The 56,447-nt window shown below is 64.0% G+C and carries 54 protein-coding genes and 4 tRNA genes (2 of these 58 running past the window's edge); 28 read left to right on the forward strand and 30 right to left on the reverse strand.

The window, feature by feature from the left end:
- Positions 1–49, forward strand: partial view of an exodeoxyribonuclease III gene (locus QMA10_RS05220; protein WP_290166727.1) — the 3' portion only. Its footprint begins 755 nt before the window's first position; 49 of the gene's 804 nt are visible here — the last part of the coding sequence; the start codon falls outside the window, past its left edge; the stop codon is at positions 47–49.
- Between the two features lie 2 nt (positions 50–51).
- Entirely contained in the window at positions 52–906 is an 855-nt protein-coding gene (locus tag QMA10_RS05225; protein ID WP_290166728.1) for a hypothetical protein, read from the forward strand.
- Between the two features lie 147 nt (positions 907–1,053).
- Here QMA10_RS05225 and QMA10_RS05230 read toward each other — a convergent pair whose 3' ends face one another.
- Together QMA10_RS05230 and QMA10_RS05235 are read right to left on the reverse strand one after the other, a co-directional pair.
- Positions 1,054–1,794: a sugar phosphate isomerase/epimerase gene (locus QMA10_RS05230; protein WP_290166729.1), complete on the reverse strand. Its 741-nt coding sequence runs from the start codon at positions 1,792–1,794 to the stop codon at positions 1,054–1,056.
- A gap of 596 nt (positions 1,795–2,390) precedes the next feature.
- A complete protein-coding gene (locus tag QMA10_RS05235; protein WP_290166731.1) occupies positions 2,391–3,593 on the reverse strand; it encodes an ROK family transcriptional regulator in 1,203 nt (400 codons plus the stop codon).
- Positions 3,594–3,934: 341 nt separating this feature from the next.
- Here QMA10_RS05235 and QMA10_RS05240 point away from each other — a divergent pair, with 341 nt between their 5' ends.
- From QMA10_RS05240 to QMA10_RS05270, 7 genes are all read left to right on the forward strand, one after another.
- Positions 3,935–5,176 (forward strand): inositol-3-phosphate synthase, encoded by a 1,242-nt coding sequence (locus QMA10_RS05240; protein WP_290166732.1) that lies wholly within the window; start codon positions 3,935–3,937, stop codon positions 5,174–5,176.
- Complete coding sequence (locus tag QMA10_RS05245; protein WP_290166734.1) at positions 5,173–6,054, forward strand: SCO3242 family prenyltransferase; 882 nt, start codon at positions 5,173–5,175, stop codon at positions 6,052–6,054. Before QMA10_RS05240 ends, QMA10_RS05245 begins: the two co-directional genes overlap by 4 nt.
- A complete protein-coding gene (locus tag QMA10_RS05250) occupies positions 6,051–7,556 on the forward strand; it encodes an EboA domain-containing protein (RefSeq protein WP_290166736.1) in 1,506 nt (501 codons plus the stop codon). The genes QMA10_RS05245 and QMA10_RS05250 overlap by 4 nt, the downstream gene beginning before the upstream one ends.
- 2 nt (positions 7,557–7,558) lie before the next feature.
- The gene (locus QMA10_RS05255) at positions 7,559–8,437 is read left to right on the forward strand and encodes a TatD family hydrolase (protein WP_290166738.1); all 879 of its coding nucleotides are present in this window, start codon (positions 7,559–7,561) and stop codon (positions 8,435–8,437) included.
- Entirely contained in the window at positions 8,437–9,561 is a 1,125-nt protein-coding gene (gene eboE, locus QMA10_RS05260; protein WP_290166740.1) for a metabolite traffic protein EboE, read from the forward strand. Before QMA10_RS05255 ends, eboE begins: the two co-directional genes overlap by 1 nt.
- A gap of 40 nt (positions 9,562–9,601) precedes the next feature.
- Positions 9,602–11,002: a nucleotide pyrophosphatase/phosphodiesterase family protein gene (locus QMA10_RS05265; protein WP_290166742.1), complete on the forward strand. Its 1,401-nt coding sequence runs from the start codon at positions 9,602–9,604 to the stop codon at positions 11,000–11,002.
- 337 nt (positions 11,003–11,339) lie between these two features.
- Positions 11,340–13,430 (forward strand): PQQ-dependent sugar dehydrogenase, encoded by a 2,091-nt coding sequence (locus QMA10_RS05270; RefSeq protein ID WP_290166743.1) that lies wholly within the window; start codon positions 11,340–11,342, stop codon positions 13,428–13,430.
- 100 nt (positions 13,431–13,530) lie between these two features.
- Here the strand turns inward: QMA10_RS05270 and QMA10_RS05275 are convergent, their stop codons facing one another.
- The 4 genes from QMA10_RS05275 to QMA10_RS05290 form a co-directional block, all read right to left on the reverse strand.
- Complete coding sequence (locus QMA10_RS05275; protein WP_290166745.1) at positions 13,531–14,748, reverse strand: ROK family protein; 1,218 nt, start codon at positions 14,746–14,748, stop codon at positions 13,531–13,533.
- A 99-nt stretch (positions 14,749–14,847) separates the two neighbouring features.
- Positions 14,848–15,900: a polyprenyl synthetase family protein gene (locus QMA10_RS05280; protein ID WP_290166747.1), complete on the reverse strand. Its 1,053-nt coding sequence runs from the start codon at positions 15,898–15,900 to the stop codon at positions 14,848–14,850.
- An 86-nt stretch (positions 15,901–15,986) separates the two neighbouring features.
- A complete protein-coding gene (locus QMA10_RS05285; protein ID WP_290166822.1) occupies positions 15,987–16,961 on the reverse strand; it encodes an ABC transporter permease in 975 nt (324 codons plus the stop codon).
- 71 nt (positions 16,962–17,032) lie between these two features.
- Positions 17,033–18,550 carry a sugar ABC transporter ATP-binding protein gene (locus QMA10_RS05290; RefSeq protein WP_290166749.1) on the reverse strand — a complete coding sequence of 506 codons (1,518 nt, stop codon included), beginning with the start codon at positions 18,548–18,550 and terminating at the stop codon, positions 17,033–17,035.
- A 153-nt stretch (positions 18,551–18,703) separates the two neighbouring features.
- On the opposite strand from QMA10_RS05290, the gene QMA10_RS05295 reads away from it, so the two are divergent.
- Both QMA10_RS05295 and QMA10_RS05300 read left to right on the forward strand, forming a co-directional pair.
- Positions 18,704–19,747: a substrate-binding domain-containing protein gene (locus QMA10_RS05295; RefSeq protein ID WP_290166750.1), complete on the forward strand. Its 1,044-nt coding sequence runs from the start codon at positions 18,704–18,706 to the stop codon at positions 19,745–19,747.
- A gap of 104 nt (positions 19,748–19,851) precedes the next feature.
- A complete protein-coding gene (locus tag QMA10_RS05300) occupies positions 19,852–20,988 on the forward strand; it encodes a Gfo/Idh/MocA family oxidoreductase (protein ID WP_290166824.1) in 1,137 nt (378 codons plus the stop codon).
- A gap of 73 nt (positions 20,989–21,061) precedes the next feature.
- Here the strand turns inward: QMA10_RS05300 and QMA10_RS05305 are convergent, their stop codons facing one another.
- From QMA10_RS05305 to QMA10_RS05345, 9 genes are all read right to left on the reverse strand, one after another.
- Positions 21,062–21,673, reverse strand: coding sequence for a hypothetical protein (locus QMA10_RS05305; RefSeq protein ID WP_290166752.1), 612 nt, complete (start codon positions 21,671–21,673; stop codon positions 21,062–21,064).
- Positions 21,670–22,251, reverse strand: coding sequence for a DUF6286 domain-containing protein (locus QMA10_RS05310; RefSeq protein ID WP_290166753.1), 582 nt, complete (start codon positions 22,249–22,251; stop codon positions 21,670–21,672). Before QMA10_RS05310 ends, QMA10_RS05305 begins: the two co-directional genes overlap by 4 nt.
- Positions 22,248–22,643, reverse strand: a complete 396-nt coding sequence (locus QMA10_RS05315) for a hypothetical protein (RefSeq protein WP_290166755.1) — start codon at positions 22,641–22,643, stop codon at positions 22,248–22,250. The genes QMA10_RS05310 and QMA10_RS05315 overlap by 4 nt, the downstream gene beginning before the upstream one ends.
- Complete coding sequence (locus QMA10_RS05320) at positions 22,640–22,831, reverse strand: DUF2273 domain-containing protein (RefSeq protein WP_290166757.1); 192 nt, start codon at positions 22,829–22,831, stop codon at positions 22,640–22,642. Before QMA10_RS05320 ends, QMA10_RS05315 begins: the two co-directional genes overlap by 4 nt.
- A 59-nt stretch (positions 22,832–22,890) precedes the next feature.
- The gene (locus tag QMA10_RS05325) at positions 22,891–23,355 is read right to left on the reverse strand and encodes an Asp23/Gls24 family envelope stress response protein (RefSeq protein ID WP_290166758.1); all 465 of its coding nucleotides are present in this window, start codon (positions 23,353–23,355) and stop codon (positions 22,891–22,893) included.
- Between the two features lie 57 nt (positions 23,356–23,412).
- Positions 23,413–23,859: a pyridoxamine 5'-phosphate oxidase family protein gene (locus QMA10_RS05330; protein WP_290166759.1), complete on the reverse strand. Its 447-nt coding sequence runs from the start codon at positions 23,857–23,859 to the stop codon at positions 23,413–23,415.
- A gap of 203 nt (positions 23,860–24,062) precedes the next feature.
- A tRNA-Phe gene (locus tag QMA10_RS05335) sits at positions 24,063–24,138 on the reverse strand.
- Between the two features lie 58 nt (positions 24,139–24,196).
- Positions 24,197–24,270 (reverse strand) — tRNA-Asp (locus tag QMA10_RS05340).
- Positions 24,271–24,329: 59 nt separating this feature from the next.
- Positions 24,330–24,402: transfer RNA gene (locus QMA10_RS05345), tRNA-Glu, on the reverse strand.
- Positions 24,403–24,558: 156 nt separating this feature from the next.
- Between QMA10_RS05345 and QMA10_RS05350 the strand changes: the two genes are divergently transcribed.
- Together QMA10_RS05350 and QMA10_RS05355 are read left to right on the forward strand one after the other, a co-directional pair.
- The gene (locus QMA10_RS05350; protein WP_290166825.1) at positions 24,559–24,918 is read left to right on the forward strand and encodes a metallopeptidase family protein; all 360 of its coding nucleotides are present in this window, start codon (positions 24,559–24,561) and stop codon (positions 24,916–24,918) included.
- Positions 24,919–24,931: 13 nt separating this feature from the next.
- Positions 24,932–25,861, forward strand: a complete 930-nt coding sequence (locus tag QMA10_RS05355; protein WP_290166761.1) for a cation diffusion facilitator family transporter — start codon at positions 24,932–24,934, stop codon at positions 25,859–25,861.
- Positions 25,862–25,894: 33 nt separating this feature from the next.
- Here QMA10_RS05355 and QMA10_RS05360 read toward each other — a convergent pair whose 3' ends face one another.
- Positions 25,895–26,887, reverse strand: coding sequence for a universal stress protein (locus QMA10_RS05360; protein WP_290166826.1), 993 nt, complete (start codon positions 26,885–26,887; stop codon positions 25,895–25,897).
- A gap of 283 nt (positions 26,888–27,170) precedes the next feature.
- Here QMA10_RS05360 and QMA10_RS05365 point away from each other — a divergent pair, with 283 nt between their 5' ends.
- The gene (locus QMA10_RS05365) at positions 27,171–27,824 is read left to right on the forward strand and encodes an FAD-dependent monooxygenase (protein ID WP_290166763.1); all 654 of its coding nucleotides are present in this window, start codon (positions 27,171–27,173) and stop codon (positions 27,822–27,824) included.
- 143 nt (positions 27,825–27,967) lie between these two features.
- Positions 27,968–29,398, forward strand: a complete 1,431-nt coding sequence (locus tag QMA10_RS05370; protein WP_290166765.1) for an NCS2 family permease — start codon at positions 27,968–27,970, stop codon at positions 29,396–29,398.
- An 83-nt stretch (positions 29,399–29,481) separates the two neighbouring features.
- Here the strand turns inward: QMA10_RS05370 and QMA10_RS05375 are convergent, their stop codons facing one another.
- The 3 genes from QMA10_RS05375 to QMA10_RS05385 form a co-directional block, all read right to left on the reverse strand.
- A complete protein-coding gene (locus QMA10_RS05375; protein WP_290166766.1) occupies positions 29,482–30,351 on the reverse strand; it encodes a fused MFS/spermidine synthase in 870 nt (289 codons plus the stop codon).
- A gap of 120 nt (positions 30,352–30,471) precedes the next feature.
- On the reverse strand, positions 30,472–30,801 hold the full coding sequence (locus tag QMA10_RS05380) for a thiamine-binding protein (RefSeq protein WP_290166768.1): 330 nt from the start codon (positions 30,799–30,801) through the stop codon (positions 30,472–30,474).
- Positions 30,802–30,935: 134 nt separating this feature from the next.
- Positions 30,936–32,486: an amino acid permease gene (locus tag QMA10_RS05385; RefSeq protein WP_290166770.1), complete on the reverse strand. Its 1,551-nt coding sequence runs from the start codon at positions 32,484–32,486 to the stop codon at positions 30,936–30,938.
- 264 nt (positions 32,487–32,750) lie between these two features.
- Here QMA10_RS05385 and pta point away from each other — a divergent pair, with 264 nt between their 5' ends.
- The 4 genes from pta to QMA10_RS05405 all read left to right on the forward strand — a co-directional run bounded on the left by pta (position 32,751) and on the right by QMA10_RS05405 (position 37,930).
- The gene (pta, locus tag QMA10_RS05390; RefSeq protein ID WP_290166772.1) at positions 32,751–34,823 is read left to right on the forward strand and encodes a phosphate acetyltransferase; all 2,073 of its coding nucleotides are present in this window, start codon (positions 32,751–32,753) and stop codon (positions 34,821–34,823) included.
- Entirely contained in the window at positions 34,823–35,980 is a 1,158-nt protein-coding gene (locus QMA10_RS05395) for an acetate kinase (RefSeq protein WP_290166774.1), read from the forward strand. The genes pta and QMA10_RS05395 overlap by 1 nt, the downstream gene beginning before the upstream one ends.
- 110 nt (positions 35,981–36,090) lie before the next feature.
- Entirely contained in the window at positions 36,091–36,600 is a 510-nt protein-coding gene (locus tag QMA10_RS05400) for a hypothetical protein (protein WP_290166776.1), read from the forward strand.
- Between the two features lie 145 nt (positions 36,601–36,745).
- On the forward strand, positions 36,746–37,930 hold the full coding sequence (locus QMA10_RS05405; protein WP_290166778.1) for a zinc-dependent alcohol dehydrogenase: 1,185 nt from the start codon (positions 36,746–36,748) through the stop codon (positions 37,928–37,930).
- 55 nt (positions 37,931–37,985) lie between these two features.
- Here the strand turns inward: QMA10_RS05405 and QMA10_RS05410 are convergent, their stop codons facing one another.
- From QMA10_RS05410 to QMA10_RS05420, 3 genes are read right to left on the reverse strand one after another with little or no spacing between them, the layout of a single operon-like run.
- Positions 37,986–38,501 (reverse strand): metallophosphoesterase, encoded by a 516-nt coding sequence (locus QMA10_RS05410; protein ID WP_290166780.1) that lies wholly within the window; start codon positions 38,499–38,501, stop codon positions 37,986–37,988.
- A gap of 10 nt (positions 38,502–38,511) precedes the next feature.
- On the reverse strand, positions 38,512–38,907 hold the full coding sequence (locus QMA10_RS05415) for a DoxX family protein (protein ID WP_290166782.1): 396 nt from the start codon (positions 38,905–38,907) through the stop codon (positions 38,512–38,514).
- A complete protein-coding gene (locus QMA10_RS05420; RefSeq protein ID WP_290166783.1) occupies positions 38,904–40,742 on the reverse strand; it encodes a glycoside hydrolase family 15 protein in 1,839 nt (612 codons plus the stop codon). Before QMA10_RS05420 ends, QMA10_RS05415 begins: the two co-directional genes overlap by 4 nt.
- Positions 40,743–40,985: 243 nt before the next feature.
- Here QMA10_RS05420 and QMA10_RS05425 point away from each other — a divergent pair, with 243 nt between their 5' ends.
- A complete protein-coding gene (locus QMA10_RS05425) occupies positions 40,986–42,242 on the forward strand; it encodes a DUF445 domain-containing protein (protein WP_290166785.1) in 1,257 nt (418 codons plus the stop codon).
- Between the two features lie 548 nt (positions 42,243–42,790).
- Here the strand turns inward: QMA10_RS05425 and QMA10_RS05430 are convergent.
- The 3 genes from QMA10_RS05430 to QMA10_RS05440 all read right to left on the reverse strand — a co-directional run bounded on the left by QMA10_RS05430 (position 42,791) and on the right by QMA10_RS05440 (position 44,762).
- Positions 42,791–43,513, reverse strand: a complete 723-nt coding sequence (locus QMA10_RS05430) for a hypothetical protein (RefSeq protein ID WP_290166827.1) — start codon at positions 43,511–43,513, stop codon at positions 42,791–42,793.
- Between the two features lie 186 nt (positions 43,514–43,699).
- Positions 43,700–43,966: a GlsB/YeaQ/YmgE family stress response membrane protein gene (locus QMA10_RS05435; protein ID WP_290166787.1), complete on the reverse strand. Its 267-nt coding sequence runs from the start codon at positions 43,964–43,966 to the stop codon at positions 43,700–43,702.
- 139 nt (positions 43,967–44,105) lie between these two features.
- Positions 44,106–44,762: a phospholipase gene (locus QMA10_RS05440; protein ID WP_290166789.1), complete on the reverse strand. Its 657-nt coding sequence runs from the start codon at positions 44,760–44,762 to the stop codon at positions 44,106–44,108.
- Positions 44,763–44,930: 168 nt separating this feature from the next.
- Here QMA10_RS05440 and QMA10_RS05445 point away from each other — a divergent pair, with 168 nt between their 5' ends.
- From QMA10_RS05445 to QMA10_RS05460, 4 genes are read left to right on the forward strand one after another with little or no spacing between them, the layout of a single operon-like run.
- Positions 44,931–45,962: a 1-phosphofructokinase family hexose kinase gene (locus QMA10_RS05445; protein WP_290166828.1), complete on the forward strand. Its 1,032-nt coding sequence runs from the start codon at positions 44,931–44,933 to the stop codon at positions 45,960–45,962.
- A complete protein-coding gene (locus tag QMA10_RS05450) occupies positions 45,962–48,142 on the forward strand; it encodes a fructose-specific PTS transporter subunit EIIC (RefSeq protein WP_290166791.1) in 2,181 nt (726 codons plus the stop codon). The genes QMA10_RS05445 and QMA10_RS05450 overlap by 1 nt, the downstream gene beginning before the upstream one ends.
- A gap of 33 nt (positions 48,143–48,175) precedes the next feature.
- The gene (ptsP, locus tag QMA10_RS05455; protein ID WP_290166793.1) at positions 48,176–49,888 is read left to right on the forward strand and encodes a phosphoenolpyruvate--protein phosphotransferase; all 1,713 of its coding nucleotides are present in this window, start codon (positions 48,176–48,178) and stop codon (positions 49,886–49,888) included.
- 56 nt (positions 49,889–49,944) lie between these two features.
- A complete protein-coding gene (locus QMA10_RS05460) occupies positions 49,945–50,220 on the forward strand; it encodes an HPr family phosphocarrier protein (protein ID WP_290166795.1) in 276 nt (91 codons plus the stop codon).
- 146 nt (positions 50,221–50,366) lie between these two features.
- Here QMA10_RS05460 and QMA10_RS05465 read toward each other — a convergent pair whose 3' ends face one another.
- The 4 genes from QMA10_RS05465 to QMA10_RS05480 all read right to left on the reverse strand — a co-directional run bounded on the left by QMA10_RS05465 (position 50,367) and on the right by QMA10_RS05480 (position 52,952).
- A complete protein-coding gene (locus QMA10_RS05465) occupies positions 50,367–51,101 on the reverse strand; it encodes a hypothetical protein (RefSeq protein ID WP_290166797.1) in 735 nt (244 codons plus the stop codon).
- Positions 51,098–51,751 (reverse strand): hypothetical protein, encoded by a 654-nt coding sequence (locus QMA10_RS05470; protein ID WP_356833845.1) that lies wholly within the window; start codon positions 51,749–51,751, stop codon positions 51,098–51,100. Before QMA10_RS05470 ends, QMA10_RS05465 begins: the two co-directional genes overlap by 4 nt.
- A gap of 215 nt (positions 51,752–51,966) precedes the next feature.
- Positions 51,967–52,281 (reverse strand): GNAT family N-acetyltransferase, encoded by a 315-nt coding sequence (locus QMA10_RS05475; protein WP_290166801.1) that lies wholly within the window; start codon positions 52,279–52,281, stop codon positions 51,967–51,969.
- A 50-nt stretch (positions 52,282–52,331) separates the two neighbouring features.
- On the reverse strand, positions 52,332–52,952 hold the full coding sequence (locus QMA10_RS05480; protein ID WP_290166803.1) for a hypothetical protein: 621 nt from the start codon (positions 52,950–52,952) through the stop codon (positions 52,332–52,334).
- A 219-nt stretch (positions 52,953–53,171) separates the two neighbouring features.
- Between QMA10_RS05480 and QMA10_RS05485 the strand changes: the two genes are divergently transcribed.
- Together QMA10_RS05485 and QMA10_RS17655 are read left to right on the forward strand one after the other, a co-directional pair.
- Positions 53,172–54,269 carry an iron-containing redox enzyme family protein gene (locus tag QMA10_RS05485; RefSeq protein ID WP_290166805.1) on the forward strand — a complete coding sequence of 366 codons (1,098 nt, stop codon included), beginning with the start codon at positions 53,172–53,174 and terminating at the stop codon, positions 54,267–54,269.
- Positions 54,266–54,661, forward strand: coding sequence for a CDGSH iron-sulfur domain-containing protein (locus tag QMA10_RS17655; RefSeq protein WP_356833850.1), 396 nt, complete (start codon positions 54,266–54,268; stop codon positions 54,659–54,661). The genes QMA10_RS05485 and QMA10_RS17655 overlap by 4 nt, the downstream gene beginning before the upstream one ends.
- Positions 54,662–54,782: 121 nt before the next feature.
- Here the strand turns inward: QMA10_RS17655 and QMA10_RS05495 are convergent.
- A tRNA-Lys gene (locus tag QMA10_RS05495) sits at positions 54,783–54,858 on the reverse strand.
- Positions 54,859–55,076: 218 nt separating this feature from the next.
- Between QMA10_RS05495 and QMA10_RS05500 the strand changes: the two genes are divergently transcribed.
- Positions 55,077–55,721 carry a hypothetical protein gene (locus QMA10_RS05500; RefSeq protein ID WP_290166807.1) on the forward strand — a complete coding sequence of 215 codons (645 nt, stop codon included), beginning with the start codon at positions 55,077–55,079 and terminating at the stop codon, positions 55,719–55,721.
- Between the two features lie 230 nt (positions 55,722–55,951).
- Positions 55,952–56,447, forward strand: partial view of a nuclease PIN gene (locus tag QMA10_RS05505; RefSeq protein WP_290166809.1) — the 5' portion only. The gene runs 122 nt beyond the window's last position; 496 of the gene's 618 nt are visible here — the first part of the coding sequence; the start codon lies at positions 55,952–55,954; the stop codon falls past the right edge of the window.

The following is a 56,447-nucleotide window of genomic DNA, read 5'->3' on the forward strand; positions in this document are numbered from 1 at the left end:
AGGCAAGGGCGCATCGGACCACGCCCCCGTCATCGTGGAGCTGGACTGACCATGGCACGGCGGCCCGGAGGTCCCCTGCACCACACGTTTCCCTACGTGTCGCATCTGCGTGTCTACGAGCCGTTGGACGCGTTTGAGGATGACCAGCAGCTGGCCATCCTAGAGCAGCGGGCACGCGGACGCCAGGAGACCGAGGTCCTGGAACGCAGCGACGCCGTGCGGCGTTTGGTCCGTGCCGTGTCGGATCCGTTCCCGCACACTTCAACTGATCTGGTGCGGGTGCTGCACTACCCGGGCCATCAGGGCTCAACGCGCCGGCTGTACTGCCCCAACCAGCTAGCCGTCCGGGCTTCCCTGGCCGCGGAGTCGCTGGGCGAGAGCATCCGCGGACCCCTGGTCGATGTCCTGGTGCCCGAAGTAGCCCGCGAAGCGCACGCCGCCCGGATTGACCCGGACTCCTTTGCGGACTCGCTGGCCCGCCTGCACACCCGCTCCGCCACCTGGGGCGTACCGTTCGGCTGGTTTGTGCTGCTCCACGAAGATGACCACAGCGAGGTGGTGGAAGATGACGGCAAGGTGCAGACCGTCCGGCTGGCGGCACCCGTGAGCCAGTGCCTGGAGCGGGCACGCGCCGCCGCTGCGTCCCTGGCGCTCGCCGCGCCCGAACTGGACCTGCTGGATGAACTGGAAGAGCTGACTAACTGGCTGGAAATCTTCTCCGAGGACGCGGTGCTGGAACTGGATTACGGCTCGGTGGCGGATCTCGTGTTCCCTGACGATTCACCCTCGGATGTCCGGCTCGGCATTGAATCCCTCGCAGACGGCGACATGACCGGTGCTGCCGCCTCCTACCGGAGGCTGGCCAACCGCTGGATTCCCATCCGCCAGCTGGCCCGGGCCAGCTAAAGCCACCGGCCGCCCCGGCTGCAACTCTTAGGGACGTTGTGAACCGCGCGGCAGATGTCAGTCAGGCGGGGCTCTGCGGAATAAACACGGGCAGCGGGGCCAGCCCTTGTTGGGGCCGGCCCCGCCCTCACCGGATTGCGTGCGGTCCTAGAAGCGCACGTTGCGCAGATACCGGTAGCCCACCTTTGCTGTCTGCAGGGGCGTGACATCCGGCTGATCATTCTCGACGATGTACTCCTTCGGCTGGTGTGCCTTGAAGATGCGGGAGAAATCGATGGTTCCGGTGCCCAGGTCAGCGAAATCTCCAGCGCCGTCCCGGTCCTTCACGTGGTACTGCAGGACCTTCTGTGGAGCCTGTTTGATCGTGTCGATGGCGAACTGGACCGGGTCGGCGGCACCAACCCCGACGCCGCCTGTAACCACCCAATAAAGGTCAACTTCCAGGTGGACAAGCTTTGGGTCAAGACGGCTGGTGAAGATGTCCCACGGCGTAAGCCCCCCGCCGAGGTCCGTGGTGAACTCGTGAGCATGGTTGTGGTAGCCGTATTTAATGCCGGCCCTGCGCACGACGGCCGCTTCTGCATTCATCTGGTCCGCCCACCTGTACCAGTCGTCTGCGTTATCCGAGGCGAGATACGGAACGTTCATGTAGGTCTGGCAGAGCGTCAGTGCGTTGGAGATCTTAATATCCAGGTCCGCCGGAGTGGCGCTGATCCCCTCATGGCTGGAAGAGGCTCGGATCCCCAAACGGTTCAGTGTCTTCCGGATGTCTTTAGCAGTGCGTCCGTACAGCCCCGCCAGTTCGACCCGGTCGTATCCGTACCTGGCAAGCTTCGCAAAATTCGCGTCGATGTTTTCGCCGGCCATAATGGACCGCAGGGTGTACATCTGAATGCTGATCTGTCCGGGAGGAACCGGCCGGTTGCCCTTGTGGCCAGGTTTTCCGTGATGTCCGGGCTTGCCCTTATGATCAGGGTGGGCCACCGCAGGAGCCGCACCGATGCTGGCGAGGCCGACACCCGCGCCCGCAGCCAATGCCCCGCGGATAAAATTGCGCCGGTCTACCCCCTTCTTTTCCAGAGATCGATTCAGCGAACCTTTTGCGTCAAATCCGAAGCACATGCTGTTGCCTTCCTGACAGTTGGACGCCTTCCGCCGCCTTCATTGGCACTGGCGGAAATGCGCGCGGGGTCACTGGGGAATTCACTGGACTGATATCGATGGCTCATCGTCGCCGATGAGCAATCTGAACTGATTCAGCACCAGTACCAGGTAGATATGTCCGTTTTGTTTTCTGAAACCACTGCCAGGCGCTTGGGCGCACCTTAGGGCGAGATCGAAAAAGCATGCCTGCTATCCGTCGAGCCCTGTGCAAGGTGACGAGTGTGGAACAAGAGCGGTGACTGGAAATGAGTCCGTCGCATGAGGCTATGGCGGGGTTTTGGTGTCTGTCAAGCAAAAGTCGCCGATAAAGTGCCGTTAGCTCAGTCGGCGTTGCTTAATCCGGAGACCATGGCGTCGATGCGCTGGGGAGACATAGCGTGGTGAATTGCCAGCATGCTGGCACCCAGTACACCGGCGTCGAGGCCGGAGCCGGAATGGACAATCTGCAGATGCTGGGTTGCAAGCGGGATGGTGCGCGAGTACACCGTCTCCCGAATGCCGGCAATGAAGTGTTCGCCAGTCAGGGCCATGGATCCCCCAATAACTATTACCGAAGGATTGATGAGACTAATACATGCTGAAAGGATATCCCCAACGTCTCGTCCGGCCTGCCTGACTGCGTGGATGGCTTCCGTGTTTCCGGCGCCCACCAGTGCCACGATGTCTTCACTACCGCTGGCCTCAATGCCCAGCTGGCGCAGCTTTGAGGCAATGGCCGGCCCGGATGCTATGGCTTCCAGACAGTCAGTGTTGCCGCAGTGACAGGGGACTCCGGTCCCGCCGTGCACGCGAATATGCCCGATGTCGCCGGCCACTCCGTCCGCCCCCCGCTGAAGCATCCCGCTTGAGACAATGCCTGAACCGATCCCGGTGGCAACTTTAACGAACAATAGATTGTCCACCTGCGGCCAGGACATATTGCGTTCGCCCAGGGCCATAATGTTGACGTCATTGTCGACCAGGACAGGAACATGGAATCGTGCCTGAAGGTATCCAGGCACGTCGTAGCCGTTCCATCCGGGCATGATGGGCGGATTGATGGGCCGTCCGGTGCGGTGCTCCACAGGACCCGGCAGCCCGATCCCAACGGCCAGGAGATCATCTAATGACCGTCCGGTCCCGCTGAGCAATTCCGTGCCGAGTTCAACAACCGCTTCGAGGACAGCATCTGGACCCCGAGTGATTTCCAGTGCTCGGGCAGATTGGGAAAGCAGGTGCCCGGTGAGGTCCGTAACCGCCACTTGGAGGTGGGATGCACCGATGTCCACTCCGAGCACAACCCGGCTGCCTGCTTTAAGCGCGATGCGGGAGGACGGGCGGCCCCCGGTGGAGACGGCATCCTGAACGAACCCTACGAGGCCCAGATCCATAAGTGCTTCGATCCGGAGGGTGACTGTTGAGCGGGCCAGTCCTAATTGTGCAGCCAGCTCGGACCGGGTCCGAGGTTTCCCGTCGCGAAGGATTTGGAAGAGCTCGCTCGCTCCGGACGTTGCAAGGCCGCCAACACTACTTATGTCACTCACCGACTCATTACAGCATACAGCCGACGGAACTATTGACTTGGTATCTTCGCATGACATAGGTCTGCCAGTTTTATTTGAGCCGTCCAAAGCGGCCGGAGACCAGTTTGCTTATCACGAAACCCGTTACCGCCCGCCGCCATTCGACTTAATAGTGGCAATGCCAAGCGTAGATATATCGGAATAGCTCATAAGTGCGTTGTGGCCTGACATTACCTGTGCTAGGTTCCCTGTGATCAGCGTCTCATTCATGGATTCAGATTCTAATTCTGAATGAGGCGCGGGCACGCCGGTGATACATGAAGCTTCGAGGAGGAAGTTTGATCAGGGACACCCACGAGGGGATGCCAGTCAAGGCGGAGCCAGAATCGGCACTCGGTGCCGGGCCGGAGGACTGGGACTACGGCCGGACAGGAATCTGGCTCATCGGCGCACGGGGCTCGGTGGCAACAACAGCAGCAATCGGACTGGCGGCCATCGCCGCCAGACTGGTGAAACCCGTGGGATGCGTGACGGAACAGGACACCTTCCACGGCGTATGCCTCCCGGACTACGCAGACTTTGTGGTGGGTGGTCATGACATCAGCGGCGTTTCCATGATCAAGCGGGCGGAGAAACTTGTTGATGCAGGCATGCTCCCTGGCCATCTCCTTGAATCAGTCAGAGCCCAACTCCTTGAAGCGGACGGCCGGGTGCGTTCTGGATATGATCCCGCTGGTTCTGCAGAGTCGCAGGCCGATGCCGCAAGCCGCCTGTCCAGCGACATCGTTGCGTTTAAGGAAGCAAATGGGCTGCAGCGGGTCATTGTCTTGGACGTAGCCTCCACAGAGGCACCGCTGGACCAGCTCGCCGAGTACCACGACATTGAGCTCCTGAAGTCGGCGCTCGTGGATCCGGCACGGCCTGTGTTGCCCGCCAGCTCAGTAGCGGCCTACGCAGCCGTTATGGCGGGCTCTCCATACATATGTTTCACGCCGTCAACTGCCCTGAACGTTCCTGCTCTGTATGAGCTTGCTGGCGCCTCGCGGGTTCCCACGGCAGGCCAGGACGGCAAAACGGGCCAGACCTGGCTGCGCTCGGTGCTGGCTCCGGCGCTTTCCGCACGCGGACTGAAGGTCCTGTCCTGGGCCGGGACCAATTTGCTGGGTGGCGGGGACGGAGCCACGCTTGCCGACAGCCGCGCTGTCTCCGCAAAGCTGCTGTCAAAGAACCGCGGATTGCACGACCTCACAGGAGGTGCCGTTACCCCGCTGCATATTGACAACGTGCCGGACTTGGGCGAGACCAAAGTTGCGTGGGATCACATCCATGTAGAGGGATTCCTAGGTTCCCGCCTGACAATCCAAACAACGTGGAGCGCCTACGATTCCATGCTGGCAGCTCCGATGATCCTCGACCTCGCCCGCCTCATGACCCTTGCAGACGCGGCAGGAGAAACTGGGCATCTTGGGGCCCTTGGCTTCTTCTTCAAGGATCCCTGGGGCAGTGTCGAGCATTCCTTCGCACAGCAGACACACGACCTTGCGGAATGGGCGCTCGCCGCCAGTGGGCGCCTCCTCTCGGACACGGGAGGTGAACAGCTGTGACCAAGGCCGGTGATTACCTGGAATTGGTTAGGGCTCCCGCTGTCCTCACCGTCTTGGGGGACTCCGTGGCGGGCGGGGCTGCTGCCGGCCGGCCACTCGCCGGACGTCGCTTGTGGATGCCGCTGGCGAGCGCGTTCCTCTATGCCGGCGGAATGGCCCTCAACGATTACGCAGACCGGGACATCGATGCGCGCGAACGACCACAGCGGCCCATTCCTTCCGGAAGGGTGAGCCCCCGGAATGCCCTGGCCGCAGCATCTGCCCTCACAGCCGCCGGACTGGGGCTGTGCGCTGCGGCCGGCGGCCGGAACTCCTTGGCTGTGGGGATTCCGCTTGCGGTGTCGATTTGGACTTATGACCTGGTGACTAAGGAACATGCCATGGCTGGATCCGTCTCGATGGGCGCATGCCGGGCACTTGACGTCCTGATGGGTGCGGGAGCAGGCCATGTCAGGCCGGCACTGGGAGCTGCAGGCATCATGGGTGGCCATACCGTCGCCGTGACTTTCCTTTCTCGAGGTGAAGTCGATGGAACAGATGCCGCCACAGCCTCCGGCGTTGCAGCAGCGACCGGGCTGCTGGCCGCATCACTCGTGGCAGGATCCGCTGGACCGCCGACCAGAACGCTCGCCGCTATCGCAGCCGCGGCTGCTTATGCCCTGAGATGCGGACCTGCCCAAATCAGGGCGGCGCGGGACCCTGCGGCCGTTAACGCCCTGAACGCGACCAAGGCGGGCATCCGGGCGATGGTTCCGCTTCAGGCAGCACTCGCAGTACGGCACGGAGACCCGGTGGGTGCGGGTGCGCTGCTTGGGGTGGACATCTTAGGCAGGATCATCCGTTCCCGTCCCGGGGGCAGGAAGGTGAGCGAGTCATGACCACCACGCCCTCTTTCCCGGCCTTCAGCATCGGGTATGGCACCAACGGCTTCACGGATCATCCGCTTCCGGACGTACTGGAGCTGCTGCACGAACTGGGTTACGGAGCTGTCGCTCTGACTCTCGGCCACCCTCATCTGGACCCTTTCGACCCAGACTTGGAAGCCCGGCTTAAGTGTCTGCGCAGCCGCCTCCAGGACCTGGACCTTCGGATTGTCATAGAGACCGGTACCCGTTTCCTGCTCAACCGGCGGGAGAAACATCGGCCGACCCTTGTGGACGAAGACGCCGCAACCCGGGTCGATTTTCTTCGCCGGGCAATAGACATCGCCGCGGTACTGAACGCCGAATGCGTTTCTTTCTTCTCAGGGATCCTGCCTCCCGAAGCCAGCCCCGAGTCCGGTTGGAAGCGGCTGGAAACCCGGGTTGCTGACGTACTTGGGCATGCTGCCGGGAAAGGGGTACTGCTCGCGGTTGAACCGGAGCCCGGAATGCTGGTGGAGACCGTTGCTGATGCCCTTGAGCTTCGGAACCGCCTTGGCAATCCGGAAGGACTCGGGGTGACGGTGGACATCGGACACTGCGTGGTGGTTGAGCCCGGCGGGGTGCGCGGTGCGCTGATGGAAGCCGGAGCACTTTTGGCGAACGTCCAGCTCGACGACATGCGGTCCGTTGCCCATGAGCACCTTCCCTTCGGTGAAGGGGAGGTCGATGTTGCGCTTGCCCTGAAAACGCTCGCAGAACTGGATTACCGTGGGGTGGCCGCCGTCGAGCTCCCTCGGCACTCCTATGATGCACCAGGCTTAGCCACCCGAAGCATGGCCGCCCTGCAGGCTGCCTGGCGGGAAGCCCAGGCAGGCAAAGCGGCGGAAGAATGGCTACAGGAAAGCGTGGCACGGATCGCGGCAGATCCCGGTGCGTTGCCAGCAGTTTTCGCCACAGCCAGCCGTACTGTTGGCCGCGGTCCTCTCCAGCCGGCCACGGATCCCACCGCGGTCCTCCATGGCAGCAACAGCGACTACGCCCGCGGCGAGCTCATTCGGCGACTGCGGGAGTTCCGCCCTCCCGAAGACCTGGCTGAATCTCTCCTTTCGCTGTACAGCAGGGGAGACTCCTCGGAACGGCGGGGGGTGTTGAGGGGCCTGGGCTCGATGGCCGTTGATGAGCCGGATCTCCCGGTTCCGGTCATCACAGCGGGCCTGCGGCTGACCGCCGAGGCACTTCGGACGAATGAGACCGGACTGGTCGCGGCCGCCGTCGGCCCCTTCGCTGCCGCCTTCCTCGATCAGCACAACTGGCGCCACGCAGTCCTGAAGCTTATCTTCATGGGCGTCAGCATTGCCGCCGTCACCGACCTCGACGAGCGGGCGGATGACGAACTGGCGCGCATGGCCGCCGATTTCGCAGCTGAACGGCAAGCAGCGGGACGCCCGGTACCGGACGACGTCGGTCTCCTGCTGGGCCGTGCCGCCAGCCCCTCCATCTCTCGTAAGGAGTCCTAACCATGCGCATCTTTGACCCGCATATTCACATGACAAGCCGTACGACCGACGATTACGCCGCTATGTATGACAGCGGGGTGCGGGCACTGGTTGAGCCCGCCTTCTGGTTGGGACAGCCAAGAACCAGCATTGGATCCTTCATTGACTACTTTGATTCCCTGCTGGGCTGGGAACGGTTCCGGGCCGCCCAGTACGGCATCCGGCACCACGCCACGATCGCCCTGAATCCCAAGGAGGCCAACGATCCCAGATGCGTGCCGGTCTTGGATGAGATTCCCCGATACCTGACCAAAGAGGGGGTCGTTGCAGTCGGAGAGATCGGTTTTGATTCCATGACTCCAGCCGAAGACGAGGCTTTCAGCCGCCAGCTGGAGCTGGCCGGCGAATTCTCCCTGCCCGCACTGGTGCACACCCCGCATCGGGAGAAGCTCCGGGGCACCCAGCGGACACTCGACCTTGTCCGCGAGTCGAAGGTTGATCCCTCGATGGTTGTTGTTGACCACCTTAATGAAACCAACGTGCACATGGTGAAGGACTTCGGAGCTTGGATGGGTTTCTCCATCTATCCGGACACCAAGATGGATGAGGAACGCCTGGTCGCAATCCTCCATGAGTACGGAACCGAGAAGGTGCTGGTTAACTCTGCCGCGGATTGGGGGAAATCCGATCCGCTCAAGACAGCGAGCACAGCGAAAGCTATGCTCGCCGGCGGGTTCTCGGAAGACGACGTCGACCGCGTCCTTTGGCAGAACCCGATCGCATTCTATGGCCAGAGCGGTGCGCTGATCCTCGATCCGATCCCCGGTTTTGACGGAGCGGAACTCGGCGGAGCCGGGGAGACGTTCGAGGGCAACTCACTTCTGCGGGGAGTCCGCGCCTGATGCAGCTTTCCTACTGCACCAACGTGCATCCGGCCGAGGACCTTGACGGGGTAATCCGTCAGCTCCGCGAATACGCCGGTCCCATCCGCCGCAGGGCGGGACTGGACGTTCTCGGCGTCGGGCTCTGGCTGCCGGCAGGGCTGGCCAGCCGTCTGTCGGGAAGCGCCGCGGACGTGGCTTTGCTTGGTGAGGTACTCTCCGAGCTGGGACTACAAATCCATACCCTGAATGCTTTTCCCTACGGCGGCTTCCACAACGAGGTAGTCAAGAAAGACGTCTATCAGCCTACCTGGGCACAGCGGGAGCGCCTGCAGTACACCCTGGAATGTGCAAACGTCCTAGCGGCCCTGCTTCCCGAAGGGATGCCGGGATCCATCTCCACGCTGCCCCTGGCCTGGCGTGATCCCTGGACCGGAGACGACGACGAGTCCGCCATCACCGCGTTCGTGGAATTGTCTGAAGGCCTGAGAGCACTGAAGGAGCGCACCGGAAAGACAGTTCGGATAGCGGTGGAACCGGAACCGGGATGCGTACTCGACACCGTCTCGGATGTGACAGCATGGCTGGCAGCGGGGCTCCCCAGAGGCATCGACTCCGATTACATCGGCCTGTGCATAGACACCTGCCATCTGGCGGTGTCTTTTGCCGACCCGGCAGCTGCAGTTCGCAGCGTCGCTGCAGCCGGCCTGCGCATCGTAAAAGTTCAGGCTTCCACCGCGCTGCATGTGGCTGCACCCTCAGAAGCAGCGGCCCGCAGCGCGCTTGAAGCGTTCGCGGAACCGCGGTACCTACACCAGGTCCGGGAGCTGGGACGTGATGGAAATGTCCTGATGGCTGATGACCTGCCGCAGGCACTGGCTGAACTTCCCGGGCGGGGCCCTTGGAGGGTCCATTTCCACATGCCCCTCCACGTGGTGCCGGTGCTTCCGCTGGAGACCACCGCCAAGGTGCTGGAAACGACTGTGGATGAAGTGAACAGCCTGCCGTACAGGCAGGAAGTGCATCTGGATATAGAAACCTACACGTGGAGTGTTCTGCCCGGGAAACAAGCTGATCTTGTCGAAGGCATAGCAGGGGAAATCGCGTGGGCGGAGAACCATCTGCTGGCTCCGGCGCCGTCCTAATGCCGGCGCACGGCACGCACCTAAACACTAAGGAGAACCCTTGAAACCGGTACTGCTGCTCGACATCGTGGGACTCACTGAGCAGTCGCTGCGGGATATGCCCCGTTTATCCAAACTCGCGGCTGCGGGTTGGTCCTCCGAACTGGCGACAGTCCTTCCTGCGGTCACCTGCACAGTTCAATCCACTATGCTCACCGGCCTGCCGCCGTCCGAGCACGGGATTGTTGGCAACGGCTGGTATTTCCGTGAACTTGGCGAGGTATTCCTGTGGCGCCAGCACAACAAACTGGTCACCGGAGAAAAGATCTGGGAAAGCGCCCGCAGCAAGGAACCTGGTTACCGCGCGGCAAACATCTGCTGGTGGTACGCCATGGGCATGTCAACGGATATGACCGTTACTCCGCGCCCGATATATCACGCAGACGGGCGGAAATCGCCTGACGCATACATCCGTCCCCCTGCGCTTCACGACGAATTGGTGTCCCGGTACGGCGAATTCCCTTTGTTCCAGTATTGGGGACCGACGGCAGGCATCGCGTCGACACAATGGATTGCAGAATCGACCAGACATGTCATGCGAACCCAGGCGCCGGAGCTTCTCATGGCCTATCTGCCGCACCTCGACTACGACCTTCAGCGTTTTGGGCCCAACCATCCGCAGGCAGTTAAAGCTGCCGCCGAACTCGATTCCGCCCTGGCTCCGCTGCTGGACGAAGCCGAATCACGAGGGTACGCGGTCATCGCTGTCTCGGAGTACGGAATAGAAGAGGCGCATCTGCCCGTAGACATCAACCGGGTCCTGCGCAGGGAAGGCCTGCTGGAGGTTTATGTGCAGGACGGGAAAGAGCAGCTGGATACGTGGGCGTCCCGTGCCTTTGCCGTTGCAGACCACCAAGTGGCACACGTTTACATTCCGGACCCCGGCGACGTCGCACGGACAGCGGACATTCTGAGGGGAACCAGAGGGATCGACGAAGTCATGGACCGGAACGCACAGGCGAGGTGTGGTTTGGACCATCAGCGCTCCGGTGAACTCGTCGTCATTGCGGAGCCGGGCGCCTGGTTCACGTACTATTTCTGGCTGGATGATGCCCATGCACCCGAGTATGCCCGCGGCGTTGATATCCATAGGAAGCCGGGGTATGACCCGAGCGAACTCTTCTTCAACCCGGCAGACAAACTGGCCAAGACCAAGGCGGGCCTGAACCTTATCAAGAAAAAGGCGGGGCTGCGCTATGCCATGAGCACCGTGCCGCTGGACCCCCGCCACGTACGCGGAACCCATGGACGGCTTCCCGCATCTCGGCAAAGCACACCACTGGTGATTTCCTCTGAAGATCAGCTGCCGCCTTTTGTCGAAGAACTGATGCGTTCGGGCAAACCTATCCCTGCGGCAGCTGTGAAATCCCTCGTCCTCCAAACCCAGGGGCTACCCGAGTGACCGACCACTAATTTATGTTCTTCGCACAACAAACTGCACGTGTGACCGAGGGCCACATCGCAGCCGGCAGTGTTGTGCCTGTATTTCCGCAGATATAGGAAACCTTGAAGAAGCAGACAGATTGTTTTTTCAAACCACTAGCGCTTGAAGATGGCCTCCATTAGCGTTCTACCCACCTGACTCCGGCTGGTCCGGGTCCTCAATGGCGAGAAGAGAGATGGCGATGACAGTCACAAGACGCGGGTTGACGCAATCCCCCGGGCATCAGGCGGATGCCAGAAGAACCTCGGCAAAACGTATACGGCGGGCCAGCACAGCTCTGGCCCTGGCGGCGCTGATGGGTGTATCCCTTGCGGCAGTTCCAGCGCAGGCGAGACCGAAACCCGGTATCCCTGCAACCCCTCCGCCGGACTCGGCTTTCCAAAAGGTAACTCTGAACGACAACCCGGGCGAACCGGTTGACCTTGCTGTCCTGCCCAATGGCGACGTGCTGCACACGACCCGCCAGGGCGAGGTATGGCTAAATGATGCGGAAACCGGGCTGAACACCCTGGCCGCAACCGTAGACGTCTACGAGCACGACGAAGAAGGCCTTCAAAGCATCGCGATTGATCCGAACTTCGGCAAAAGGGGCAGTAACTGGGTCTACATGTATTATTCCCCTCCCCTGAACACGCCCGTTGATGACCCGGCTACGCCCGACGTCAACGAGGGCGATGCTCCGACCACTGGAACAGCCGCAGACTTCGAGCCTTTCAAGGGTTACCTGCAGCTCTCACGGTTCAAATTCAATGGCAGCGCTGTCGATATGAACAGTGAACAACGGATGCTGCAGGTGCCCGTGGACCGCGGAAGCTGCTGCCATGTCGGAGGAGACATCGTCTTCGACGCGCAGGGAAACCTTTACCTGTCCACGGGTGACGACACCAACCCCTTCTCCTCCGGTGGCTACAGCCCTCTCGACGAACGCCCCGAAAGCAATCCGGTATTCGATGCACAACGCTCGTCTGCCAACACAAACGACCTTCGCGGAAAGGTGCTTCGAATAACCCCCACCAGAAACGGTGGTTACACCATCCCCCGGGGTAACCTCTTCAGGCCGGGGACACCCCTCACCCGCCCTGAGATCTACGTGATGGGGCTTCGCAACCCGTTCCGCATTGAGTTGAACCGGAAGACCGGCGAGCTCCTCATCGCGGACTACTCTCCCGACGCGGGCACCGCAGATCCTCTCAGGGGCCCGGCCGGGACAGGCAAGTGGGCGGTCATTACCGAGCCTTCAAACTACGGATGGCCTTACTGTGCCACAGCCGAACTGCCGTACGTAGACTATGACTTCGCCACCGGGACCTCGGGCGAGACCTTCAACTGTGCGGCGCCCGTCAATGAGTCACCCAACAACACGGGCAAGCGCAAGCTCCCCCCGGTGGCTCAGCCTGAAGTTTGGTACTCCTACGACCTATCGGATGAATTCCCGGAGCTCGAGACCGGGGGAATCGCCCCGATGGCCGGTCCGGTCTACAACTTCGACAGGAAGGCAGCCAGGGGACATGCGCCCGTAGCCTGGCCGAAGTACTATGACGGCAAATCCTTCCTTTACGAATGGACCCGTGACTACATCAAAGCCATGACCATGAGTTATGGAGGAGAGCTCGTCTCCATTGAAAATGTTGTTGATTCGATCATCGTGGACAACCCGATGGACATGGAGTTCGGTCCCAACGGTGCGCTCTACGTACTCGAGTACGGCGATGGGTACTTTGGCGAGAATCCGGATGCCCAGCTCTCCCGCATCGATTACATCGGACAGGGCGGGAACCATACGCCGGTAGCGATGGCCTCCGGAACTCCCACTGTGGGCATGGCACCCCTCACCGTGCAGTTCTCCAGTGCAGGTACAACCGACGCCGACGGCGACAGGCTGCGCTACGCCTGGGACTTTAACTCCGACGGAGTGGTGGACTCACGGCAGCCCAATCCCACGCACACCTATCAGGAAATCGGAACCTACACGGCTAACCTCCAGGTGACCGACCGAGGCGGAAAGCATAGGGGCAAATACTCCTCCGCGGAGGTCTTTATCGAAGTAGGCAACCAGGCCCCGGTAGTGGAGTTCGTGACTCCCGTTGCCGGCCAGAGTTTCCAGTTCGGGGACACGGTGAGCTACGAAGTCCGCGTGACGGATGACCAGCCTGTTGACTGCTCACGCGTCCAGGTCACCTACATCCTGGGCCACGACAGCCACGGACACCCGCAGACAAGCACCACGGGCTGCACCGGATCCATCACCACCACGGTGCCTGAGGGACATGATCCCGCAGTCGACAACCTGTCGGGCGTATTCAGTGCTTCCTACACCGATGCAGGCGATGGAGGCACGGGTCCGCTGACCGGAACTGCCGAAGTTGCACTGGTCCCGGCCCCCTAACGCTGAGCGGGGCAGACGGACGACATTCCATAGATAAGGAGCGAAACAGGGAAGGGACCCTGTGCCGGGCCGGCACAGGGTTCCTTTGCGTGATTTCCCTTTACTCTCCTTCCAGCCCTTGCAGGTAGCCTGCCGGGTCGGCCAGCAGCGGTTCGAAAACCAGCTCCGCTGCCCCTATCAGGATCTGGTCTTCCCCGAGCGGGGCGAGTTCAATTTTCACGTTTTCCCAGGGCCTGTGGGGTCCGCAGCCGGCGAGGGCTTCCTCCAAAACGCCGGGCGCCGCACGCACCAGGATGCGAAGGAACCCCCCCAGGACAATAACTGAGGGGTTCAGGAGGCTCATCACCGTTTTCAATCCCACGGCCAGCAACCCGATCTGGTGAGCAATGACGGCGCTGAGCTTATCGTTGGCGCACCCGTCCTGAAGCTTCTCGAGAAGGACTTCCTCAAGGTTTTCGATTTCCCCGGCGGGCAGGCCAACCGCCTCGATCAGGGCAGCCCTGGTAACCTCGGCTTCCAGGCAGCCGGAGGAACCGCAGGTACAGGCGGTGCCGCCGGTACGTACGTGCGTGTGTCCCAGCTGCCCGGCAAACCCTGCCGCCCCCTGGATCAGGCGTCCGCCGCTGATGATGCCCCCGCCGATTCCACTGGCACCGCCGTAGAGATAAACCAAGTCGGCCACGCCCCGTCCGGCACCAAACGCGGCCTGGGCGCGGGCCCCTACGACGGCATCGTTCGCTGTGAACACCGGCAGTCCCAGCGCTTCACCAAGACGGGAGCTCAGCGGCTCGTCCTGCCAGCCCAGATGGGGAGCTTCGATGACCGTTCCGTCGTCGGTCCGCACGAGCCCGGGGATTGCCAGCCCCACGCCCGTGACCCGGTGGCCTGCGGGCATGGAAGTACGCATTCCCGAGTAGACGGCGGTCACGATGTTGACCACCTCAACGCCGGACGGTGCCCGGACCGTATGGAACCGGACAGCGTTGACTATGTGGCCGCCCAGCGAGACCAGGGCCACGCTTACGACGTCAACATCAGGGTTAACAACCAGCGCCAGAGCGGCGGGGCTGGGATCGATCTTGATGCTCGGACGGCCGTGCAGCTGTGCCGTATCCAAGTCGCTCTCCACTGCCAGTCCCAGCTGGGAGAGTTCGGCAACAAGTGCTGCGATCGTGGAACGGTTGAGCCCGGTTGTCCGGGTGAGCTGGGCACGGGATATGCCAGCAGTGGAGTGCACTAGCCGCAGGACGGTGGAGAGGTTGTGCTGGCGGCTCGAATCCCGGTTGCTGCCCGGATGTGTGCGGGCGGTGGCAAACATATTCTTTCCTCGTATTAGGGTCCTTCCGGCGGACGGGCCGAAACCGGACTAGTTTCCCATAGTAAACGTGCTCTGGAGCGTCACCTGCGAAAAGCACGATCAGAGGGAATGGAGCTCAACAAGGAGGGAAAACAAGAGTCTTTCCAAGCTCGCGGCAAGGCCAGCGGGAATCTCTTCCCCAAGTTCTTTCACTGCGGCGTGTGCGTGTTCGGATGCCAGGTGGACAGCGTGCTCCCGTGCCCCGCACTCCGTCAGCAGGTCACGGATCCGCCCAGCCTCTGCGGCCGTCAGTTCCCTTGATCCCATAAGTTGTGAAATCTCTTTCCACTGCGGCTTAGTGGCCGCGTAGGAGAGCAGGATGGTCCGTTTGCCTTCCCGGAGGTCTCCGATATTTGTCTTTCCAGTCTCCTCTTCGTCACCAAACGTCCCGCGAACGTCATCAACAATCTGGTAGGCAATTCCGGCATCACGTCCGAAAGCGCCTAGCCTTCCGGCAACGGAGGCTGGGGCCCCTGCCAGCAAAGCGCCGGCTTGAAGTGGCGCCTCAAAGGAATAGGCAGCAGTCTTACGGCGGGCCACCGTCCGAACCTCCTCGGGGGAGGGCATTTGAACCGCCCGGGCGAACTCAGCATCGAGGAGTTCGCCTCCGATGGAAGAGAATACTGCGTAGTCCAGGATGCTGTTCAGCTGCTGCCGCACCTCCCCGCTCGCTTCAACCGCTTCGTGGAGGCGGTAGGCCCCCGCCAGTGAAAGGTCCCCAGCCAGCAGCCCGGCAGACATGCCGGCGTGCTGTGCGCCCTCCGCGGATGCGCCCGCCCGCTTGGCCTTATTGGCGTAGTGCCCCGATACATTGGGAACCCCATGCCTCGTGGTGTCCCGGTCAATTACATCGTCATGAATGAGGAACGCGTTGTGGAGGAGTTCATAGACCGCGCCGAGTTTGGCAGCTGCGGTGAGGTCGGATCCTCCCAGCTGGCGGTAAGCGAGCATGAGCAGGCGCGGACGAAAGCGTTTTCCCCCGGCTGCGTTCCGTTCGATCGCTTCCCACAGGCTGAGGTAAGCCGGATGGAGCGAGACAGCCCGGAGCTTGGCATCCGTAAAGAACTGATCCAGCACCTCTTCGACCAGTCCCAGCTCAGCATCGTTTTCCAAGGTATATTCCACGTCAAGGAATTTCACTATGCGCCCTCTGCTTTGTCAGTGATGCCTGGCCCGTGCCTGCCCCTGTCTGGGGGGGGTTAGCCGCCCCGTTTAGACGGCCGCGCGGAAGCGAAGCGCTGCTGCAGGAGGACCGCGAGCACGATGATCATGCCTTTGACAATGGCTTGGACGGATGTGTCCAGGTTGTTCTGCGTGAAGATGTTGGTGAGGGTGGCGAAGATGAGCACGCCCAGGACTGTGCCCATGATGGTGCCGCGGCCGCCAGCGAGCAGGGTTCCGCCCACTACGACGGCGGCAATCGCGTCGAGTTCGTAGAGCAAGCCGTGGGTCGAGGTGCCGGCCGTTGTCCGTCCGAGCATCATGACTGCGGCGATACCGGCGGAAAACCCGGACAGGACGTACAGAGCCACCAAATGCCGCTTCACCTTGATGCCTGCCAGCCGGGATGCTTCCCGATTCCCGCCAATGGCTACGGTCCTGCGGCCGAACGTGGTGCGGTTCAGCAAGAACCAGCCCACGGCTGCGGCCAGGATGAAGATCCACACCAGGACGGGAATGCCGAGGAATTCTCCCCGCATAACCTTGAGGAAGTCCCGGTTGGTGACGATCTGCGTGCTGCGGCCGGAGATCAGTTCGGCCAGCCCCCGCGCACCCACCAGCGTGGCAAGCGTGGCGATGAACGCAACGACGTTTCCATAGGCGATCACCACACCGTTGAGCAGGCCGACTCCCGCGCCCACGGCCAGGGCCACCAGGACCATGAGCAGCCAGGATGACTGGGTCGCTGCGAGCTGGATACTCGTCAGGCTGGCAACCACCGTGGCCAGGCCCATGACCGAACCCACGGAAAGGTCGATTCCGCCGGCCGTAATGACAAAAGTGACGCCAATGCTGATGACGCCAATGATGGAGGCGTACCGCAGGATGGTGAGCAGGTTCTCCACGTTCAGGAACCGGTCGCCGCTCGTGACGGCGCCCACGGCGAAGAGCAGGCCCAGCGCGAGGACCAGGCCGAGGCTGCGTCCCGCTGAACCGCCCAAGGCATTTTTCAGCGGGTTGTTCCTGGTGCCGCTGCCGCCGGGCGGGGTGTTGGTCGGATCAGCGACCGTGGTGTTGGGCTCGCTCACGCGGCACTTCCCTTCATGATGAGATCGAGCACGCCATGCTCGTCAATGTCGCTTGGGTTGGTTTCGGCCAGGACGTTGCCGTCATCGATGACGAGTACTTTGTCAGCGAGTCCCAGCACCTCTTCGATCTCGCTGGAGACGACGATGATGGCTGCTCCCTCTGCCGCGAGGCGGCGAATCAGGGTGTAGATTTCCGCGCGGGCACCGACGTCGACGCCCCTGGTCGGTTCGTCAAGCAGCAGGACAGGGGTGCCGTGGACCACCCAGCGGGCCAGCAGGATCTTCTGCTGGTTGCCCCCCGAAAGGGTTCGGGTGGGACGGTCCGGATCGGCCGGCCGCAGTTCCAGGGCGATGATCTGGTCCCGTGCGGCATCCCGTTCGGCTTTTTCATTGAGGTACCCGCCGCGTGCAAACCGTTCGAAGGTGGACAGCGTAACGTTCTTGAACAGCGGCTCATCCAGAATGAGTCCCTGGCTTTTCCGTTCTTCCGGAGAGAGCCCAATTCCCGCCTTGACGGCGGCGGGCACCGAACCGGTGCGGAGTCGTTTGCCGTTGACTGAGATCCTGCCGGAGGTAGGTTTCCGTACTCCGCAGATGGTTTCCAGGATCTCCGAACGCTTGGATCCGACCAGTCCAGCGAAGCCCAGGATCTCTCCCGCCTTGATGTGGAAACTGATTTTCCGAAACTCTCCCTGCAGCTCGAGATCTTCCACATCGAGTACTACCGGGGCGTCCGGGGAAGGGGGGTTCCGTGGCGGGAAGACGTTCTCGACGTCCCGTCCCGTCATCAGCCGAACCAGCTCCGACCGGGAAGTTTCCGCAACCTGAAGGCCGCTGGCGGTGCTTTTCCCGTCCTTAAGCACGGAAATCCGGTCACCAATTTGGCGTATCTCCTCGAGCCGGTGGGAGATGTAAACCACGGCGATGCCCTCGGCGGTGAGCTCCCGGATGACGCGGAAGAGATTCGCCACTTCACCGGAATCGAGGATGGCGCTGGGTTCGTCCATGATGATGAGCTTCGTGTCGCGGGACAGAGCCCTCGCCAGGCTAACAATCTGCTTGTTGGCGGCGGAGAGCGATCCGACCTCGGCCGAGGGCGAGAGCCGGCTGTGCCCGAGCCGCTTCAGCAGCTCCCGTGTCCGTGCATTGGCCTCCCTGACACGCAGGATCCCTCCGCTTGCGTTCTCGTGTCCCAGGAAAATGTTCTCCGTCACCGTCAGGCCGTCCACGACATCCAGCTCCTGATACATGGTCGCGATGCCCAGGCCCAGTGCTTCAGTGGGATGAGGGAGGGAGACTTCCTGGCCCTCCCAGAGGATCACCCCGCCGTCCGGCTCATACACCCCGGAGAGGGTCTTGATCAGGGTGGACTTGCCCGCACCGTTTTGGCCCATCACGCAATGGACCTCTCCGTGCCGCACCTGCAGGTCCACGCCCTTGAGTACCTGAACACCACCGAACTGCTTCGAGAGGCCGCGCACCTGGAGCAGCGGGGGCTGATCTTCATCGAACATGTGAGGAACCTAACACATTATGTCGGCAGTCGGTATAAGGCTGTCGATTATTTTCATTCTTCTGTTATTGTGATGCAAATCACGCAAAGTTGGGGCTTTCAGTGGTGGTCGTGTTCCTGGCGTAGACGCACTTAACTCAATGAGGAGAGACAGATGCCTGCAGTTCTCAAGAAACGGAAAATGCTCATCCCCGTCGGTGCCTTCCTTACTGTTGGTGCCCTCGTCACGGGGTGCACACCCGGGGATGAAGGCGGAGACAGCCAGCCCACCAATGCTTCGGTTGAAGGCAACCAGGCCGAGGGGGACACGGTCGTCATCGGCTTTTCGGGGCCCGCATCAGACCATGGCTGGCTCGGCGCCATAAACAGTGCCGCCCTGGCCGCAGCTGAGGACCTTCCGGACGTGGAACTCCGGGTCGCGGAAGGAACCAATGACGCCAACCTCCAAATCAGCCAAGTTGAGCAGTTCATCAACGACGGCGTTGATGCCATTGTGCTGCTGCCGACGGACGGCGCTGCGCTGACCCAAGTGGCAACCCAGGCGACCGAGGCTGGAATCCCCGTGATTAACGTTGACCGGGAGTTCTCCAGCCCTTCTGCGGCCAGGGCCACCGTGCTGGGAGATAACTACGGCATGGGCGTCAGCGCAGGAAACTATATCTGCGAGGAAATCGGAGGGAACAATGACGCCGTTGTTGCCGAAATAGCCGGTGTTGACTCGTTGCCGCTGACGCAGGACCGGAGCCGGGGCTTTGCAGACGCCCTCGAATCCTGCGGATTGGACGTGGACAACCGAGTGGCTGCGGACTTCACGATTGCGGGCGGAGAGGCGACCACGTCGCAGCTGCTCTCCGCTGCCCCGAAGATCGATGCCATCTGGAACCACGATGACGATCAGGGCATCGGTGTTCTGGCGGCAATCGACAACGCCGGCCGGGATGAGTTCTTCATGGTCGGCGGCGCCGGATCGGCAAACGCCATGCGGGAGATCCAGTCCGGTGAAAGCGTCCTGAAAGCTACGGTGATCTACCCCTCCACTCAGGCAGCGGACGGAATCCGTCTGGCCCGGCTGATCGCGCAGGACAAGGCGATGAGTGACTTGGTGGAGGTAGAGGTCCCGAAGCGCATTGTCCTGAATGCCCCGGTAGTCACTCAGGAGAACGTCGAGCAATACCTGCCGACCGCCTTCGAGTCCTAGCCCCCTGTGCGGGACGCCCGGGTCTGGGCGTCCCGCTGCCGTTGAGTTTTCCAACCGCCGGAAGAGGAATAATGCTGAACGACGTATCACCCCTGCGAGTTGCCATGATCGGCCACGGCTTCATGGGTGCTGCCCATTCACAGGGATGGCGGGTTGCACCCCGGTTCTTTGACCTTCCTGCACGGCCGGTGATGACCCTGCTTGTGGGTCGCGAGGCCACCCGGACTGAAGCAGCAGCCCGGAAATGGGGGTGGGAGCAGACGGAGACCGACTGGCGGGCGGCCGTGACCCGGGATGACATCGACGTCGTAGACATCGTCACCCCCGGCTCGTCCCACGCAGAGATCGCCATCGCAGCGCTCGAAGCCGGCAAGCACGTTCTCTGCGAGAAACCCCTGGCCAACACCCTGGACGAAGCCGAAGCCATGGCGGCTGCTGCCGAAGGCGCCGCTGGCAGAGCCATGGTCGGCTTCACTTACCGCAGGGTGCCGGCGGCAGCGTTCGCCCGGGACCTCGTTCGGTCTGGTGCCGTCGGAGAGATCCGGCAGGTACGTGCCGTTTATCTCCAAGATTGGCTGGTTGACCCCGAGGCTCCGCTGACCTGGCGCCTCCAAAAAGACCTTGCAGGGTCCGGCGCCCTGGGTGACTTGGGTGCCCACGCCGTCGACCTCGCGCAATTCATCACGGGCCAGAAGATCACTGCCGTCAGCGGCACCCTCAATACGTTTGTCCACGAACGCTCCCTTCTTGGCCGCGGTACGGGACTGGCCGGGACCGCAACCGAGGAAAGAGGCGCCGTCACGGTTGACGACCTTGCCCTCTTTAACAGCCGGTTCGACGGCGGCGCAGTGGGCTCCTTCGAAGCGACCCGCATGTCCACCGGCCGGAAGAACGCACTCCGGATAGAAGTTGCCGGCTCGCGGGGAGCCATTAGCTTCGATCTGGAAGAGATGAACTCGCTGGGTTTCTATGATGCAACTGCCCCCGCCACCCGCCAGGGATTCACCGACATCATGGTCACCGAACCTGGCCATCCATACATGTCAGCCTGGTGGCCCGCCGGACACATGCTGGGCTATGAGCACGGCTTTTCACACCAGGTAAAAGACTTCATGGAAGCCATATCCGAGGGGCGCCAACCGGAGCCCTCCTTCGCCGACGGACTGCAGGTGCAAAGAGTCCTCAACGGAGTGGAACGCAGCGCGTCAAACAAGAGCATCTGGACCACTACCGACGGCTGACGGAGGACGGAGTCGGTTTGCCGGGCCACGTGGTTGCCTGCATACAGCACCATTCTTCAATGCGCTGTCACCCCTAGCGGACACGGTCCTCACGGTTGAAGCGCAGCCTGCGGCCAGCATCGATACTGATCAGCACCGCCGGCTCCCGGCCCAGTGCGGCGTCCAGCGCCTCCACCAGGCGCGTGGCATCGGCAGCGATCAGGTGGGGCGCCGCACCCTGCCGCGGATTGATGCGGATCCGCAGGGCCGAGCTCCCCCGCACGTCATAGGTGCTGACGGCGGCAGCTGCCACAGCCGGATCTTCCTGCAGCGCCGCGCGCAGGGCCTGCTCCGCCACGGCGCCGCTGACCGCCACCCGGCCAGGTGCGCCGTCGTCGTCATATTCCGATACCAGCGTTCCGGTCCGGCCGCGGCCCTGGGCTGCGGCCCAGAGGACCAGAAGCACAATCGCCGCCAGCATGCAGAACACCAGCAGAACCCACACCCAGCTCTGCGACTGGCCCGGCAGGGTGGTGTCCGCCCCGAAAGCCCGGATCCGCTCCAGCATCTCGGGCGCGAAGCGCTGCCACCGGCTCGCGGCACCGCTGTCCAGGGTGAGCCAGAGCAGGCCGCCGCCGATGCCGATAAGAATCAGCCCGATCAACCCCAGGAGGATGCGGTTCAGCGTCCGCGGTGTGCGGTTCACTGTCCGATCACCCCCACGGGAGAAACCTGTACACGGACCTCGGGGCAGGGCGAGAGGCCGGTCAGCTCCAACTCTTCTGTCACGGCTGCGCGCACCGCCTCTTCGTCAACCGGGATGCCCGAGGTTGGCCGGATGCGGACATCAATCCGGGTGCGGCCCACGGTCACCAGCACCTGCCCGGCAGTAACCCCGGCCGTGAGGCGGGCACGGCGTGCCAGCGAAGAGGCCAGCACCTCCGCGTCCACCACGACGGCGGCGCGCGGGTTGGGCAGGGAGTAGCGCGGCCGCCTTCCCGGCAGGACTGCCTGCAGGAAAAACACCAGGCCAGCCAGCAGGATCAGCAGTCCGCTGAGTCCCAGAACGGCGGTGTCGGCGTTCTCGGGAAGGCGGGAAAGCCAGGCACCCAGAGCGGCAGGGTCAGTGAGCCAGGCGTCCTGGCCGAGTGCCTGGAGCGTTGCTTCCAACAGGACGTACAGGCAAAAAACGATGCCCAGAATGACAACCACCAGTGATGCCACGGCCCGGCTGGCATGGGTTTCACGGCTGACGATCTGCCGGGTACGGACGTCGTTGCTCACCGAACCCTGCTTCCTTCCTCGAGGTGAACGCCGGTAATGCGGACGTCCACCCGGGAAACCAGCGAGCCGGTCAGATCGGTAACCCTGTCCCTGAGCAGGAGTTTGGCCTCGTGGGCGCGGTCCCAGACGGATCCGCCGGCCCGGGCCACTAGATTCGGATCAGCCGCTATGCGGTTCAGGGGCGGAAGGGCGACCGGCAGGGCCAGAGACATGGCGAGCATCCCCTGGTCATCGGACCAGGTGACCCGGATCTGTGCCGGCGGAACGCGGAAAAACTCGGCCGCCGCGGCTTTGGCCGTGGAGGTCAGCGCCTGGGTGCTGATCCGGTTGTGTCCGGCGAGGCCTGTTGGGCGTTCAACGGCCGGACCTGCGGGCAGGACGGCGGAGCTCACGAGGCAGAACGGCGTCCGGTCAGCGCATCACGGACAGTGCGGAAGTCCACCTTGCCCTCCGCGGCACGCCCGCACAACGCTCCCACGGCGATGAACAGTGCCATCAGCAGGAAACCCCAAAAATCGAAAATCAGTGCAGTGAAGGCGAGAACGGCTCCGATCGCCATGCCCGTAACAGTTGGTTTCATTGTTCCTGCCTCATGACGGTGATCCCGAACTCTTCTTCGACCCTATAACGGATACTGCCTCAGGACTTCCGCTCAGCGGGCTCGGACACAGAGCCGGGTTTGTCTGCCCGGCCCTCGGCGGCACCCGGAATCTGAACATCATTCACGTCCACGTTCACTTCCACTACCCGCAGTCCCACCAGCGATTCCACCGCGGAGTAAACGGCGGCACGGACATTATCGGCAATCCGGGTCAGCGGAGTTCCGTAGACAGCCACCAGGGTCACGTCCACAGCCACTTCGGTCTCGCCCACTTCAACGTGGACGCCCTGCGTGGCACTGGACGCACCCACCGCATCACGGACGGCGCCCAGCGCACGCCCGGAACCGGTTCCCAGCGCGTACACGCCGTCCACGGACCGGGCGGCAATGGCTGCAACTTTGGCCACTGCCTGCTCGCTGATGGCCGTCTTGCCCCCGACCACGGCGGGCGGAGCTGTCGGGGGAACCGGGGCGGACAGGTTCAGGTTCTGGGCGTCATCCATGCTGCAAAGCGTATACTGCAGGTCAGCACTTTGGGCAGGCAGGACCGCCGGCGGCGTTCACCACCGCCTCACCCTGCGCCCGGTCAGGAGCCCGGGTTCAATGCCGATGAAAACGTCTCTCTGCCCGCCGCCCCAGGGCTCATCCATACGGCGTCCCCAGAGTTCGGCCAGCAGGTTCGCATCCGTTACCGGCTCGGCCCGGCCGCTGAGCAGGACCGACCAGCCCTCCATCCGCCCGGAATCATGGTGGTCAATCTGGAACGATGCGTTTTGATGTTCCGGTCCCCCGCCGAGGATGCCGTCCCGCGCAGTGCGGAAATACACGCCTTGGTCATGGACCACGTAGTTGACCGGGAACACCAGCACCCGGCCGTTGTCCTGATAGGCAACCCGCCCGGTTCCCGTGCCGGACAACAGCGTCCAGCACTGGGCTTCCGTGAGGTCCTCGCTCTGGTGGGTTGCTGCCGTTTCCCACCCAAAAGGGTCTGTATCTTCCGTCGTCATCATTGCCTCCGAAGTTGATTCGGGACCATTCAAACGGGAAGCCGCCGATTTTGGGAAGAGAAGGGCTGCCATTTTCCGGTATCCGGCGGGAGATTGAGTGCCGGCAAACCCGTTGGGAAAGAGCCTGCCAAAGCCTCGGCCGAAGCGCCGCCGGCCGATAGTTAAAAAGAAAAACCCCGGACTCGCAAGTCCGGGGTTTTAGCTGGTGGCTCCGACCGGCGTCGATCCGGTGACCTTTCGATTTTCAGTCGAACGCTCTACCAACTGAGCTACAGAGCCGGGCATCATCGCTACCGATGATCACCGAGATCTTCCAAATCGCTTCAGAAAATCTGAGCGACCCTGACGGGACTCGAACCCGCGACCTCCGCCGTGACAGGGCGGCGCGCTAACCAACTGCGCTACAGGGCCTTGCTTTTCACGAGTGTAAACTCTACCAGCATTTTGCCGGTCCTATTACCACTCCTGAGTACCCCCAACGGGATTCGAACCCGTGCCGCCGCCGTGAAAGGGCGGTGTCCTAGGCCGCTAGACGATGGGGGCCTTTAGAACACACAGGAGTGTTTGGAAGCGGAAGTTTCCGTTCGTTTGCGCCCCTGTGGACTCATAAAACTATAGGGCCTGTTTGGGAAAACAGCAAAACGGCCGTCGTAACGGACTGCAGACTGCCCCGCTAGAGTGGCTTAGGTGCCCATAGAGATGCTTCCCGAAGACTTCGAGGCCGCGGTGGATGACGCCATCGAGACCATCCCTGCGGACCTGGCCGCCGCCATGAACAACGTCGCCATCTTCATTGAGGACGAGTACGTGCCCGGCCCCGGAGAGGACCCCTCCACCGAGCTGCTGGGCCTGTACGAAGGCACTCCCCTGACAGAACGGGATTCCTGGTGGGATGCCGGTTCGCTGCCGGACCGCATCGTCATTTTCCGCGGCCCGCTGATGCGGATGTGTTCCTCCAGGGACGAGCTGGTCGATGAAATCCGCATCACGGTAATTCACGAAGTCGCCCACCACTTCGGCATTGACGACGGGCGCCTGCACGAACTCGGCTGGGGATAGTTAGCCTTAAGGCATGGGAGATCATCACGGCCACAGTCACGGACTGCCCGCAGGAACCGCCACGGGACGGCACCGCCGCAAACTGCTGATCGTTTTCCTGATCACCGTCAGTGTTGTCTTCCTCCAAGTAGCCGGCGCCCTGCTCTCCGGCTCCCTGGCTTTGCTGGCCGATGCCGGCCACATGCTCTCGGACGCCGCCGGTGTTTCCATCGCGCTGCTGGCCGCCTGGATCGCCACCCGGCCTGCCACCAAGCGGCGCACCTACGGCTATCAGCGTGCCGAAGTCCTCGCCGCCCTCGCCAACGCCGTGCTGCTGATCGTCATTGCCGCCGTCATTTTTGTTGAGGCGATCCGCCGCTTTGGATCGGAACCCGAAGTGCACACGGGCCTCATGCTCGGTGCCGCGGTTGTGGGCGGACTGGCCAATCTCGCGTCCCTGCTGGTGCTGCAGAGCGGCCGCAAAGAGAGCCTGAACGTGCGCGGCGCCTATCTGGAGGTCCTGGGCGACCTGCTGGGATCGGCAGCAGTGGTGGTATCCGCCGTCGTCATCATGCTCACGGGTTACCAGCAGGCCGATACCTGGGCGTCCATCCTGATTGCCCTGATGATCCTGCCGCGGGCGTGGTCACTGCTGAAGGAAGTCATCGATGTCCTGCTTGAGGCCACCCCGCAGGGCGTGGACACCGAAATGATCCGGGACCACATTGTGCGGGTGGACGGCATCTCCGATGCGCATGACATCCATATCTGGACCATCACCTCCGGTGTTCCGGTGTTCTCCGCGCACGTGGTGGTGGACGACGACCACCTCACCTCGGAGCGGATGGACCAGCTGCTGGACCGGCTGACCACCTGCCTCAGCGACCACTTTGACACCAAGCACTGCACGTTCCAGCTGGAGCCGGCCACGCACGCCGTCCACGAGGGGCAGCAGCACGCCTGACCCCGGGGAATCGGGTCCCGGGCCCGGACACGGCTACTCCTGCGGAAGGGACCCGAAGCTCGCCCGGTCCGCGAGGCGGGGATCTTCGTGATCGGGAACCACCATCACCGGACCCTTGGCATGATGCAGCACGCTTTGGCTGGTGGAGCCCATCAGCATGCCGGCGAAGCCGCCGCGCCCGCGCGTCCCCATGACGAGCAGCTCCACGTCCGCCGTCCGGTCGATCATGATCTCCGCCGGAGGGCCGTCAAGGAGCTGCACGGACATCGGCAGGTCCGGGAAGTGGCTTTGCAGCCAGGCCTGGCCTGCACGCAGCTGCTCAGAGATCTCCTCGTGCAGGGCCTCCAGGTCCAGCGGGGCGGGGACCCAGGCCAGGGAACCGCTGAAGGGCGGCAGGGCGCAGAGAATCTGCAGCGGCAACCCGCGGCTCATGGCCTGCTCAGCGGCAACGAGGGACGCCGCACGCCCTTGTTCGGAGCCGTCCACGCCCACCACCACCACGTCCTCGACGGTCTGCATGGTCGGCGAGCCGGACGGCGGCCGGACCCCGGCTTCGGGGAGCCGTCCCGCCGTGCGCAGAGGCACCACCACCGTAGGGCATTTGGCGTGTGCGGGCAGTGCGCTGGAGACCGAACCCAGCAGGCGCCCCACGAACCCCCCGCGGCCCCGGGACCCCACCACCATGAGGTCCGCTTCCTCGGACAGTTCCAGCAGGACGGCGGACGCGTCTCCGGTTTCGACCCGCGGAAAAACCTCGATGCTGTACCGGCTGATACGCTCCAGGGCCTTGTCCAGGACGGACTGAGCCCCCTCACGGATGATGGCGTCATCCATGGTCGAGTAGCCGGCATCCATGGAGGAGGCGGCAAAGATGGGCACGGTATACGCAGTGATGACGTGCAGCGGGCTTCTGCGCCGCTGCGCCTCCTTGGCCGCCCACACCAGGGCACACAGGCTCTGGTCAGAGCCGTCCACACCCACCACGATGCCCGGTGACGACTCCAGGCCGCTGTCTTCGCTCCACATTGAACTGCTCACAGTCCGCCCCTCTCGCTCCACGCACGGCTGCCGGCGCCCCTGGGGACGGCCGCCACAGCACGGCTTTAGTTCGGTAGCCTACCGTGCCTCGGCGCGGAGAGTGACGGCTGGCGAAACACACCAAAAGAGGCACTGCACGGTACCGCCAAAGATGGATATGCTTCGGGGCATCACAACCGGAAAACCTGCCCGCATCCGTCCGGGGCGGGCATCTGCGGAACCGGAAGAGGCGCCGGAGCCGCAGCCTGATCTACGTCAGGAGGTTGCCTCGGTGGTAAATACAGCGGCCCGCAGGGTGAACGGCACATCAACGGCAGTACTCCGGGAGGCGGGAATCCACACGGAGGTGACCGCCGCCGTCGTCATCGGCAGCGGACTGACCGGCCTTGCCGTGGTGAGCGAATTGAACCGCCGGGGTGTTGAGTCCGTTGTCCTGGACCGGCTCCGGCAGGACAGCCAGCCGGCCCATGCGCCGGTTGCGGATGCCGCCGGACTGCCGGGGCGGGCCGAGCTGATCCGCCTGCTGCACGGTTACGCGACGGGCCATGCGTTGGATATCCGCCGAGGCACTGTTGTCCAGACGGTGAGCCTGCTGCATGGATCCGGAATTCCAGCGCCTGTAACCGGGGAGGCCGTCAAGTGGGCGGTCCGCACTCCCGACGGCATACTGCTGACCGATGCCGTGGTGCTGGCCGGCTGCGGGCGCCCGGCCGCGCTCATGCTGCTCCGCTCACTCGGATTTGCTGCCGGAGCGGAACAGCACAGGGCGCTGCGCAGTGCGGGACTCTATCTGGTGGGCGCGTGGCAAGGAGTTGCTTCCCCGATCCGCGAACTGGTCCGCCAAGCCAAGCAAGCGGGACAGGAAGTGGCGCAGCGCGGCGCTGCTCTTGAACGTTTCCCCGGGGCTTGGACCGGCAGCGCTTAGTTCCAGCCCGGGCGGACGCGATTAATCTCACGTTACGGGCCCTCTGCTCCAATACGTCCTCGCCCCTCATGCGGTCAATGGTGCGCGATAAGATCGAATGGCGGGATTTCCCCTACCAGCCATCACCATCCAGAGGAAGCGTCATGCTCAAACAAGGTTCAAAGCTGGACCGGTACTTTGAAATCTCCAAGAGGGGTTCGTCCGTCTCCCGCGAAGTCCGGGGTGGACTGGCCACATTCTTCGCCATGAGCTACATCGTGGTACTCAATCCGCTGATCCTCGGCGGCCAGGACGGCGTAGGCAATACGCTGGCCGGTCCCGCCGTTGCAGCTGCAACGGCCCTCGTGGCCGGCGTTCTGACCATCCTCATGGGAGCCTGGGCCAAACATCCGTTTGCGCTCGCCACCGGACTTGGCGTCAACGCCTTCGTCGCCGCAACGGTCGCAACCAATCCGGGCCTGACCTGGCCCGACGTCATGGGCCTGGTCCTGCTTTCCGGTGTAACCATGTTCATCCTGGTCCTGACCGGTTTCCGGACCGCGGTCTTCAGGGCCGTTCCCGCGAGCCTCAAGACGGCGATCGTCGTCGGCATCGGCATGTTCATTGCTCTGCTGGGCTTTGTGAACGCCGGCTTTGTCCGCCGCATCCCCGATGCGGCCGGCACCACCGTTCCGCTGGAACTGGGCACCGGGGGCCAGCTGCTGGGCTGGCCGAGCCTGGTCTTCGTCTTTGGCCTGATCGTGACGATCGTCCTGATGTCCCGCAACGTCAGGGGCGCCATCCTCATTGGCATCGTGGCCTCCACCATCCTCGCCGTGATCATCGAGATGGTCGCGTCCCCCGGCTCCCAGGGCGCCGGCGTCGAAACCGGCTGGTCGCTGGTCACCCCGAGCATGCCGCAGTGGGCGGCCCCTGATCTGTCCCTGCTGGGCCAAGTCAGCGTCTTTGGTTCCTTCCAGACGCTTGGTGTTGTGGCTGCGTCGCTGCTGACCTTCGTGATCCTGCTGAGCATCTTCTTCGACGCGATGGGCACCATGGTGGGCCTGGCGTCCGCCGCCGGATCCGCGGATAAGGACGGCAACATCCCGAACGTGGACCGCGTGCTCCTGGTCGATGCCGCCGGCGCAGTAGCTGGCGGTGCCGCGGGTGTTTCCTCCAATCAGATCTTCGTGGAATCCGGCTCCGGCATCGCTGAAGGCGCCCGCACCGGCCTGTCCTCCGTGGTGACCGGCCTGCTCTTCATCGTCGCCATGTTCCTGACGCCGCTCATTTACCTGGTGCCGTTTGAGGCTGTCGCCCCCGCACTGGTGGTGGTGGGTTTCCTCATGGTGTCCCAGGTCGGCAAGATCGACTGGAGCGACATGGGGCTGGCCATCCCCTCGTTCCTGACGATTGTCCTGATGCCGTTCACGTACTCCATCGCCACCGGTCTGGGCGCCGGGTTCGTGACTTTCGCCGTGATCCGCCTCTTCCAGGGCCGCGGCAAGGAAGTCCACCCGCTGATGTATGTGGTGGCCGCAGCCTTCGTGGTGTTCTTCTCCGTGGGAGCAATCTCCTCAGCCCTCGGGGTCTAGCGCAAACCGGTAGAAACCCAAAAGGCCGCCCGCGGTGCACTGCGCACCGCGGGCGGCCTTTTCGCTGCTGAATCCGAAAGCCGTCAGGTTGCCTGGTCATCCGTCAGGGGCCGGGTGCCGGCAGCAAAAGCGCGCACCTGGGCGTCATCCCACAGATGGGCCGGAACGCCGCCGCCCAGCAGAGTCCGCGGCAGCGACGGGTGCCCGGCAAACGGTGCGTCGCTGCCGGCAATGATCATGTTGCCGTAGCGCCGGCCCTTGAGCATCGCGGGATCGGCGACGACTGCGGTATGGGCAAACACCCGGCACACGGCTGCGGCTTCGCGGCGGGCTCCGCGCAGGTCCGGAGTGTCACCGCAGTTGATGATGTAGAGCCCGCCCGGAGCCAGCACCCGCGCTGCCTGTGCGGTGAATTCCACCGTGGTGAGGCGTTCCGGGGTCTTGGCTCCTGCGAAGACGTCGCGGATTACCAGGTCCCGGCTGTCGTCATGCAGCGTCTCGGTGACCTCGCGCGCTTCGCCCACGCGCAGCCGCATCAGGGGTGCGCGCGGCAGATCAAACCAGGCACGCACCAGCTCGGCGAGCCTGCCGTCCAGTTCCACCACTACCTGGCGTGCGTTGGGGAACCCGGCGGCAAAGTAACGGGCCATGGAGCACGCCGCTCCACCCAGGTGCAGGGCACGCAGCTTTGCATCGGCTGCCCAGTGGGTATCGACCAGCGCAGCGATCCACCGCATGTATTCAAAGTCCAGCCGGCGCGGATCGGCGAGGTCGATGTGGGAGCTGTGCACGCCGTTGACCATCAGGATCCACCCTTGGGGGTCGAACTGATCCGGGACCAGTTCGCAGGTTCCGGTGTCCACGGGGTAGGTTCCGGCCACCGGGCCGCCCGTAGGCGCATCGCCTGCATTCGCCGGGTTTGCGGGGGTCTTCCCGGGCCGCTGGCGGCCCATCAGGCAACCGTTCCAAGGGCCGGGGTGGTCCGGAGGGAACTGGTCGACGCCGTCAGGCCGGGGGTATTGGTCATACTCCCAGTTTAAGTGCCTCAGGGACCGCTCCCGGTGCCCGTTCCCTCAGGAGCGTTCCAGCGCCGCTTCCAGCCGCTCAACCTTGCCGGTGAGTTCGCCGGTATGGCCGGGCCGGATGTCGGCCTTGAGCACCAGGGACACACGGCTGCCGTAGCGGCCTACCGCTTCCGTGGCCCGGCGGACCACTTCCATCACCTGGTCCCACTCCCCTTCAAGGGTGGTGAACATGGCATCGGTGTGATTGGGAAGGCCGGACTCGCGCACAATACGGACTGCCGCGGCAACGGCGTCGTGCACCGATGCATCGGCCGCCGCGGAACCCGCAGGCGTATCCGGTCCAACACCGGAGGGGGCTACTGAGAAAGCAACTAACATGCTGCCCAGTCTGCCACCGGCGCACCGGAACGCAAGCCCGCGCGCCCCGGGAAGGGAAAGGCGGCCTGCCCGTCACCGGGCGGGCCGCCTCAGGCGGGAGCAGGTCAGGCGGGAGTAGCTCAGGCGGGAGTAGCTCAGGCCTCCGGAGCTGCGGAACGCGCTTCGCGTTCCAGCCGGTCGGCGCGCTCGTCCCGTTCCATCTGCCGGATGTCGGCAAACTTCTCATTCAGCCGAGAATTCCGCTGGCCGTACGCGAAGTAGAACAGGAAGCCGATCAGGAGCCACACCACAAAGTAGATCCACGTTTCCACAGCCAGGTTAGCCATCAGATACAGGCACAGGAGGGCCGAGAGAACGGGCAGCACCGGGCCGAACGGCACCCGGAACGCTGGATTGAGGTCCGGGCGCTTGCGCCGCAGCACCAGCACACCGAGGCTAACCACCACAAAGGCGGAGAGCGTGCCGATGTTGATCATTTCCTCCAGCACGTCCACCTGCGTGAACCCGGCCACCAGGGCAACCAGGGTGCCGCAGAGAATCTGCAGGCGGGCGGGCGTGGCGTGCTTGTCGCTGGTGCGGGAAAGGGAACGCGGGAGCAGGCCGTCGCGGCTCATGGCCAGCACCACGCGGGCCAGCCCCATGAGCAGCACCATGATCACAGTGGTGAGGCCGATCAGCGAGCCGATGGCAATCACCTGCGCCGCCCAGGTGTTGCCCACCAGACTGAACGCGGTTGCAAGGTTCGGCGCTTCCGCGGCCGCCAGGTCGGTGTAGGAAACCATGCCGGTCAGGGCCAGAGATACACCGATGTACAGCAGAGTGACCACTGCCAGCCCGGCGAAAATGCCGCGCGGCAGGGTCTTGCCCGGGTTCTTCACTTCCTCGGCGGAGGTGGCAACGACGTCGAACCCGATGAAGGCGAAGAAGACAATGGCCGCTCCGGCGAAGACACCGAGCATGCCGTACTGGGCGGGCGCCGCACCGGTCAGGAAGGAGAACAGCGACTGCTGCATGACGTCCTGGGTCCCGGTTCCCCCAGTGGGGACGGACTCCGGGATGAAGGGCGTGTAGTTCTCAGCCTTGACGTAGAAGAAACCGGCGACGATGACGAAGAGAACCACACCGATCTTGATCAGCGTGAACACGTTGCTGACCTGGGCGGACAGCTTGGTGCCCATCACCAGCAGCACGGTGAACACCGCAACGATCAGCAGCGGACCCCAGGTGAGATCCACCGGGCCAAGGTCAATGGTGGCTGGAATGTCCAGGCCGAGCAGCCGGAACACCTCACTGAGGTAGATGCCCCAGTACTTGGCAATCACCGCCGCGGCGGTGAACAATTCCAGAATCAGGTTCCAGCCGATAATCCAGGCCACCAGCTCGCCCATCGTGGCATAGGTGAAGACGTAGGCTGAGCCGGCCACGGGGATGGCGGTGGCGAACTCGGCGTAGCACATGATCGCCAGGGCACAGGTGAGTGCGGCGAGGACGAAAGACAGGGTCACTGCCGGACCGGAGAAATCGGCGGCCGCCTTGGCGCCCACCGAGAAAATGCCGGCACCCACGGCCACTGCCACACCCATGATCATCAGATCCCAGGTGGTCAGCGACCGTTTTAGTCTCCGCCCCGGCTCGTCGGCATCCGCTAGGGAATCCTCAATGGGTTTGGTTCGGAAGAGACTCACGGTGGTCCTTGTACTCGGGTATTCGTAAAACTGACCGACCAATCGTAGGCCGCCGGCCAATAGTCTCCAGTTTAATCCCACATCCTGAGACGTAACAGTTCACCGCAGGGCGGGGACAGCCCCGCGACGGGCCCCGAAGCCCTGTCCGCTAGCCACTGCCGGGTGCGTTTGGGAGGATAGTGGGGTGTTGCTCATCACACCTCCCGCCGGGTTCAGGAGGCGGGGCGGCGGCACGGCCCTTCACCCCAGAGATCGGACACCACCATGGCCCACGGAATCTATGTCAGCGCCATGACCCCGGGATCCGGCAAGTCCCTGGTCACCCTGGGACTGGCCGACATGCTGCTGCGCCATGCGGACAGGATCGGGTTTTTCCGTCCGATCGTTGAGGGACCGGAACCGGCACAGGATCCCATGGTGCGGCTGATGCAGCGCAAGTTCAACCTGACCTCCGAGACCAGCCGGGGCGGGCTCACCCGCCGCGAGGTCCGCTCCCTGCTTGTGGCAGGCGAACGCGGCGAAGTGGACTCCCGGTGCCTGACGATCTACAACGAGGTTGCTGCCCACTGCGACGTGGTGATTATCGAGGGCACCGATCTCTCAGGGCACGACGTCGCCCTTGAGTTTGTCCTGAACGCCCGCCTGGCGAACAACCTGGGCGCTGTGGTGCTGGCGGTTGTCAACGGGCGGGAGATGACGGTGCCGGAGACGGCCGATGCGGTGGACGTGGCCAGGCGCGAGCTGCACGATGCCCACTGTGACCTCCTGGCCATGATGGTCAACCGGGCGGAGCCGGATGACGTCGATGCCGTCCGCACCGCGGTGCGTCCCGGCGCTTCCGGGCGGCCGGTCTACGTCATGCCCGAGTTGAACGAGATTTCGCAGCCCTCCATGTCTGAGGTGGCCAAGGCTCTGGGCGCACGCCAGGTGGCCGGAAGCTCGTCGCTGGAGCGCGACGTCGTTGGCATCAAAGTGGCCGCCATGACCGTGGGGAACTTCATTTCCCAGTTGGAGCACGGAAATCTGGTTATCGCCCCCAGCGACCGGGCCGATGTCATGGTGGCCGGGCTTGCCTCCGCCGTGTCGCCGGAGTTTCCGGTTCCCAGCGGCATGGTGCTGACCGGCGGCCTGCCCATCGATGCAGGCATCCTGGCACTGCTGTCGCAGGCTCCGTTCCCGGTTTTCGCCGTCGACGACGACACCTACACGGCCGCCCGCAAGGTCAGCCGGGTGCGCGGCGAGATAGCTTCCGGCCAGCGCAGGAAGGTTGCCGCCGCCCTCGGAGTGTGGACCCGCCATGTGGATGAACAGGAACTTCTGGAGCGTCTGGAGCTGCCCCGTCCGGAGAAGACCACGCCGCTGCGTTTCCTGAACCAGCTAATCGTGCGTGCCCGCGCACAACGCAAGCACATTGTCCTGCCGGAGGGCCTGGACGCCCGGGTGCTCCGCGCCGCCGAGATCCTGCAGCGCAGGGACGTGTGCGCCCTGACCATCCTGGGACCGGAGGGCCAGGTGCGGGAACTGGCGGCCAGCGAAGGCGTTGACCTCAGCAGCATCACCATCATCAACCCGGCAACCAGCGGGCTGCGGGACGATTTTGCGCGCGAATACGCGGTCCTCCGCGCCAAAAAGGGAGTGACCCTGGAGGACGCCCGTGAACGCATGCTTCACGGGGCATACTTCGGAACCATGATGGTCCAGCTGGGACGGGTGGACGGAATGGTCTCCGGAGCCGCCCACACCACTGCCAACACCATCCGCCCGGCGCTGGAATTCATCCGCACCAAGGAGGGAGTGGATATTGTCTCCTCGGTCTTCCTCATGCTGCTGCAGGACCGGGTGCTGGTGTACGGGGACTGCGCCGTCAACCCGGAACCGGATGCCAGGCAGCTGGCGGACATCGCCCTGGCCTCCGCGGACACGGCCGCCCGCTTCGGAGTGACACCCCGGGTGGCCATGCTCTCCTATTCCACCGGCGCGTCAGGACACGGAGAGTCGGTGGAAATGGTCCGCGAGGCCACCGAACTGGTCCGCAGCCGCCGGCCGGATCTGCCGGTGGAAGGACCCATCCAGTACGACGCCGCGGTGGACGCCACCACGGCCGCCTCCAAGCTCCCCGGGTCCAGCGTGGCAGGCCAGGCCACCGTGTTCATTTTTCCGGATCTCAACACCGGCAACAACACCTACAAGGCGGTGCAGCAGTCCGCCGGGGCGGTGGCCGTGGGGCCGATCCTGCAGGGGCTGCGGAAACCGGTCAATGACCTTTCCCGCGGCTGCACGGTCGAAGACATCGTGAACACCGTGGCCATCACCGCGGTTCAGGCACAGGAGGACTAATGCTGGTACTGGTTATCAATTCCGGATCCTCGTCCCTGAAATACCAGGTACGGGACACCTCCAGCGGTGAACTGCTGGTCAAGGGCATCATCGATCGGATCGGTGAAGAGGCCGTGCCGGACCACGGAGCCGCCCTGGAGGAACTTGCCCGCCGCCTGCCCGAGGCCCTCGACGGACGTCAGGTTGACGCCGTCGGGCACCGGGTGGTCCACGGCGGCGAGCGCTTCAGCGAACCGGTGCTGATCGACAACGAAATTGTCCGGTCCATTGAGCGCCTCAGCCCTCTGGCGCCCCTGCACAATCCGGCCAGCGCCCGCGGGATCCGCGCCGTGCATGACAAGTGGCCCGACATCCCGCAGGTGGCCGTCTTCGACACCGCTTTTCACCGCACCCTGCCCGAGCACGCCTGGCGCTACGCCCTGCCCGACAGCCTGTACCGCAGGTACGGCATTCGCCGGTACGGCTTCCATGGAACCAGCTACGGTTATGTGGCTCCGGAGGCAGCGCGCTTCCTGGGCATCAAACCGGAGGAGTTCGACGCCGTGATCGCCCACCTCGGCAACGGCGCCTCCGTCGCCGCCATCAAGGACGGCCGCAGCATCGACACTTCCATGGGATTCACCCCGCTGGAAGGACTCGTCATGGGCACGCGCAGCGGCGATGTTGATCCGTCCATCCTTGTGTTCCTCCTCCGGGAAGGCTACGACGCCGACACCCTCGACAACCTGCTGAACCGGGAATCCGGCCTCCTTGCCCTGGGCGGAGCCTCGGATATGCGGACCCTGGAGGACGCGGCGGCGGCCGGGAACACCACGGCGGCCACTGCACTGGAGGTGGCCGCCTACCGGCTCGCCAAGTACATCGGCGCCTACCACGTCGCGGTGGGCGGCGCTCAGGCCCTGGTGTTCACCGCCGGGATTGGAGAAAACTCCCCCGTATTCCGCGAGCTGACCCTGGACCGGCTCGGTGCTTTGGGCATCACCCTGGACCGTGACGCAAACCAGCGGCGCGAACCTGGGGTACGGCTGATCAGCGGCACGGATTCAGCCGTACCGGTACTGGTGGTGCCCACTGACGAAGAAGAAGCCATTGCCGAAGCAACAGCTGAAACCGTGGTCCGGAACAGTGCCGCACCCGAGGGCACCGGCTCCAATTAGCAGGTGCCGGACCCGTAACCGCAGATAGGGGCAGACAGACCGTCTCACGTGGGATAACGTCGGTTACCCGGTTAAGCAGACGCCGCCATTACAAGCGTGCGGAGGATTCGATGCTGAGCGAATCATTGGAACAGTCCTCAACCGGACACGGCCTGCGGGTCCTGGTGCGAATCGATACGCAGCAGCGCCTGGCCTGCCTGGAAGTCCGGGGCTGCCTGACCGCTTCCACATACGGCACGCTGATGAACATCCTGACCCACACCGGAGCCCTGGGAGCCGCCGTCCGGGTGAATCTTGCGAGGGCCGAACATGTGGAAAGCGCCGCACTGTCCCGGCTGCGCGCCGGTGCTGACGACGCCGTGGAAGCCGGCATCCGGTCCGGACCGGCAGGCGGAGACCAGTCCGCGGCAGCAGGCGGCGCCGCCCACCCGGTGGAGATCATTGCTCCGCCCAGCCTTCCCGTGTGCCGCCTGGGAGCGGAACCCGCACCGTGCGCCGAACCCTCAGGACGCGCACTGACCAATGAGGAAGCCCTGGACATGGCCTTCCTCCGGCGTGACCCCCGCGCCCTGGCGAATCCTGCGGCCCGCAGCGGCGTCCGGCCCTTCAGCACCCCCTAGGCCTGCTCGAGGCCCCTGGACTGCTCGAAGCAGCATCCCGCCGCTGACGAGGTTACGCGTGCCGCATTTTGTCAGCACCCTTACTATTTGCCACAATGGGTGAACGCACAACAAGCATCCGGAGCAATTAGCAGGAGGTTGGCACGTGAGAGCAGTTACATGGCAGGGAAAAGAGTCCGTCAGCGTAGAGACCGTCGCGGATCCGGTGATTCAGGAACCTACTGACGCCATCATCCGGGTCACCTCCACCGCAGTCTGCGGTTCGGACCTTCACCTCTACGGTGTCCTGACGCCCTACATGAAGCCGGGCGACATCCTCGGCCACGAAACCATGGGGGTCGTGGAAGAAGTTGGCTCCGCCGTCACCACTCTGCAGAAGGGTGACCGCGTGGTCATTCCCTTCCAGATTGCCTGCGGCAGCTGCTTTATGTGCCGCCAGGGCCTGCAGACGCAGTGTGAGGTCACACAGGTCCGCGAAATGGGCTCCGGCGCCGCCCTCTTCGGGTTCTCCGAACTGTACGGCTCCGTTCCCGGCGGACAAGCGGAATACCTGCGGGTTCCGCTGGCCGACTACAACCCGATCAAGGTGGGCACCGAACTCCCGGACCACCGGTACCTGTTCCTGTCCGACATCCTGCCCACCGCCTGGCAGGGAGTCCAGTACGCGAATGTGCCCGACGGCGGCACCCTCGCCGTTTACGGCCTGGGCCCGGTGGGACAGTTCGCAGCCCGCATCGGCACCCATTTGGGCTACCGGGTCATAGGCGTGGATCCGGTTGAGGAACGGCGTAAGCTCGCTTCCCAGTACGGCGTGGAGACCGTGGATCTGCACAAGGAGGTTGCCGACGAGCTCCGCAGCATGACGGACGGCCGCGGACCCGACTCCGTAGTGGACGCCGTCGGCATGGAAGCCCACGGCTCCCCCGCAGGCAAGGCCGCGCAGACCGCTGTGGGCCTGCTCCCTGACAAGCTTGCGCAGAAGGCCATGGAAACTGCCGGAACGGACCGGCTTTCAGCCCTGCACGGGGCGCTCGACGCGGTACGCCGCGGCGGCACCGTCTCCCTGAGCGGCGTGTACGGCGGCACGGCCAGCCCCATGCCCCTGATGAACATGTTCGACAAGCAGCTGAACCTGCGCATGGGCCAGTGCAACGTCAAGCGCTGGACCGATGACCTGATGCCGCTGGTCGAGGATTCAGCCGATCCGCTGGGAGTCACCAACCTGGTGACCCACCAGGTATCCCTCGAAGAAGCACCGGAGCTGTACGAGAAGTTCCAGAAGAAGGAAGACGGCTGCATCAAGGTTGTCTTCCAGCCCGGAAGCAACTAAGCATTTTCCGCCGCTGCCCCGCCGTCCGCTTTTTCGGATTGGCGGGGCAGCGCTTTTAACGGGCCGGTTTGCGCGGCGGGAGCCGCACCAGCTCTGAGCTGACGGCTGCTCCGTCAACACAAACGCGCAGGTAGGTGCAGAACGGCTGGCGGCGCCGGTCGGTGGGTGAGCCGGGGTTCAGCAGCCGCATCCCTGCCGGGGTCACCGTGTCCCAGGGAATGTGGCTGTGCCCGAAGACCAGGAGATCAGTGTCCGGAAACTGCTCATCCATGCGCTTTTCCCGCCCCGCGGCAGGGCCCGTCTCGTGAATGACCGCCAGCCGCACGTGCTCAACCGTGGCTGCGGCAATCAGCGGCAGCCGCTCCGGCAGCGCACCGCCGTCGTTATTGCCGTAGCAGGCAATCAGCCTGCGGGAGCGCTGCAGCATCTCGTCCAGCGCGTCTTCGCTCACCCAGTCCCCGGCGTGGACCACGGCATCTGCCGCTTCAATGTCCGCCCACAGCTGGGCCGGCAGTTCCCGCGCCCGCTTGGGCAGATGCGTGTCGGACAGCACCAGGAGATTTGTTGCCATCTCTCAGGTCCTAGCCCCGCAGGCTCCAGGCCCAGCGGATCAGGGGCAGCTGCAGGGGCAGCCGGGCCAGGTGGATGGCCTTCTGGCGGTCCGAGCCGCGCGGCCCGAAGGCACGCTGCAGCGCGCTGAGATGTCCGGCGATGAAGGCGATGTACATCAGGGTGGTTCCGGTGGCGGCGGCCCGGCGGGTGGCCGGCAGCAGCAAACCGGCGGCGGCGGCAAACTCCAGCACGCCGCTGAGGTGGGTCCATTGCCGACGGGTCAGCACCCCGTACTGCCCGTCCGTATCCGTGCTGATGCTGCGGGGAACCACGGCGTTGTAGAACTTCGGATTGCGGAAATGATTGACGGCGCTGACGGACAGCAGCGCCGCCATGGCGGCTGCTGAGGAACTGTGGCGGTTCATCTGCTTCTTTCGGTGGGGTGGGAGCTGCCGGAAGATCCGGCAGGAGCATCCGGCAGCGGGGCTGCACTGTTCAGCGCGTCCGCAGCGCGGACCAGCGCAAGGTGGGAAAAAGCCTGCGGAAAGTTTCCGGCCATCGTGTGGTGCACCGGGTCGTATTCCTCGCTGAGCAGGCCCAACTCGTTGGAGTATGCCACCAATTGGTCCATCAATGCGCGCGCCTCCCCGGACCGTCCAGTGGCGGCATACTGCTCAACAAGCCAGAAACTGCAGGCCAGAAAGGGGTTGTCCCCGGGCTCCAGACCGTCAACCCTGCTTTGCGTGGCATAACGCAGCAGCAGTCCGGAGCCGGTGCGCAGGTCCTGCTCAATCCGGGCCACCGTGCCCAGCATGCGTTCGTCGTCGTAGGCCAGGAAGCCAACCTGGGGCAGCTGCAGCAGGGCTGCATCCACTTCCCTGCTGCCGTAATACTGGGTGAAGGAATTCAGCTCTTTGTTGAAGCCGTGGTTCAGGATCTCCTCGCGCAGCCCGTCCCTCAGGGCGTCCCACAGTTCCACCGGACCGTCCAGGCCGTGGGACCGGACCGCGGCGGCGGCCCGGTCAAACGCCGCCCACATCATGACCCGGGAATGGATGAAGTGCCGGGGCTCTCCCCGCATTTCCCAGATTCCGTGGTCCTTGTCTTCGAGGTGTCGCTCCAGGAAGGTCATCAGCGCCCGCTGCAGAGGCCAGGAAAAATTGTCCTCCGCCACGCCGGCGTCCCGCAGCCGGGCCAGGGCAACCATCACCTCGCCGACGACGTCACCCTGGTACTGGGACACCGCCCCGTTGCCCACCCGCACCGGAACGGAGCCTTCATACCCGGCGAACTGGGGCAGGATGCGTTCGGGAAGTTCACGGGCACCGTCGACCGCATACATGATCTGCAGATCCTCCGGGTCACCGGCCACCGCCCGCAGCAGCCAGTTGCGCCAGTGCAGGGCCTCGTCCGCGTAGCCGTGACCCAGCATGGCCTCGAGCGTCAGCGCCGCGTCACGGAGCCAGCAGTAGCGGTAATCCCAGTTGCGCTCCCCGCCCGCAACCTCCGGAAGCGAGGTGGTGGGAGCCGCCACGATCCCGCCGGTGGTTTCATGCGTCAGCGCGCGCAGCACCAGCAGCGAGCGCTGGACGGGTCCAACATACAGCTGCGCAGGGTCGCAGTGATCCGCCCATTTCTCCCAGTACTCGGTGGTGGACGCCAGGGCGGTTTCGATGTCCGTCAGCCGGGGCACTTCCAAGTGGGAGGGATACCAGGTCAGTTCCATGTCCACACGCTCGCCGGCAGCCACCGTAAAGCGGCCAACATGCTTGTGGTCCTCGGCCCGGGGCAGGTTGTCCCCGCGCAGGACCAGCGCATTCGGTCCGGCTACGGCCAGCAGCCGTTCCCCGTGCGGATCGGGGTCACGGCGCATCCACGGCAGGACGGTTCCGTAGTTGAAGCGCACTTCCAGCTCCTGGCGCATGTCCACGGTCCCGCTGATTCCCTCCACCCTGCGCACAATCGACGCCCTGTCGTCACCCACCGGCATGAATTCGGTGACCAGCGCGCTGCCGGTGTCCGTGGCCCAGTGAGTCTGCAGGATGAAGGTGGGTCCGAGATAGCTTCGGCTGACAACAGCGGCATCCGCCTCGGGAGCCAGCAGCCACCGGCCGTGGTCTTCGGTCCCCAGCATTGCGCCGAAGACGGACGCCGAATCGAACCTGGGAAGGCACAGCCAGTCAATGCTTCCGCGGCGGGAAATCAGGGCGCCGGTATGCAGGTCCGACACCAGCGCGTAATCCTCAATGGGGGAGGCCATGGGCCCACTCAATCACACAGCCGTCATCCCTCCCAGCATGTCCGGCACGGGGCGGCGTTTGCCGGGACGGCACCTTGCACAGCAGACTGATTACATTGGCTGGACGGTTCCTGCCGCGGCATCCAACCGGCCCGCAGCATACGAACCGGCACAAGCACGAGGAGCGGTATTGCTTTTGTCTTCGATTACATCTTCGGTTCCCTGCCCCGCGAACACGAGCAGCGACGGAAACGGAGCCTCGGCATGAGCCTGCCGGTACTGGATGATGCGCAGCGGGCGGCGGGCCTGCGCCGGATGAAAATGGTGGCCACCGGCCTGCTGGTGGTCCTTGCCGTCATCTTCGTCTTCTCCTTTGCCCTGCAGGAACGCTATCCGTGGCTGCAGTATGTCCGGGCAGCGGCCGAGGGCGGCATGGTGGGTGCCCTGGCGGACTGGTTTGCGGTCACCGCGCTCTTCAAGCACCCCATGGGCGTGAAGATTCCGCACACCGCCATCATTCCGCGCAAGAAGGACCAGATTGGCGCCTCGCTGGGCCAGTTCGTGGAGAGCAACTTCCTCTCCGAAGAGGTCATCACGCAAAAACTGGGCTCCATGGAACTGGCGCAAAAGGCGGGCGCCTGGCTGGAACGCCCGGAAAGCGCGGCCCGCGTGGCCACTGAGGGCTCCGCGGCCATCCGCGGCATCCTGCGGGTCCTGGACGACGACGCCGTCAAGACCGTTCTGGAGTCCATGTTCCGCCGGCATGTGGTGGATCCGCCCTGGGGTCCGCCCATGGGCCGGGTGGCCGAACGCGTCTTTGAGGAAGGCCACCACCACCAGCTGGTCAACCTCGTGGTGGACAGCATCAACGACTGGGTGGCCGCGAACCCGGATGTCATCTCCGAGCTCGTGGCGCAGCGGTCCCCCTCCTGGGTCCCCTCCTTCGTGGATGACCTGGTGGGCGACCGGGTGCAGGTGGAGGTGGGACGCTTCCTGCGGGCTGTGCAGGAAGACGAGAACCATGAGATGCGCCGGGCCCTGGACAACTACCTCAAGGGACTGGCCCGGGACCTGCAGGAGGATCCCGCCGTCATGGCCAAGGCCGATGCGATCAAGGAACAGGTCCTGGATGATCCCCGGGTACAGCAGCTGATCACGCAGACGTGGGCCACCATCAAGAACGCCCTGACCACTGCCGTGGATGACCCGGACAGTGAGCTGACCCGGAACTTCAAGGCTGCAGTGCAGGACTTTGGACACCGTTTGGCCACCGACTCCGAGCTCGCCGCAAAGGTGAACACGTGGATCGCCGACGCCGCCGGCTATCTGGTGAAAACCTACAGCAGTGACATCGCCGGCGTGATCACCGAGACGGTTGAGCACTGGGACGCCCGGGAGACGTCCGAGAAGATTGAACTGCAGGTGGGCAAGGACCTGCAGTTCATCCGAATCAACGGCACAGTGGTGGGGTCCCTTGCGGGCCTGGCCATCTTCACCGTGGCCCACGCGGTCTTCGGCTAGGACCGGAGTCCGAGGACGGCTGGCGGGTTTCGGCGGGGACCCGGCCCGCTAGGACTGATCCGGCGTCTGCTGCAGGTCCCCGGCCAGGACGTTGGCATCGGCGTGGGTGGTTGAACGAACGAGGAATCTCCGGGCGGGATGTGGATTGTCTAAGGAACCGCGCCGTGGCCACCGGCTGACCGGCAGGTCTTCACCAGCAACGCCCAGTGTGCGGATCAGGGCCTCAAACTCGCTGAACCCGGTGATTTGGACTCGCCGTCTGAGAATGATTCGCCGGGTGGAGACCTCTCTGGTACAGGTAACGGGCCCATACGTCCCCCATGAGCCCGTTATCTGTTCTACGGACGTGAGCCGGGCGGCCGGGCGCCCGGTACCTGTTCAACGGACGTTAACCATGGACCCGGACCAACCGGCACGGCGCCGGCACACAACAACGGCGGGTGCCGGCTCCCGAGGGAACCCGCACCCGCCGACGTCATTCCGGGCCGACAACCGTCCGAAGCAAACGCTGCAAGGGCGAAAAGCCCTGCCAACGGCCCGCCTGTCCGTTAGGGATTCTCCGGAGCCTGCTGCAGATCCTCGGCCAGTTCGCCGCTGATCGTGTCGGGTGCGGGCCCAAAGGCACGCCGGGCGGCCTTGATGACACCCTTGCCCATGGCATGGTTTCCGGCTCCGCCCACCACCGCCCCCACCCCCAGAGGCAGCGCGCGTCCGAGCATGGCCGTTCCCTGCCGGGCAACAACACGCTTCATGAACTGCTTCCGGATGGAGGATCCAACGGATCCCATCAGGCCCGACGGCATGCCGCCCAGTGAGCCGGCCCAAGGCTTGGCTCCGCGCCCGGCCACGGACTGCATCATGGCAGTTCCTTCTTCACCCAGCATGATGGCCATGACCATGGTCCGCGAGCGTTCCGGATCCGAGAGATGCACGCCGTGCAGCTCGGCTACCGACTGTGCGTAGAGGGCCGTTGCCTCAAGGAATCCCACAGTAGCCGCCGCGGAGAGCCCCAGAGCCGCCACGGTGCCGATGGCGGGGACAACGGCGGTGGCACCGACGGCGGCTCCCCCGCCGGTCACGGTGTTCAGGTAGTGCTTCTCCACGATGGACACCAGCTCCGCCGGTGTCGCCTGGGGATTCTTGCGCTGCAGTCTTCTGATGTTCGCGAGCACCAGGGGGCGCTGGACCTCCACGGCCCGTTCCATGGCCCGGAGCACCGAGGCCTTAGGAGTTCCGTCCTTCTCGAAGACGGTTCCCCCGGCAGCCTTCATGGCACGGTTGGATAGAAAACCCACGGCAACGCTCCTTTTGAAACTGGCGGGCCGGCGCAGGGCACCGGGCGGGTTAAGCCTACGTGAGGCAGGTACGGAAAAAGCGGGACCGGCGAAAGAATCCGCCGGTCCCGCTTTTTCCTGCAGTCTGCTGCAGAACTCCGTGCCGAAGCACGGACTCATCAACTAGGCGCGGCTGCTCTTGCGAGTAACGAAGCCGTAGATGACGAGGACGATGATGGAGCCGATGATGGCTACGAGCCACGTCTGGATGGACCAGAAGGTATCCAGCGGAACGCCGAAGACAGCGCCGCCGATCCAGCCACCGAGGAGAGCGCCGATGACACCGAGGACCAGAGTGGCGATCCAGCCGCCGCCCTGACGGCCCGGAAGGATAGCCTTTGCGATTGCACCGGCGATAAGACCCAGAATAAGGAAAGCAATGAAACCCATGATGTACTCCTTGCTGTGTGAACGAGTGATGATTTCGTTGTTTTACCGAGCGACCTGTGGGCCGCGCTTTCCTCCACTGTACTTCATAAGCATGCTTAGGCTGTAGTCGGAAGAGATTTTCCTCAGTGGGCTTTTGATGTTAGGCCCTATTGTTTTCCTTGTTATCCAGCGGGCTTCGCGGTACATAACTGCGGAGAAAGACGTTCACGTCGCGGATCTCATCCGACCCGATGTTATGACCCATCCCGGGGTAAGTACGGGCAGTTAATGCAGTATTTCCCTCCAGCCAATTCCGGGTATTGACAATGGCGTCTTCATTGATCACCCAGTCCTCCCGGTCGCGCCCCCAAAAATACGGCACCGGCACCGGCAGCGGTTCCGCCATGGCCAGCAGCTCGTTCTCGGTTACGAATCCGGACAGGCCTACGACGGCGCTGAATCTGCGCGGCCGCAGCCGCAGCAGCGTGGTGGCCATCGCCATTCCCTGGGAAAAACCGAGCAGCGAGACGCCGCTGAAGGACCCCTCGGTCATGGTCCGGTCCAGCCAGGTGAAAATCCCCGTGGCAGCCTCCAGCACATCAGCGGTGTCGGACTGCAGATAGGGATCGAGCAGGAACCAGCCGTGGCTGTCCCCCACGGGAAAGGTCCCGCGCAGCGCTGCCGATGTGATGCCCCGGGGAATCGAGGGAAAGAGGCGCGCCATACTGTGTTCGTCGGTTCCGTATCCGTGCAGCATCACCAGAAGGTGGGTGCCCGGACGGGCTTCGGGCGGAGCAGACCACAGGACATTGTGCATTCCCTCACCCTAATGCGGAGGGTTCCGTTTGTACTTGCGGGCAGCACTGTCAGCGCCCGGCATTGCAATCACCGATCAACCTAAATAGCGTTGGTTCAGCACACCGGGCGTGGCACTCGCCACAACCGAAGGTGATGCAGATTGCGGGTGCCCATGCCGAAACCACACATAGTTGTCACCCTCACCGCCAATCCCAGCCTGGACCGCACGGTCGAGCTGCCCGGGACGTTGGTCCGCGGGGCAGTGCAGAGGGCCGCCGCCATCAGTCAGGACCCCGGAGGAAAAGGCGTCAATGTGTCCCGTGCCCTGACAGCCTCGGGAGCGGATTCGGTTGCGGTGCTGCCCGGCGCAGACAATGACCCGGTCATGGCCGGGTTGCGCGGAGCAGGTGTCAGGTACGCCAATCTTCCCATCGCTTCCGCCGTGCGCAGCAACATCACGCTGACTGAACCTGACGGAACCACAACCAAAATCAATGTTCCCGGACCGCTCCTGGCTGCTTCGGAGCAGGAGTCTCTGATCAGCCTTGTGGTCGCCACGTGCGCGGAAGGCGACGGCGGCTCCCCTGCGTCGTGGCTGGTACTGGCCGGATCCCTTCCTCCCGGTGCATCCCCGGACCTGTATGCACTCGTGTCCTCGGCTGTCCGCAGCCGCCTCGGGGATGCGGCACCGCGGATTGCCATCGATTCGTCGGGCCCGCCGCTGCTGGAGGCCCTGATGCACGGCGCCGGACCCGATCTGCTCAAACCCAACGCGGAGGAGCTGGCCGAAGTGACCGGCATTGGATCCGAAGCTGAGCTGGAAGCGGATTCTGCCCTGGCAGTCGCAGCGGCCCGCAGCCTCATCTCCAGAGGCGTCGGAGCAGTCCTCGCGACCCTCGGCCCCAAGGGCGCCCTGCTCGTCACTCCTGAAGGAGCCTGGCAGGCAACCCGGCCTCCGGTCGAGGCGCGGTCCACCGTGGGCGCCGGGGATTCCTCGCTGGCCGGATATCTGCTGGCCAATGTCGGCGGAGCCCCGCCTCCGGACTGCCTCCGCCAGGCCGTAGCACACGGCGCGGCAGCGGCGTCGCTGCCGGGTACCACCGTTCCCACACTGGCACAGACCGAACCCGGCGCTGTCACGGTGAGGGAGATATCCGTCCCCGCCGGCGCGCCCGGCGTCGAATTCACTCAGGCTGCACCCACCAAGGAGGAAGACTAATGTCGGATCTCATTACGCCGGAGCTGGTCACCCTCGACCAGAATCTGGGGAGCGAACGGTCCGAGGTGATCCGCCATCTGGTCCGGCAAGTTGTCTCTGCAGGCCGCGCCACAGACTTTGACGGACTGTATTCGGACGCCATGGCCCGGGAATCCAAGACAGCAACGGGTGTTCCCGGCGGCATTGCCATTCCACACTGCCGTTCCTCTGCAGTCACCAAGGCAACGCTGGCCATGGCCCGCATCAATCCAGCGGTGGACTGGGGCGCCAAGGACGGTCCCGCCGATATCGTGTTCTTCATCGCAGCCCCAGAAGGCGCTGACCAGGAACACCTGCAGCTGCTGTCAAAGCTGGCACGGTCCCTGATCAAAAAGAACTTCACCAGCGCGCTGCGCACGGCGTCCTCCCCGCAGGAGATCGTGGACCTCGTGGATGGTGCGCTGGGCCTGGGGCCGGTGCCGGACTCGCAGTCGCCGGGCGCCGCTTCGGAGTCCGCGAATGCGGCACCCAACACCGGTGCCAGCGCCGCCGGCACGGGCAGCCCCCACACCTCGGGGTCCGCTGCAGCCGGAGCAGGCTCCGCCGGATCGGGCGGCGCCCGCCCTGCGGGTGCACCGGCTGCGGAACCCGCGGCCGGAAGCGGTGCTGCACACGCGGCCGGGGACGGCGGGGAAACCCGCCATTTGGTGGCAGTCACCGCGTGCCCCACCGGCATCGCGCACACCTACATGGCGGCAGATTCACTGGCAGCGGCGGCTGCCGAGCGGGGAATTGACCTGCAGGTGGAAACGCAGGGTTCCGCCGGCTCAACTCCTCTGGATCCGTCGGTCATCCGCAACGCGGAGGCTGTCATCTTCGCCACCGATGTCGATGTCCGGGACAAGGGCCGGTTTGCCGGCCTGCCCGTGGTGGCCGGCCCGGTCAAACGGGGCATCGACGAACCGGGTGTCATGATCGATGAAGCCCTGGCGGCAGCCAAGGATCCCAACGCACGGCGGGTTGCCGGCGGCGGGGGCGGAGGCGAGGAACGGGATTCGCAAAGCAGCGGCGAGGGCGGCGGCTTCGGCAGCCAGCTCAAGCGGGCACTGCTAACCGGCGTCAGCTACATGATTCCGTTCGTGGCCGGCGGCGGCCTGCTCATTGCCCTGGGCTTCCTGCTCGGTGGCTATGAGCTCTCGCTGTCCGACGATGACGGCACCCTGACCGGTGACATCATCCTGGACGGCGGCACGCTCTTCAACCCGGGCGAGCAGGGCCTGCTGACCTATCTCGGTGCGGTCTTCTGGAAGATCGGCAACCTGTCACTGGCCTTCCTGGTACCCGCACTGGCCGGCTACATTGCCTACGCCCTGGCTGACCGGCCGGGCATCGCCCCGGGCTTTACCGCCGGTTCGGTGGCCCTCTTCATGGATGCCGGATTCCTCGGCGGCCTGGTTGGCGGCCTGCTCGCCGGCTACGTTGCACGGTGGGTCGGCAGCTGGTCGGTGCCTTCCTGGCTCCGCGGCCTCATGCCCGTAGTGATCATTCCGCTCATCAGCTCGCTCATAGCTTCCGGATTGATGATCCTTGTCCTGGGCGGCCCCATAGCCGCCCTGACCCAGGCCCTGAATGACTGGCTGTACGGCCTCAGCGGGGTGACCGCCATTGTGCTGGGCATCATTCTGGGACTCATGATGGGATCGGACCTCGGCGGACCCATCAACAAGGTGGCCTACGCGTTTGCAGTGGCCGGGCTCGGCGAAGGAAGCTTCGAAAACCAGGCACCCTGGCAGATCATGGCCGCGGTCATGGCCGCCGGCATGGTTCCGCCGCTGGGCATGGCCCTGGCAACAGTATTGGACAAACAGCAGTTCACAATGGCTCTGCGGGAGAACGGCAAAGCTGCCTGGCTGCTCGGCGCCGCCTTCATCTCCGAGGGCGCCATTCCGTTTGCCGCTGCAGATCCCTTCCGCGTCATTCCGTCCTGCATGGTGGGTGGAGCCGTTGCCGGCGCCATCTGCATGGGCACCGGCGTGACGTCACAGGCCCCGCACGGCGGAATCTTCGTGTTCTTCGCCATTGGCAACATCCTGATGTTCATTGTGGCTATCCTCGCGGGCATGGTGGCTTCAGGATTGATCTACGTGGCGCTCAAGCGCTGGACAGCTCCCAAGCGCGCAGAGGAGCCCGTCATTGCCTAACAGCCCACGACCCACACACAGAGAGGCACACTGATGCGGACCATCAAGGGAATCGGAGTGAGTGCCGGGCGGGTGCTTGGCCCTGCGCTGCGGATGCCGCCTCCGGTGCCTGAGCCCGAAGCTGATGCCAGGTTCGGAGCAGACAGCACGGTGGACGGCGAAAAGGCCCGGCTGAAGGACGCCGCAGAAGATGTCCGGGAAGACCTGCGCCACCGGGCGGAAACAGCCAGCGGCGATGCCAAGGCTGTGCTGGATGCAACTGCCATGATGGCCACCGACCCCATGCTGCTGAAGGCTGCCGGAAAACACATCAATGCCGGCATGGCAGCAGAGCGCGCCATATGGGAGGCCGGGCTCGAAGTTGCGGCAATGCTGCAAAGCCTGGGCGGTTACATGGCTGAGCGCACCCAGGACGTCCTGGATGTCCGTGCCCGTATCGTGGCTGAGCTGGATGGACTTCCGGCACCCGGGATCCCCGCGTCCGACACTCCGTTCATTCTGGTCGCCGAGGAACTGGCCCCGGCCGACACTGCCACCCTGGACCCCGCCAAGGTGATTGGCCTTGTGACCTCCGGCGGCGGGCCGCAGTCCCATACCGCCATCCTGGCGCGCGCCCTGGGGCTGCCTGCCGTGGTGGGAGCTGCGGGTTCCGATTCCCTCAGCGACGGCACCGAGCTCTACGTAGACGGGGCAACCGGAACCGTGGTGGCGGAGCCTGGCAGTTCGGAGCGGGAAGCCGCTGCCAAATATGCATCACGGGTTTCCCTGCCGCCCTTCAGCGGAACGGGCGCGACGTCGGACGGTCACCGTGTTCCCCTCCTCGCTAACGTGGGTTCCGGCAAGGACGCCAAATCCGCCGCAGCGGCCGGCGCGGAGGGCATCGGCCTGCTGCGGACCGAATTCTGCTTCCTGGGCCGTGATTCGGAGCCAGGCCAAGAGGAACAGGTCGCGGCGTACGGGGCAGTTTTTGAGGCTTTTCCGGGCCGAAAAGTGGTGGTCCGTACGCTGGACGCCGGTGCGGACAAGCCACTGCCGTTCCTGACCGATACCACCGAACCCAATCCGGCACTCGGCGTCCGGGGCTTCCGTACCGACAGGTCCTCCCCAGGCGTCCTCGGCCGCCAGCTGGAAGCAATTGCGATAGCGGCGGGCGCCCATGAAGCTGATGTGTGGGTCATGGCCCCCATGATTTCCACCGCCGAGGAAGCTGCGGATTTTGCCGTGATGTGCACCGGGGCGGGACTCACGATGCCCGGAGTGATGATCGAGGTTCCGGCCGCCGCCCTCATGGCGGAAGCCGTCCTTTCCCGGGTCAGGTTTGCTTCGCTGGGCACTAATGACCTCACGCAGTACACCATGGCCGCGGACCGTCAGCTCGGCACCCTGGCCACACTTAATGATCCCTGGCAGCCCGCGGTGCTGCAGCTGATCCGCCGAACGGTTGAGGGCGCGCGTGCGGCGGAAGCGGCAATCGAGCCCGGCCTGTCCCCCTCCGGAACCAAGAATGTGGGCGTCTGCGGTGAGGCGGCGGCAGATCCGGCCCTCGCCGTCGTGCTGACAGGACTGGGAGTGAACACACTGTCCATGACGCCGCGGGCGCTCGCTTCCGTAGGAGCCGTCCTGGCCACCGTTTCCCTCGCCGAGGCGCAGGAGCTGGCCTCAGTCGCCCTGGACGCGCACACTGCGGCAGAGGCGCGTACCGCGGTCCGCAGCCGGCTTCCCGTCCTGGACGAGCTGGGCCTGTAACGTGTCCCCCTCATCCACCCACGCCTACTGAGAGTACAAACGGAAGGAAACACACCATGCCGGAAAGAAAAGCCACCATCGCCAGCAGAGTTGGCCTGCACGCCCGTCCCGCCTCCATCTTCGCGGAGGCCGCCGCAGCCCAGCCTGTCGACGTGACCATTGCCATGGAGGGGGAACCCGCCGACGAAGCTCTGGACGCCGCCAGCATGCTGTCGCTCATGTCTCTGGGTGCTTCCAACGGCGACGTTGTGGTGCTGCGCGCCGAGGGTGAGGGTGCCGATGAGGCGCTCGACGCCCTGGTCAAAATCCTGGAAACGGATCTCGACGCATAAAAGGCAGCCGGACAACAGCGAAGCCAGCGGAGTTAATCCGCTGGCTTCGGTCGTAACGTCACGCTGACCCCCCACAGGCAGCGGATGTTACATAATCATTATTCTGGCACATGATCATGAAATTGTGAACGAACGATACCAATTCTTTACCTGCTGCCGTAAACCTTGGCAAGGGGTCCCTGCGGGGACCTGGTTTTAGCGACCCGCCGGGAGTTCCAAATGAGTGCCAGCCCCATGGAAATCACTATGACTGCGAAATTGGGAAGTATGCGGTCCCAGAACACAAGCTGCAGATTCCAGACGGACAGGATCAGCAGCGAGTGCACAAATACCACGGAGAGCCCCAGCGCTAAGAGCCCTGCGCTGAGCCGGATATCCGGCCGCCGCGCGGAGTCGGCAGTACAGAGGAACAAGGGCGGAATCAGGCAGGAAACCACATACACCTGATAGAGCCGGGAAATGTCGCCGTAGGCAGTAACCGTGTCCTGGTCCCAGTAGGCTGCGAGCGCAGTTGAAGATTCCGGCAGGTCGCTGAGGATAAAGAGCACTGCCACAGCGGCGGACGCGGTTCCCAGGACGGCAAGGCCCGCCGGACCTGCGATCATCCGGTGAGTCCGCGGCGCGCCGAAGGCCGCGGCGGTTTTGACTCCAAGAATCAGCAGGACGGCAAAGAGGCAGTATCGAATAAACAGGTTCGCGACATTAACGCCGCCCAGGATGGAATCCACGGGCAGGTAAATAGCCGGAATACTCAGTCCCATTGACGCAGCGAGGAGAATCAGGGCAAAGAACATTCCGCGATTCTGTCCGCGGACAGCTCCCGGAAGCCGCAGCAGGGCAAAGAAAACGCTGACAATGAAGGCTATCCACTGCAATATCATCCCAATTGCTCCAAAAGTGCAGAGTTGCTGTCTTCATCGTGCTCGAGTTTTCTCACCATTTTGCCGAGCGTATCCAGCCGGTCCCGGGCAAGAAACACCAGGTCAGCGTCTGAAAGTTCAGCAAGCGCACGTTCACGCCCCCCAATGGGCCACCCGCATTCATCCGGAGTCAGCAGGCCCGTGGCAACGAGGCCTCCGGTGAGGGACACCCCTGCAAGCCTGGCGGCCTGAACGGCAAGTTCCGGAGCGAGCCGGCCGGCGCTCAGCTGCGCCGAGAGGTTTTGCGGCGCCACACCGCTTGCGGCGCTCAACCGCTGGCGCAGGTCTCCCGGGTCCACCGCCTCAAACCATGCACGCACTGAGTTCCGGTGCGGAAAGGGACCCAGTCCGGGCAGATCTGCGGGCGACGGATTGGGGTGCAGGCTCCGCGCCACCAGCAGCTGCAGGACGCAGACATACGTCACTTGGCTGATCAGTTCGCTGGCCGTGGGTGGACGGGAGCCCGCAAGGAGATCGTGGTACTCCTCGAAAAAGGACAGAGCTTCAACCGGGCTTTGGTCACAGGCCCGGGCGACGCGGACAACGGTCGTCTCGGACACCTTGCCGCGGACCAGCTGCTGGGCCAGGGTGGAACGCTTAATGCCGGCCATTCGGCAAAGATCAGCCGTGGATTCCCAGGGGGCGGTCATGGTTCGCCAGTTCTGGAAAGCTTTGGCAGACACAGCCACAGGCGGCTCCCCCCAATTGGTTTCTCCGGACTGATGCCACTATACTATTTTCACTGGCTCCCCCTTCTGCGTTCCCCCCATATGCAGAGCGGGGAGCCAGCTTCAATTGAGGCCTTGTTTCCTCCGGTGATATACGCCTACAGCGCCTCCTGAGGCCACGAGACATGGTGGCTCAGTTCCCGGTGTTTGCCGAGATATGACGCGGCATAGGAGCAGTACGGCTTTATTCGCCGCCCCGAAGCAATAATGTCCTCCGCCGCGAACCGCACCAGCATGGATGAATAACCCTGGTGACGGAATTCCTCGCGGACCACCGTGTGGGTCAGTGCCACTGCATCCGGTGCATCCTCGTACTCCGCCGTGCCCGCCAATTCACCGCCCACGCGAATCTCGTACCGGTCCTGGTCGCTGTTTCGGGAGACCTCGACGTCGTCCCTCATATGCCCGCTCATGCCCCTGAGCCTGACACCGAAGCCGCGTTTCGTCCAGACCCCCGGCAGGACTAGGCCGGGTAGCCGCCTCCGGCCGACTCCTCTGCCCTGACCCACGCATTTTCCAGTCCGGCAACGGCAGCACCGTAGTCCCTGATCTCTTCATCATCCAGCGAACCGGATGCCTCCAGCGGCGGCCGAAGCGCAGCGGCACTCTTCATGGCACGCATCAGGTTTTTTGTCTCCGGCTTGGCTGTGTCTGCGAGTCCCGGTTTTTCCAAAGCCTTCCAACCGTCCAGCTCATAGGAGCTCCAACTTTTCAGCACGGCGTCGTGGCGGCGCTCCAAAGCTGTGATCTGCCGCCGGCGGGCGTCCCGCTGCCGGGCTGCCTGACGGCGCCGGTGGCGTACCTGCACCCAACGGACAGCACCGGCTGCGCCGCCCACGGCGGCCAAACCCACCCACGGCCCGCTGCCTGGACTGCCGGCCACCGCCCAGGCCACAGCCAGCAGGACTGTCAGCGACCCCGTCAGCCCCACCCAGAACAGTTTCTCCCCGTCCCTGCGTGCAAGGGCTGCATCAATCCATACTGCGGTCAGAATCATGGCCGCCGTCATCAGCAGCAGTGCCGGAACCAGCATTGAACCTCCAGCTTCGATCAGCGGCATGGGTGTCCTCTTTTCCGCAGCCATCCTGGTCCTGCGGGCAGGAGGGCGAATATTCTCCTGCGCAGCAGACCGTATGCTTCCATCTCACGCCGGATGAGCGGAAAGGTCAATGTCCGCGCCGCCCGCCGCCGGCGGGACGGATTCCGGCTGGAACGGATTTACCAAGTATGCTGATGTCTTTGATTTACTGTCCTGCCCACGGCGTCTATCCGGGAGCCTTGACCCGGAGTACAAAGGATAAGAATGAGAATCCCCGCACCCCGCGGACCAGTCAGCGCCAGCCTTCTTGACCTGCTCACGTCCCCGGAAACCCCGTCCGGAGACGCCCTTGCGGATCTGGCCAAAGCCGCCCGCGGCGCCTGCCGCGGCACTGCCGACATCCTCCGTGACGATGACCTTCAGCTGACCCTGTTCTGCCTGTACGAGCTGCACTACAGCGGACTGGACACGGTCCCGGACACACTCGAGTGGCATCCCGGCCTTGTCGGCCTCCGCCTGGACCTCGAGAAGGCTTTCGAGGCCGCCCTCCGAAGTGCAGTTCCCGTTCCCGCACTCCCCGACCCCACGTCGGAGGCGGTTGCGGCGGAACTGTTCCGGATGGCCGCGGACGACGACGGGCCCAGCGTTTCCCGCTTCGTCGCCGCCAAGGCAACCCATGAGCAGCTGCAGGAATTCCTGATCCTGCGTTCCGTCTACCAGCTGAAGGAAGCCGATCCCCACAGCTGGGCCATTCCCCGACTTCCGGTGGGCCGCGCCAAGGCGGCACTGATCGAAATCCAGGCGGACGAATACGGCGGCGGACGTCCCGAACGCATGCATTCCCACCTCTTTGCCGTCACCATGCAGGGCCTGGATCTGGAGACCGAGTACGGCTGGTACCTCGACGCCATTCCCGCGCTGACCCTCGCGTCCTCCAACGCCATGTCCCTGTTCGGCCTGAACCGCCGCCTGCGCGGAGCTATCGCAGGCCATCTGGCCGCCTTTGAGATGACCTCTTCGCTCCCGAACTCCTTCTATGCCCGGGGCTTCCGCCGGTTGGGGTTCGATGACACGGTCACCTATTACTTTGATGAGCATGTGGAGGCCGACGCCGTCCACGAACAGATTGCTGCACGGGACCTGGCCGGAGGACTGGTCGAGGCTGAACCCGCACTGCTGGCCGATGTAATGTTCGGTGCGGCAACGGTACTGGCCCTGGACGCACTGATGGGTGAGGACCAGCTCATGGCATGGAAGGAAGGCCGCTCCGCCCTCCGCGTACAGCCAGCCGGAGCTGCAGCGGCAGCCCTGGACAGGGTTGCCCTGGACAGGGTTGCCCTGGCGTCCGGGGTGACTCCGTGAACGAGGCAGCCGACGAACACGAGTGTGCCGGATGCCCCGGCAGCGAACCTCCAGCGGCGGCGGAGGCTGCGGACGCGGGGAAACGGCCGGCAGCGGCCTCCATTGTCACCTATCCCAACGGGCCCCTGCTGATTCGCGGAGACTTTGAAATCATCACCCCCGACGGCGTTCCCGTCCCCCGCGACCGGGAAACCGTGGCACTGTGCAGGTGCGGCGGCTCCGCGATCAAGCCCTATTGCGACGGAACACACAAGCTGATGAAGTTTGATACCGCCCGCCGCCGGCCCGTGCCGGCCCCCGTGCTTGAACGCCGCCGGACTGCCGCCGAGGAGGGCGTCGGAGAGCGCAGGGGAAACCCTGCCGGGGAAGGCGGCGCCGGCAGGGTTTCCTGAGCCGGCGGCAAACGCACGGCCGGGTTTGGAAGGCCCGCGGCAAAGAAAAAGCACCCCGGTTCGAAAACCGGGGTGCTGCCGAAGTCCCGGCAAGCTGTTGAGGGCTTGCCGGCCCATCTTCTGGTGGGCCCTGTGGGGCTCGAACCCACGACCCACGGATTAAAAGTCCGATGCTCTACCAACTGAGCTAAAGGCCCCCAGCCGTATCGGGACAGCTGTACCGGCCCGGGTTTCCCCCCGCCAATCCAGCCGTCGACGAATCGACTTCTCCACTTTATCGCACGCGGGACGCATCTCACGAAACATCGGCGCGCACACTTCACGATTCGCCCCCGGCAGCTACCGTACAAGACCCGCACCGGAGGCCGGGGAGCTCTCCTCGACGCCCGTTCCCGGGGCGGAGTATTCTCAAATCATGAGTGAGTCCAATGAAATGCCCCCACGGCATCACAAACCCAAGCTGTACGCTCCGCTGGACTTCGCCAACATCCCCGGAGGCGCGGATCCGGCCCGGGTGTCCGAGGCGGCCCATCTGGCAGCCCGGGCGCTGGTCCACCACGGCAGGGAAAGCTCCGATCCGGAAATTACCCGCCGCCTGGTGAAGCTGGCTGACCGGCAGGGCCTGGAATCCATCGCCGAGATGTGGGCCGAAAGCCCTGCCCGCTCCCTGCCGGGTGCCCTGTGGCGCCTCTATGCCCTCCGCGCAGCCACTCAGCAGAATCCGGAGCGGGTTGCCGCCTACTACGCCGCCGGCAAAGATGTTGCCCAGGTGTCCAAGGTGGTGGCGGGAGTTGCCGAGCCGCTGGGCGCTGATGAGGTCAAGGCCATGGCAGACACCATCCTCTCCGGAGCTTTCGAAGGTGAGTTTGACGTGGCGCTGGAACGCTTTGCGGCATTCTGCCGCGTGGTTGCCCTGGGCCAGACCCATCACGCAGATTCAGCAGAGGCAGGCAGCACCGACAAGGCGACACAGCTCACCCGCAATGCCCGCCAGTTGATGCGTACGGCCGAAGATTTGGAGTATTCAGCGGCCGCCTGGCGACGGGGAGAGCTGGATTAAGGGCCTCCCCGAGCTCATGTTGACAACGCCGGCGAAGCGTAGAAAACTGAAATTGGTGTCGGACTGCGGAACCCCCGGGCTTCAACTTAGAGCCGCTTCGAGCGGCCTTCCGCCGAGAGGCGCTCCCGGTCCGGCACCGCTTTTGGATCTACCCCCGCAGCCGATAATCTTGGGCTCGTGACCTACTTCCCGCAGGGCCCCCACGCCGGCCGGCAACCCCGGGTTTGCCCATGAAGCTGCGACTCTTTCCCCAGGAAAACGCCGGGCTCGAACTCCTTTCCACTATGGGCGGCGTACTGATCCGCGGCGCGGGGACACTTTCGGAAGTCCTTGGTGCAGAAGCCGCTGACTACGAACGCCTCGCCGAGCACATGCATCAGCTTGAAGCTGAAGCCACCGGCCTGCACTTCGCGCTGATGACGCAGATGAGGTCAAGCTTCATCAATCCGCTCCCCCGTGAGGACCTCTACGACCTTTCCCTCACGCTGATGTCAGCGATGGAAAACCTCGACGCCGCCGCGGAAATCATTTCGCTGTACCGGCTGACCGGCATTTCCAAACGTGCTGCCGAGCAGCTTGAAGTCATTGGCCGGCAGGCGGAGCTGACCGCAGGAGCCATGCGCCGCCTGGCTTCGCTCGAGGACCTCGACGACTACTGGATCGAGATGCTGCGCCTGTCCAAGCGCTCTGAGCGCACCCACCGTATCTGGGTGTCCGAACTCCTGC

The sequence above is a fragment of the Arthrobacter sp. APC 3897 genome (assembly GCF_030407495.1).
Taxonomy (GTDB): Bacteria; Actinomycetota; Actinomycetes; order Actinomycetales; family Micrococcaceae; genus Arthrobacter_B.

Coding starts and splice junctions, on each gene's coding strand:
- QMA10_RS05350 (WP_290166825.1), top strand. CDS start 24,559: ATGCTTCCCGAAGACTTCGAGGCCGCGGTGGATGACGCCATCGAGACC.
- QMA10_RS05230 (WP_290166729.1), bottom strand. CDS start 1,794: ATGTACACCCTGCGGTCCATTATGGCCGGCGAAAACATCGACGCGAAT.
- QMA10_RS05300 (WP_290166824.1), top strand. CDS start 19,852: ATGATCGGCCACGGCTTCATGGGTGCTGCCCATTCACAGGGATGGCGG.
- QMA10_RS05270 (WP_290166743.1), top strand. CDS start 11,340: ATGGGTGTATCCCTTGCGGCAGTTCCAGCGCAGGCGAGACCGAAACCC.
- QMA10_RS05295 (WP_290166750.1), top strand. CDS start 18,704: ATGCCTGCAGTTCTCAAGAAACGGAAAATGCTCATCCCCGTCGGTGCC.
- QMA10_RS05380 (WP_290166768.1), bottom strand. CDS start 30,801: ATGTTAGTTGCTTTCTCAGTAGCCCCCTCCGGTGTTGGACCGGATACG.
- QMA10_RS05240 (WP_290166732.1), top strand. CDS start 3,935: ATGCCAGTCAAGGCGGAGCCAGAATCGGCACTCGGTGCCGGGCCGGAG.
- QMA10_RS05370 (WP_290166765.1), top strand. CDS start 27,968: ATGCTCAAACAAGGTTCAAAGCTGGACCGGTACTTTGAAATCTCCAAG.
- QMA10_RS05325 (WP_290166758.1), bottom strand. CDS start 23,355: ATGGATGACGCCCAGAACCTGAACCTGTCCGCCCCGGTTCCCCCGACA.
- QMA10_RS05410 (WP_290166780.1), bottom strand. CDS start 38,501: ATGGCAACAAATCTCCTGGTGCTGTCCGACACGCATCTGCCCAAGCGG.
- QMA10_RS05355 (WP_290166761.1), top strand. CDS start 24,932: ATGGGAGATCATCACGGCCACAGTCACGGACTGCCCGCAGGAACCGCC.
- QMA10_RS05415 (WP_290166782.1), bottom strand. CDS start 38,907: ATGAACCGCCACAGTTCCTCAGCAGCCGCCATGGCGGCGCTGCTGTCC.
- eboE (WP_290166740.1), top strand. CDS start 8,437: ATGCAGCTTTCCTACTGCACCAACGTGCATCCGGCCGAGGACCTTGAC.
- QMA10_RS05225 (WP_290166728.1), top strand. CDS start 52: ATGGCACGGCGGCCCGGAGGTCCCCTGCACCACACGTTTCCCTACGTG.
- QMA10_RS05480 (WP_290166803.1), bottom strand. CDS start 52,952: ATGGCTGCGGAAAAGAGGACACCCATGCCGCTGATCGAAGCTGGAGGT.
- QMA10_RS05320 (WP_290166757.1), bottom strand. CDS start 22,831: ATGAAACCAACTGTTACGGGCATGGCGATCGGAGCCGTTCTCGCCTTC.
- QMA10_RS05460 (WP_290166795.1), top strand. CDS start 49,945: ATGCCGGAAAGAAAAGCCACCATCGCCAGCAGAGTTGGCCTGCACGCC.
- QMA10_RS05465 (WP_290166797.1), bottom strand. CDS start 51,101: ATGATATTGCAGTGGATAGCCTTCATTGTCAGCGTTTTCTTTGCCCTG.
- QMA10_RS05420 (WP_290166783.1), bottom strand. CDS start 40,742: ATGGCCTCCCCCATTGAGGATTACGCGCTGGTGTCGGACCTGCATACC.
- QMA10_RS05395 (WP_290166774.1), top strand. CDS start 34,823: ATGCTGGTACTGGTTATCAATTCCGGATCCTCGTCCCTGAAATACCAG.
- QMA10_RS05360 (WP_290166826.1), bottom strand. CDS start 26,887: ATGTGGAGCGAAGACAGCGGCCTGGAGTCGTCACCGGGCATCGTGGTG.
- QMA10_RS05290 (WP_290166749.1), bottom strand. CDS start 18,550: ATGTTCGATGAAGATCAGCCCCCGCTGCTCCAGGTGCGCGGCCTCTCG.
- QMA10_RS05430 (WP_290166827.1), bottom strand. CDS start 43,513: ATGAAGGCTGCCGGGGGAACCGTCTTCGAGAAGGACGGAACTCCTAAG.
- QMA10_RS05400 (WP_290166776.1), top strand. CDS start 36,091: ATGCTGAGCGAATCATTGGAACAGTCCTCAACCGGACACGGCCTGCGG.
- QMA10_RS05440 (WP_290166789.1), bottom strand. CDS start 44,762: ATGCACAATGTCCTGTGGTCTGCTCCGCCCGAAGCCCGTCCGGGCACC.
- QMA10_RS05485 (WP_290166805.1), top strand. CDS start 53,172: ATGAGAATCCCCGCACCCCGCGGACCAGTCAGCGCCAGCCTTCTTGAC.
- QMA10_RS05255 (WP_290166738.1), top strand. CDS start 7,559: ATGCGCATCTTTGACCCGCATATTCACATGACAAGCCGTACGACCGAC.
- QMA10_RS05275 (WP_290166745.1), bottom strand. CDS start 14,748: ATGTTTGCCACCGCCCGCACACATCCGGGCAGCAACCGGGATTCGAGC.
- QMA10_RS05475 (WP_290166801.1), bottom strand. CDS start 52,281: ATGAGCGGGCATATGAGGGACGACGTCGAGGTCTCCCGAAACAGCGAC.
- QMA10_RS05500 (WP_290166807.1), top strand. CDS start 55,077: ATGAGTGAGTCCAATGAAATGCCCCCACGGCATCACAAACCCAAGCTG.
- QMA10_RS05330 (WP_290166759.1), bottom strand. CDS start 23,859: ATGACGACGGAAGATACAGACCCTTTTGGGTGGGAAACGGCAGCAACC.
- QMA10_RS05435 (WP_290166787.1), bottom strand. CDS start 43,966: ATGGGTTTCATTGCTTTCCTTATTCTGGGTCTTATCGCCGGTGCAATC.
- ptsP (WP_290166793.1), top strand. CDS start 48,176: ATGCGGACCATCAAGGGAATCGGAGTGAGTGCCGGGCGGGTGCTTGGC.
- QMA10_RS05450 (WP_290166791.1), top strand. CDS start 45,962: ATGTCGGATCTCATTACGCCGGAGCTGGTCACCCTCGACCAGAATCTG.
- QMA10_RS05250 (WP_290166736.1), top strand. CDS start 6,051: ATGACCACCACGCCCTCTTTCCCGGCCTTCAGCATCGGGTATGGCACC.
- QMA10_RS05375 (WP_290166766.1), bottom strand. CDS start 30,351: ATGGGCCGCCAGCGGCCCGGGAAGACCCCCGCAAACCCGGCGAATGCA.
- QMA10_RS05425 (WP_290166785.1), top strand. CDS start 40,986: ATGAGCCTGCCGGTACTGGATGATGCGCAGCGGGCGGCGGGCCTGCGC.
- pta (WP_290166772.1), top strand. CDS start 32,751: ATGGCCCACGGAATCTATGTCAGCGCCATGACCCCGGGATCCGGCAAG.
- QMA10_RS05470 (WP_356833845.1), bottom strand. CDS start 51,751: ATGGCCGGCATTAAGCGTTCCACCCTGGCCCAGCAGCTGGTCCGCGGC.